The organism is Herbaspirillum sp. GCM10030257, assembly GCF_042666555.1.
Classification (GTDB): domain Bacteria; phylum Pseudomonadota; class Gammaproteobacteria; order Burkholderiales; family Burkholderiaceae_D; genus Noviherbaspirillum.
In genome coordinates this window covers 1-57,671 of sequence record NZ_JBHTDH010000010.1, presented here as the reverse complement: position 1 = coordinate 57,671, position 57,671 = coordinate 1, and the positions used below count along the sequence as shown (strand labels likewise).

General features: G+C 55.0%; 49 protein-coding genes and 1 pseudogene (1 of these 50 running past the window's edge). 19 read left to right on the top strand and 31 right to left on the bottom strand.

From position 1 onward, the window contains the following. The 13 genes from ACFQUU_RS16300 to ACFQUU_RS16240 form a co-directional block, all read right to left on the bottom strand. Window positions 1-152, bottom strand: the start of a protein-coding gene (locus tag ACFQUU_RS16300; protein ID WP_382249219.1) for a DegQ family serine endoprotease. The gene continues 1,249 nt to the left of window position 1, outside the view; only the first 152 of its 1,401 coding nucleotides appear in the window; it begins with the start codon at window positions 150-152; its stop codon lies off the left edge, out of view. A 100-nt stretch (window positions 153-252) separates the two neighbouring features. Next, window positions 253-1,215, bottom strand: coding sequence for a MucB/RseB C-terminal domain-containing protein (locus ACFQUU_RS16295; protein ID WP_382248961.1), 963 nt, complete (start codon window positions 1,213-1,215; stop codon window positions 253-255). Window positions 1,216-1,265: 50 nt separating this feature from the next. Beyond that, window positions 1,266-1,952, bottom strand: a complete 687-nt coding sequence (locus ACFQUU_RS16290; RefSeq protein ID WP_382248959.1) for a sigma-E factor negative regulatory protein — start codon at window positions 1,950-1,952, stop codon at window positions 1,266-1,268. A 26-nt stretch (window positions 1,953-1,978) separates the two neighbouring features. Next, window positions 1,979-2,581 (bottom strand): RNA polymerase sigma factor RpoE, encoded by a 603-nt coding sequence (rpoE, locus tag ACFQUU_RS16285; protein WP_057293164.1) that lies wholly within the window; start codon window positions 2,579-2,581, stop codon window positions 1,979-1,981. A 91-nt stretch (window positions 2,582-2,672) separates the two neighbouring features. Continuing rightward, window positions 2,673-3,116 (bottom strand): protein YgfX, encoded by a 444-nt coding sequence (locus ACFQUU_RS16280; protein ID WP_382248957.1) that lies wholly within the window; start codon window positions 3,114-3,116, stop codon window positions 2,673-2,675. A 116-nt stretch (window positions 3,117-3,232) separates the two neighbouring features. Beyond that, window positions 3,233-4,480: a beta-ketoacyl-ACP synthase II gene (gene fabF, locus ACFQUU_RS16275; RefSeq protein WP_382248955.1), complete on the bottom strand. Its 1,248-nt coding sequence runs from the start codon at window positions 4,478-4,480 to the stop codon at window positions 3,233-3,235. Between the two features lie 30 nt (window positions 4,481-4,510). Continuing rightward, window positions 4,511-4,750 (bottom strand): acyl carrier protein, encoded by a 240-nt coding sequence (gene acpP, locus ACFQUU_RS16270; RefSeq protein ID WP_040041346.1) that lies wholly within the window; start codon window positions 4,748-4,750, stop codon window positions 4,511-4,513. A 122-nt stretch (window positions 4,751-4,872) separates the two neighbouring features. Then, window positions 4,873-5,619: a 3-oxoacyl-ACP reductase FabG gene (fabG, locus tag ACFQUU_RS16265; protein WP_382248952.1), complete on the bottom strand. Its 747-nt coding sequence runs from the start codon at window positions 5,617-5,619 to the stop codon at window positions 4,873-4,875. Next, entirely contained in the window at window positions 5,616-6,548 is a 933-nt protein-coding gene (gene fabD / locus ACFQUU_RS16260; RefSeq protein WP_382248949.1) for an ACP S-malonyltransferase, read from the bottom strand. Before fabD ends, fabG begins: the two co-directional genes overlap by 4 nt. A 33-nt stretch (window positions 6,549-6,581) precedes the next feature. Further along, window positions 6,582-7,568, bottom strand: coding sequence for a beta-ketoacyl-ACP synthase III (locus ACFQUU_RS16255; RefSeq protein ID WP_382248947.1), 987 nt, complete (start codon window positions 7,566-7,568; stop codon window positions 6,582-6,584). Beyond that, window positions 7,565-8,656, bottom strand: a complete 1,092-nt coding sequence (gene plsX / locus ACFQUU_RS16250) for a phosphate acyltransferase PlsX (RefSeq protein ID WP_382248945.1) — start codon at window positions 8,654-8,656, stop codon at window positions 7,565-7,567. The genes ACFQUU_RS16255 and plsX overlap by 4 nt, the downstream gene beginning before the upstream one ends. 146 nt (window positions 8,657-8,802) lie before the next feature. Further along, window positions 8,803-8,985, bottom strand: coding sequence for a 50S ribosomal protein L32 (gene rpmF / locus ACFQUU_RS16245; protein ID WP_057293158.1), 183 nt, complete (start codon window positions 8,983-8,985; stop codon window positions 8,803-8,805). Window positions 8,986-9,101: 116 nt separating this feature from the next. Then, window positions 9,102-9,599: a YceD family protein gene (locus ACFQUU_RS16240; RefSeq protein ID WP_382248943.1), complete on the bottom strand. Its 498-nt coding sequence runs from the start codon at window positions 9,597-9,599 to the stop codon at window positions 9,102-9,104. 106 nt (window positions 9,600-9,705) lie between these two features. Between ACFQUU_RS16240 and ACFQUU_RS16235 the strand changes: the two genes are divergently transcribed. Together ACFQUU_RS16235 and ACFQUU_RS16230 are read left to right on the top strand one after the other, a co-directional pair. Continuing rightward, window positions 9,706-10,317, top strand: coding sequence for a Maf-like protein (locus ACFQUU_RS16235; RefSeq protein WP_382248941.1), 612 nt, complete (start codon window positions 9,706-9,708; stop codon window positions 10,315-10,317). 22 nt (window positions 10,318-10,339) lie between these two features. Beyond that, window positions 10,340-11,092 (top strand): SAM-dependent methyltransferase, encoded by a 753-nt coding sequence (locus ACFQUU_RS16230; RefSeq protein WP_382248939.1) that lies wholly within the window; start codon window positions 10,340-10,342, stop codon window positions 11,090-11,092. Window positions 11,093-11,441: 349 nt separating this feature from the next. Here ACFQUU_RS16230 and ACFQUU_RS16225 read toward each other — a convergent pair whose 3' ends face one another. Genes ACFQUU_RS16225 through ACFQUU_RS16210 form a run of 4 tightly spaced genes read right to left on the bottom strand, consistent with a single transcriptional unit; the run spans window position 11,442 to window position 14,557 of the window. Further along, window positions 11,442-12,437 (bottom strand): S49 family peptidase, encoded by a 996-nt coding sequence (locus ACFQUU_RS16225; protein WP_382248937.1) that lies wholly within the window; start codon window positions 12,435-12,437, stop codon window positions 11,442-11,444. 23 nt (window positions 12,438-12,460) lie between these two features. Beyond that, the gene (locus tag ACFQUU_RS16220; protein ID WP_057293153.1) at window positions 12,461-12,832 is read right to left on the bottom strand and encodes a Rieske 2Fe-2S domain-containing protein; all 372 of its coding nucleotides are present in this window, start codon (window positions 12,830-12,832) and stop codon (window positions 12,461-12,463) included. Between the two features lie 6 nt (window positions 12,833-12,838). Then, on the bottom strand, window positions 12,839-13,498 hold the full coding sequence (locus ACFQUU_RS16215) for an HAD-IA family hydrolase (protein WP_382248935.1): 660 nt from the start codon (window positions 13,496-13,498) through the stop codon (window positions 12,839-12,841). 51 nt (window positions 13,499-13,549) lie between these two features. After that, a complete protein-coding gene (locus ACFQUU_RS16210) occupies window positions 13,550-14,557 on the bottom strand; it encodes an RluA family pseudouridine synthase (protein ID WP_382248933.1) in 1,008 nt (335 codons plus the stop codon). A 693-nt stretch (window positions 14,558-15,250) separates the two neighbouring features. Here ACFQUU_RS16210 and ACFQUU_RS16205 point away from each other — a divergent pair. The 3 genes from ACFQUU_RS16205 (at window position 15,251) to moaA (ending at window position 20,973) form a co-directional block, all read left to right on the top strand. After that, window positions 15,251-18,256: an Rne/Rng family ribonuclease gene (locus ACFQUU_RS16205; protein WP_382248931.1), complete on the top strand. Its 3,006-nt coding sequence runs from the start codon at window positions 15,251-15,253 to the stop codon at window positions 18,254-18,256. Between the two features lie 219 nt (window positions 18,257-18,475). Next, window positions 18,476-19,822: a chromate efflux transporter gene (chrA, locus tag ACFQUU_RS16200; RefSeq protein ID WP_382248929.1), complete on the top strand. Its 1,347-nt coding sequence runs from the start codon at window positions 18,476-18,478 to the stop codon at window positions 19,820-19,822. Between the two features lie 35 nt (window positions 19,823-19,857). Beyond that, window positions 19,858-20,973: a GTP 3',8-cyclase MoaA gene (gene moaA, locus ACFQUU_RS16195; protein ID WP_382248927.1), complete on the top strand. Its 1,116-nt coding sequence runs from the start codon at window positions 19,858-19,860 to the stop codon at window positions 20,971-20,973. Window positions 20,974-20,987: 14 nt separating this feature from the next. Here the strand turns inward: moaA and ACFQUU_RS16190 are convergent, their stop codons facing one another. The 4 genes from ACFQUU_RS16190 to ACFQUU_RS16175 all read right to left on the bottom strand — a co-directional run bounded on the left by ACFQUU_RS16190 (window position 20,988) and on the right by ACFQUU_RS16175 (window position 26,702). Next, window positions 20,988-22,991 (bottom strand): acyl CoA:acetate/3-ketoacid CoA transferase, encoded by a 2,004-nt coding sequence (locus ACFQUU_RS16190; protein WP_382248925.1) that lies wholly within the window; start codon window positions 22,989-22,991, stop codon window positions 20,988-20,990. Window positions 22,992-23,159: 168 nt separating this feature from the next. Beyond that, window positions 23,160-24,473 carry a hemolysin family protein gene (locus tag ACFQUU_RS16185; protein WP_382248923.1) on the bottom strand — a complete coding sequence of 438 codons (1,314 nt, stop codon included), beginning with the start codon at window positions 24,471-24,473 and terminating at the stop codon, window positions 23,160-23,162. 291 nt (window positions 24,474-24,764) lie between these two features. Next, window positions 24,765-26,219: a DNA recombination protein RmuC gene (locus ACFQUU_RS16180; protein ID WP_382248921.1), complete on the bottom strand. Its 1,455-nt coding sequence runs from the start codon at window positions 26,217-26,219 to the stop codon at window positions 24,765-24,767. An 81-nt stretch (window positions 26,220-26,300) separates the two neighbouring features. Then, window positions 26,301-26,702 carry a group II truncated hemoglobin gene (locus ACFQUU_RS16175; RefSeq protein WP_382248919.1) on the bottom strand — a complete coding sequence of 134 codons (402 nt, stop codon included), beginning with the start codon at window positions 26,700-26,702 and terminating at the stop codon, window positions 26,301-26,303. A gap of 466 nt (window positions 26,703-27,168) precedes the next feature. Here ACFQUU_RS16175 and ACFQUU_RS16170 point away from each other — a divergent pair, with 466 nt between their 5' ends. From ACFQUU_RS16170 to ACFQUU_RS16105, 14 genes are all read left to right on the top strand, one after another. Next, complete coding sequence (locus tag ACFQUU_RS16170) at window positions 27,169-28,530, top strand: undecaprenyl-phosphate glucose phosphotransferase (protein ID WP_382248917.1); 1,362 nt, start codon at window positions 27,169-27,171, stop codon at window positions 28,528-28,530. Between the two features lie 129 nt (window positions 28,531-28,659). After that, window positions 28,660-29,064: a VanZ family protein gene (locus ACFQUU_RS16165; RefSeq protein WP_382248915.1), complete on the top strand. Its 405-nt coding sequence runs from the start codon at window positions 28,660-28,662 to the stop codon at window positions 29,062-29,064. A gap of 28 nt (window positions 29,065-29,092) precedes the next feature. Next, the gene (gene galU / locus ACFQUU_RS16160) at window positions 29,093-30,103 is read left to right on the top strand and encodes a UTP--glucose-1-phosphate uridylyltransferase GalU (protein ID WP_382248913.1); all 1,011 of its coding nucleotides are present in this window, start codon (window positions 29,093-29,095) and stop codon (window positions 30,101-30,103) included. Window positions 30,104-30,174: 71 nt separating this feature from the next. Continuing rightward, entirely contained in the window at window positions 30,175-31,287 is a 1,113-nt protein-coding gene (gene gmd, locus ACFQUU_RS16155) for a GDP-mannose 4,6-dehydratase (RefSeq protein WP_382249217.1), read from the top strand. Between the two features lie 76 nt (window positions 31,288-31,363). Then, on the top strand, window positions 31,364-32,329 hold the full coding sequence (locus ACFQUU_RS16150) for a GDP-L-fucose synthase family protein (RefSeq protein WP_382248911.1): 966 nt from the start codon (window positions 31,364-31,366) through the stop codon (window positions 32,327-32,329). 307 nt (window positions 32,330-32,636) lie between these two features. Beyond that, window positions 32,637-34,073 (top strand): O-antigen ligase family protein, encoded by a 1,437-nt coding sequence (locus ACFQUU_RS16145; protein ID WP_382248909.1) that lies wholly within the window; start codon window positions 32,637-32,639, stop codon window positions 34,071-34,073. After that, window positions 34,060-35,553: an oligosaccharide flippase family protein gene (locus ACFQUU_RS16140; protein ID WP_382248907.1), complete on the top strand. Its 1,494-nt coding sequence runs from the start codon at window positions 34,060-34,062 to the stop codon at window positions 35,551-35,553. The genes ACFQUU_RS16145 and ACFQUU_RS16140 overlap by 14 nt, the downstream gene beginning before the upstream one ends. Before the next feature lie 11 nt (window positions 35,554-35,564). Then, complete coding sequence (locus ACFQUU_RS16135) at window positions 35,565-36,803, top strand: glycosyltransferase family 4 protein (RefSeq protein WP_382248905.1); 1,239 nt, start codon at window positions 35,565-35,567, stop codon at window positions 36,801-36,803. A gap of 13 nt (window positions 36,804-36,816) precedes the next feature. Further along, window positions 36,817-37,578 carry a glycosyltransferase family 2 protein gene (locus tag ACFQUU_RS16130; protein ID WP_382248903.1) on the top strand — a complete coding sequence of 254 codons (762 nt, stop codon included), beginning with the start codon at window positions 36,817-36,819 and terminating at the stop codon, window positions 37,576-37,578. After that, on the top strand, window positions 37,575-38,432 hold the full coding sequence (locus ACFQUU_RS16125) for a glycosyltransferase family 2 protein (protein WP_382248901.1): 858 nt from the start codon (window positions 37,575-37,577) through the stop codon (window positions 38,430-38,432). The genes ACFQUU_RS16130 and ACFQUU_RS16125 overlap by 4 nt, the downstream gene beginning before the upstream one ends. A 492-nt stretch (window positions 38,433-38,924) precedes the next feature. After that, the gene (locus tag ACFQUU_RS16120) at window positions 38,925-40,067 is read left to right on the top strand and encodes a glycosyltransferase family 4 protein (protein WP_382248899.1); all 1,143 of its coding nucleotides are present in this window, start codon (window positions 38,925-38,927) and stop codon (window positions 40,065-40,067) included. A gap of 54 nt (window positions 40,068-40,121) precedes the next feature. Next, complete coding sequence (locus ACFQUU_RS16115) at window positions 40,122-41,291, top strand: glycosyltransferase family 4 protein (protein WP_382248897.1); 1,170 nt, start codon at window positions 40,122-40,124, stop codon at window positions 41,289-41,291. Continuing rightward, window positions 41,281-42,048 carry a WecB/TagA/CpsF family glycosyltransferase gene (locus tag ACFQUU_RS16110; protein ID WP_382248895.1) on the top strand — a complete coding sequence of 256 codons (768 nt, stop codon included), beginning with the start codon at window positions 41,281-41,283 and terminating at the stop codon, window positions 42,046-42,048. The genes ACFQUU_RS16115 and ACFQUU_RS16110 overlap by 11 nt, the downstream gene beginning before the upstream one ends. A gap of 260 nt (window positions 42,049-42,308) precedes the next feature. Continuing rightward, the gene (locus tag ACFQUU_RS16105; RefSeq protein ID WP_382248893.1) at window positions 42,309-44,390 is read left to right on the top strand and encodes an acyltransferase family protein; all 2,082 of its coding nucleotides are present in this window, start codon (window positions 42,309-42,311) and stop codon (window positions 44,388-44,390) included. A gap of 144 nt (window positions 44,391-44,534) precedes the next feature. On the opposite strand, the gene ACFQUU_RS16100 is transcribed toward ACFQUU_RS16105, so the two are convergent. The 10 genes and pseudogenes from ACFQUU_RS16100 to ACFQUU_RS16055 all read right to left on the bottom strand — a co-directional run. After that, window positions 44,535-45,419 (bottom strand): polysaccharide deacetylase family protein, encoded by an 885-nt coding sequence (locus tag ACFQUU_RS16100; RefSeq protein WP_382248891.1) that lies wholly within the window; start codon window positions 45,417-45,419, stop codon window positions 44,535-44,537. Window positions 45,420-45,482: 63 nt separating this feature from the next. Further along, window positions 45,483-46,757 carry a glycosyltransferase family 4 protein gene (locus tag ACFQUU_RS16095; protein WP_382248889.1) on the bottom strand — a complete coding sequence of 425 codons (1,275 nt, stop codon included), beginning with the start codon at window positions 46,755-46,757 and terminating at the stop codon, window positions 45,483-45,485. A gap of 42 nt (window positions 46,758-46,799) precedes the next feature. Continuing rightward, window positions 46,800-47,936, bottom strand: a complete 1,137-nt coding sequence (locus ACFQUU_RS16090; protein ID WP_382248887.1) for a GNAT family N-acetyltransferase — start codon at window positions 47,934-47,936, stop codon at window positions 46,800-46,802. 657 nt (window positions 47,937-48,593) lie between these two features. Next, complete coding sequence (locus ACFQUU_RS16085; RefSeq protein ID WP_382248885.1) at window positions 48,594-49,715, bottom strand: family 16 glycosylhydrolase; 1,122 nt, start codon at window positions 49,713-49,715, stop codon at window positions 48,594-48,596. Window positions 49,716-50,088: 373 nt separating this feature from the next. Then, a complete protein-coding gene (locus ACFQUU_RS16080) occupies window positions 50,089-51,057 on the bottom strand; it encodes a family 16 glycosylhydrolase (protein ID WP_382248883.1) in 969 nt (322 codons plus the stop codon). A 366-nt stretch (window positions 51,058-51,423) separates the two neighbouring features. Next, the gene (locus ACFQUU_RS16075) at window positions 51,424-52,035 is read right to left on the bottom strand and encodes a family 16 glycosylhydrolase (RefSeq protein WP_382248881.1); all 612 of its coding nucleotides are present in this window, start codon (window positions 52,033-52,035) and stop codon (window positions 51,424-51,426) included. A 1,392-nt stretch (window positions 52,036-53,427) separates the two neighbouring features. Continuing rightward, window positions 53,428-54,327: a family 16 glycosylhydrolase gene (locus tag ACFQUU_RS16070; protein WP_382248879.1), complete on the bottom strand. Its 900-nt coding sequence runs from the start codon at window positions 54,325-54,327 to the stop codon at window positions 53,428-53,430. Continuing rightward, entirely contained in the window at window positions 54,324-55,364 is a 1,041-nt protein-coding gene (gene galE / locus ACFQUU_RS16065; RefSeq protein WP_382248877.1) for a UDP-glucose 4-epimerase GalE, read from the bottom strand. Before galE ends, ACFQUU_RS16070 begins: the two co-directional genes overlap by 4 nt. A gap of 200 nt (window positions 55,365-55,564) precedes the next feature. Then, window positions 55,565-57,211 (bottom strand): FAD-dependent oxidoreductase, encoded by a 1,647-nt coding sequence (locus ACFQUU_RS16060; RefSeq protein ID WP_382248875.1) that lies wholly within the window; start codon window positions 57,209-57,211, stop codon window positions 55,565-55,567. A 250-nt stretch (window positions 57,212-57,461) separates the two neighbouring features. Next, window positions 57,462-57,671: pseudogene (locus ACFQUU_RS16055) on the bottom strand (phosphomannomutase/phosphoglucomutase); the annotation flags it as partial.

Here is a 57,671-nt window from a genome sequence, read left to right as displayed (position 1 = left end):
TCTTCGTCATCTGCACCAGGAACGCCTCCCTGACCAGGTTTAATTCGTTCCGTCGTGCGAATATTAACAACAGCCGGCCCTGTTTTTTCGGCCAGATCCGCAAAATCAGGTAAACCAGCAACCGATGCCACCTGCGCCATGGCAAGACCCATTGACGGAGGATAGACCACGCTACCCAAGGGGCCTAGCAAGGCTGCGAGCACGACGTTACGGGCGATAGAAACAGTTTTCATGGAATCCTATTATTGTTTGCTATTTAGATTTGAATTCAATGGAATTGGCGACCTGCCTAATTGCTGTTGAGGGTACCTCACCAACAATGGTAAGCCAAAAATCACCGTGTCGCTTGCCGATAATGTTCATTGCACCCTGCTGTGCCGAACCCTCCGTCCTGCTTTGCGAGCCTGGTTCGATAAAGACAGAAATGGCGGCGATACCGTCGGAGTAAACCATTTGCAGCACTTCACGTGGCGATGGCTGAACTGCTCCAACCGGCTCTTCGGATAACTTCCTTTTGACCTCACGAATCTTGCGGAAGCCAGGCGGGAGGAACTTGGCGGTCCAACCGGATGATGCACTGGATGGACTCATCACAGCGTTTTCGACATGCCAGCCTTGCGTATTGGAGATCGTGGGTCGAACCCGGTTACGGTCTATGCCTCCGATGGCAATTTGTGTAAAGGAAATCTGCTCCACAACTTCGCTTTTTTCGTTGAGAGTCTGTGCTCGCAGCAATAAGCCGCTGCCCTTCTCGGCCCATAGTTTGTACCCATAACGCAGGTTGTCTTTGGGCTCAAGGACAATTGCCTGGCAGTCATGCCCCGCAATACGCCCCGATTCGTCCTTACGCACATTGTAGAACTCGCTCAGGTCGTTCGGGTTGGTTGCAAGAATGGCTGGAAAAACGTCATGCGTAACACGTTTTTCGACGAAAAGCGTCTTTGCGTCCGGAACGTAGCAAATAACTTCGTCATTGTTACGAATGTATTCTCGCGGCTTTCCATCAAGAATTTCGAGCTTCTCCAACTCATTCTTGCCATCAAGAAGATGGGTAATGCGCGACGTGCGCATCTGGTTTGCCTGTTGGTACACAAAGGTGCCGGAGTAATTGAGCTTTTGTGCGGCTACCTGAATCTTTTTGAGCCAGGCTTGCGCATCCCTGCGTTCCGATACTGGGTCGGCATTTTCCGCCGAGGCGGAAAATGCAAAGCACATCGAAACGGCAACGACAAACCTAAGTAAAGCGTGTGTTTGCCGCATACAGATTATTTAGTGGATTCGGTTGCAAATGTCGCCGAACGTGCATATTGTGCAGTGCTGTAGAGCGATGGAGAAAAACGCTGGTGCGCAAACAGGTAGTCGTCAATTCTGGGATCACGCATAACAACCTCGCCCGAGGCTGAGGCGGCCGTAACAGTCGCACTGTCTGCAGCGCTTGGCTTGTCCGTGCTGGCGCTTGCGATGCTGGTTTCAGCGGAAATCGGATTGCCATGCATGGCAACCATTAATTGGGGTGTTGCAACAAATGCAACAGCTGCCATGGCGGCAGCAGCGGCCATGCCCGGCAAAGCCCAGCGCTTTGTACTGCGTGAGTCACTGGTTTGTCCTGAAACTTTACTACCTTGGACATCTCCATTCGCAAGACCGTTGGCGCGAGTGATACTGGCTGTCGGCGCAATTACGGTCGGCTCGGTTTGGAGACGAGCTGCGAATCGCGCACTGAAATCGGAACTCATGTTGATTGCCATGTCGCTTGAACGCAACACATCGCCGATCTGGTGATACAGTGCCCAGTCCGCGCAGGCATTGTCTTTCTTCATCGCGGCAAGAGCGAGATCAAGTTGCTCATCCGTGATCTCGCCGTCCGCTAGAGCGGAAATTTTTTCCCCAGACATCTCATTCGTATTCATACCTACCCCGTTCAGGTTGCGCCAACCCTGTTTTTGCGTCAATGACCCTGTTTTACTTATCCCTGCTACTACCAGCGCTTGTCGATCGCGGTTCCTAGCAATGGCCTCAATTTTTCCGCGATAGCTTCGCGAGCACGGAAAATCCGGCTCCGAACTGTTCCAATCGGACAGCCCATCGCTTCCGCAATTTCATCGTAGCTCAACCCCTCGATTTCACGCAATGTAATTGCTATGCGTAACTCATCAGGAAGAGCATCCATTGCAACATTCACTGTTTCAGCGATCTGTTTGGTTGCGAGCATTGATTCAGGCGTATTGATGTCCCTCAGATGCTCGCCGTCATCAAAAGTTTCTGCTTCTTCAGCATCGGCCTCGGTAGAGGTCGGTGCACGTCGGCCCTGCGTCACAAGGTAGTTCTTCGCGGTGTTGATACCGATCCGATATAGCCATGTGTAAAACGCAGAATCCCCCCTGAACTGAGGTAGTGCCCGGTACGCTTTAATGAACGCTTCCTGGACTACATCCTCAGCTTCTGCCTGGTCGCGGACGAGCCGCGATACGAGACGCATGAGCTTGCGCTGATATTTGCTTACCAGCAGCTCGAACGCCTTTTTATCGCCGCGCTGTACTCGCTCGACAAGCAGTTGATCGATATCGCGTTCTGTCGTCAATCCCCGGTCCCTTGTTTCATTGCAACATCTACGCGGCTTGTGTAGTTGACGTGTGGAAATGCAATTGGTTCAATGTTTGCAAATAAAAAATTTACTTTCTTTCCGGCCCCGATGGTTTGTTTTGAGTCGCAATCCATCGACATGCTGCCGACAAAGCCCTGAAAGTGTCCCGCGAAACGCTGTCGGGCAAGACCGGCACTGTGATGATCCTTCCACTTTCGGCTCGCAGCCTCAGCAGCAACATGTAGGCGAATAAGGTCGAGTCGCTCATTAAGACAAACGCTTCACCATACACGTTTACATGCGGCCATTCCCGCTCTCTGCAAGGCCTGATAGAGTCAACTTCAGTCAGCCAAATTTGACCCGTGCCGGAGATACTCAGTTGTATGGTTTTTTGGCTTCGAGTGCCATGATAAAACCCAAAAAATGAGAGAAAAACGATCGAAGATGCGAGGGGCCATCGCAGGAGCGGAGATAGATCAACCACCAGGCCCGCAGCGATTGCTACGCCAACGGCAAGTACGATGGAAGACATTACACCCACAAGCGAAGAGAGCCACCGGGAGGGCGGCACTATTGCGGATACCGCGATAGACATGCTGTTGAGTGTCGAGAGAGCTTTCCCTCCCTCTCAGAAGGGAAAGCTTGGGATCAGACTTTACCGAAAATCAGGGTACCGTTGGTACCGCCGAATCCGAAGGAATTCTTCACTGCGATGTCGATGGTCATATTACGCGCAGTGTTGGCGCAGTAATCAAGATCGCAGGCAGGATCCTGGTTGAAGATATTGATGGTCGGTGGAGATACCTGATTGTGCACCGCAAGGACGGTGAAAACGGACTCAAGCCCTCCAGCGCCGCCGAGCAAGTGACCAGTCATCGACTTGGTGGAATTGACCACGGTCTTGGACGCATGATCGCCAAGGGCGCGTTTGATCGCTACCGTTTCGGCGATATCGCCAAGCGGGGTCGATGTGCCATGGGCGTTGACGTAGTTGACCTGGTCCGCATTGATGCCGGCATTTTTCATCGCCGAGATCATGCAGCGCCTTGCGCCATCCCCATCGTCAAGTGGTGCTGTCATATGGTGTGCGTCTGCGCTCATGCCGAAGCCAAGCACTTCTGCATAGATTTTTGCGCCGCGTGCTTTTGCATGTTCATACTCTTCAAGCACCATGACACCTGCACCCTCGCCGAGGACAAAACCATCACGATCTTTATCCCAAGGCCGAGACGCAGTAGCAGGATCGTCGTTGCGCGCAGAAAGTGCACGTGCCGCGGCGAAGCCGCCGACACCCAGCGGGGAAACCGTAGATTCGGCCCCGCCCGCCACCATGACATCCGCATCGCCATATTCGATCATGCGTGCCGCAGCGCCTATGCAATGAAGGCCTGTGGTACATGCCGTCACGATGGCGAGATTCGGACCTTTAAAGCCATACTTGATCGACAAGTGGCCAGAGATCATATTGATGATGGATGCTGGCACGAAGAATGGGCTAATACGTCGTGGACCACGGTTGGTCAACTCGGCATGAGTTTCTTCAATCATAGGCAAGCCACCAATACCGGATCCGACAATCACGCCGATTTTATCGGCATTTTCTTCGGTAACGGCCAACCCACTGTCTTGAATCGCCTGGATCCCCGCAGCCATTCCGTAATGAATGAACGTGTCCATGTGGCGTGCTTCCTTACCGGGAATGTAATCCTCGATATTGAAGCCCTTTACTTCACCAGCAAAACGCGTAGAAAAAGGCGTGGCGTCGAATTTTGTGATGGTCGCAATGCCTGATTTGCCTTCGATTAGCGCAGCCCAGGCGTCGGCGATGGTATTGCCGACAGGGGATACGCAACCGAGGCCAGTCACTACAACACGACGTTCACGTGAGCGGCTCAAGCGGTTCTCCTGAATTATTCAAAAACGGAATTAGGCCTTGACGTGCGCTTTGGCGTAATCGATAGCCTGCTGCACTGTCGTGATCTTCTCGGCCTGCTCGTCCGGAATCTCCATTTCGAACTCGTCTTCGAGTGCCATTACGAGCTCGACCGTGTCAAGCGAATCAGCACCGAGGTCATCGACGAATGAAGACTCATTCTTGATGTCGGCTTCGGCGACGCCAAGTTGCTCAGCGACGATCTTCTTAACGCGTTGTTCGATATCGGACATATTATCCCTCCAATGGGTTGCAGAAAGTGCGCGCATTTTATCAGGTTTGCGCAATGAAAATTCACTTTTGACTTCTGTTTCCAATAAGGTCGAAACGTCTGCCAAAAGCGTCCAAGTGTTACTTAACTCATGTACATGCCGCCGTTGACGTGCAGCGTTGTGCCTGTAATGTAGCCAGCTTGCGGAGAAGAAAGAAACGCTACAGCTGACGCAATATCTTCCGGCAATCCAAATCTGCCAAGGGGAATCTGCTGCATGAGGGCCGCGACTTGCTGTTCACCGAGTTCGCGTGTCATATCCGTATCGATGAAACCCGGAGCAATGCAGTTGACCGTAATATTGCGACTTCCGATTTCACGCGCAAGCGCCCTACTCATTCCCGCCACGCCAGCCTTCGCCGCAGCATAGTTCATTTGGCCTGGATTGCCTGCAGATCCTACGACTGACGTGATATTGATGATACGACCATGCTTGGCCTTCATCATGCCGCGCAGCACTGCGCGGGAAAGCCTGCCAACGGCAGTCAGGTTAGTGGCGATGACGGCATCCCACTCTTCTTCCTTCATGCGCATCGCGAGCTGATCTTGGGTAATGCCAGCGTTATTGACCAGGATGGAAAGGCCTCCGAACTCTTTTTGCACTTGTTCGACCGCTGCATGGCACGCTTCGGCACTGGTGACATTCAGCACGATACCTTTGCCGCAACCTGGTCGTACTGCCTCAAGATATTCCGAGATGGCGGCCGCCCCTGATTCGGATGTCGCCGTGCCGACAACCTTTGCACCTTGCCGTGCGAGTTCCTGGGCTATCGCCCGGCCGATACCACGGGACGCGCCAGTGACCAGCGCTATTTCATTATTCAAATTCACTTGAGAGTCTCCAGCACTTTATCGAGAGAGGCCTGATCAGTGATGGCTTCGCCGACCAGTTCGCCATGAATACGCTTTGTCAGGCCGGCAAGCACTTTGCCGGGCCCGCATTCAACCACATGCGTGACACCATCGGCGGCCATTTTTTGCACTGTTTCCACCCAACGTACGGGGCTTGCAGCCTGACGCACCAACGCGTCTTTGATTAAGGTCGGATCAGTAGCCATTACCACATCGACGTTGTTGATTAACGGAATTGCAGGTGCACTAAACGTCAGCTTTTCCATGTATTCACGCAAGCGGTCCGATGCAGGCTTGAGCAGCGAGGAATGGAATGGTGCAGAGACCGGCAAAGGCAGTGCGCGTTTCGCGCCTTTTGCCTTGGCTGCTTCGCAAGCGCGCTCCACCGCAGCTTTATGCCCGGCAATGACTACCTGTGCGGGTGCATTAAAATTGACGGCCTCGACCACTTCGCCTTGTGCTGCTTCTGCGCAGGCAGCACGAACATCTTCATCGCTCAACCCCAGAATGGCCGCCATGCCGCCTTGCCCAACAGGCACAGCCTCCTGCATTGCCTGTGCACGGAAACGCACGAGGGGCACTGCATCTTTAAAAGGGATAACTCCCGCCGCGACGAGGGCCGAATATTCTCCCAAGCTGTGGCCAGCCACAACGGCAGGTGTCTTGCCGCCAGCGGCGATCCAGGCACGGTACATTGCAACTGCTGCGGTTAGCATGACCGGCTGGGTATTGGTAGTCAGGTCAAGCTCTTCTTTCGGCCCTTCGGAAATCAGTTTCCCCAGATCGAACCCTAATGCCTGGGACGCCTCTTCGACTGTTTCCTGCACCGTCGTATTGGCGGCGAACCCGTTCAACATACCGATGGCCTGCGATCCCTGCCCTGGAAATACAAATGCGAATTTGGTCATGCTTGCTAGCGTAAAAAGTTTTTAAAGGTGTGATCACATGCGTGCGAGAACCGCACCCCAGGTAAAGCCGCCACCGACTCCTTCCATCATGACATTCTGCCCAGGCTTGACGCGTCCATCGCGTACTGCTGCGTCGAGCGCCAGTGGGATGGATGCAGCCGAGGTATTGCCATGCTGGTCGACAGTCACAACCATCTTCTCAAGAGGCAAACCGAGCTTCTTTGCCGTCCCCTGCATGATACGGATGTTTGCTTGATGGGGAATCAACCAGTCAATCTGCGCAGCTTTCATGTCGGCGGCCTGCAGCGCTTCATTGGCGACTTTTTCCAGCACCGAGACGGCAAGTTTGAATACGGCCTGACCATCCATGTGAAGGAATGCGCTGCCTTCCACGACACCTCCGCTAACACTGCCAGGGATACACAAAATATCGCCATGACTGCCATCCGCATGGAGCTTGGTCGCGAGAATGCCAGGCTCTTCAGAAGCTTTGAGCACAATGGCGCCGGCACCATCGCCGAACAGCACGCAAGTGGTGCGGTCTTCAAAATTAAGTATGCGCGAAAAGACTTCGGTGCCGATGACGAGGGCATTTTTATGCGCACCCGACTTAATAAAGCTATCTGCTACAGATACGGCGTAGACGAAACCGCTACAGACAGCTTGGACATCGACAGCCGCACATCCATTATTGATTCCCAGCTTTCGCTGCACTACGCACGCGGTGCTTGGAAAGCCACCAAAATGATCCGGTGTTGAGGTCGCGAGAATGATCAGATCCACATCGTTTGGCGCGAGGCCGGCCATCTCGAGTGCTCGCATTGACGCCTCTACGGCGAGGTCGCTTGCCTGCACGTCGGGCTCCGCATAGTGCCGGGCAGAAATGCCGCTACGCGAGACAATCCATTCGTCGGAAGTTTCGACGCCTTTTTCTGCCAACTGGGCCGCCAGATCGCTATTCGCCACGCGCTTGGGGGGCAAATAACTTCCTGTACCTACTATTTTGCTATAGAGAGTCATGCCGTTTTCTGTTGTGTTGGTTCCGGGGTGGTAACAGGCGCATCACCTGCGCTAGCTCCATCATCCTGAGGCATCAGTGCTGCAATGGTCGTGGATATCTTGGACAAAACGTCATGGTTGGCTGCGTCGTATGCACGCTTGATCGCCCATTCGTAACCATAAGCATCTTCTCCGCCATGACTCTTGAAGACCAGACCACGCAAACCAAGAAGACTGGCGCCGTTATAGCGCGAAGGATTCATCCTTTGAGAAATCGACTTGAGTGCACCTTGTGCAATTATGGCACCGAGCATATTGATAGGGTTGCTCTTGAACTCGCTTTTCACAATGCTTTTCAGGAAGCGCCCCAGCCCTTCGGATGCCTTCAACACGACATTGCCGACGAAGCCATCACAGACGACGATATCCGTCGTGCCTTCGAAGATATCGTTTCCTTCCACATTTCCGTAGAAATTGAGGATACCTTTCTCGTGATCGGCGCGCAGCAATGCCGCAGTCTGCTTGACCACTTCATTTCCCTTGATATCTTCTTCGCCGATATTCAGCAGGCCAACCGTGGGCTGTTCCCGACCTTCGAGAGCGGATACCAGCGCCGATCCCATCAGTGCAAACTGATGCAAATGCTGCGGCTCGCAATCCACATTGGCCCCAAGGTCCAACATATAAGTCGGCGAGTCCTTCTGATTGGGCATTGGAAAACAGATGGCTGGACGGTCAACACCAGGAATGGTTTTAAGCACATAGCGGGAGACTGCCATTAGTGCACCGGTATTGCCGGCCGACACGCATGCGTGAGCCTTGCCCTCTTTGATCTGGGCGACAGCGACACGCATGGATGAATCCTTCTTGCGTCGCAAAGCGACTTCAATAGGATCGTCCATCGTCACCATTTCCGTCGCATTCACAATGGAGATGCGCGGATGCTGTGATGCATTGAGCTTGTTGAGTTCCGCCGCAATGACGGATTCAAGACCGACCAAGATCAGTTCAGCGTCAGGTTCGTGATTAGCGAAGGAGACAGCCGCAGGAATAGTAACTGACGGGCCGTGATCGCCGCCCATGCAGTCAATAGATATTTTTATTGTCATTGTTTTGACTCAGTACCTCGCTCTAACCGCCTAGCGGGCCAGATCTGGCGTGATTCAAAATGACGCGAAGTGCTTGTTCAGCATATGAAAAAACGGCGCCAAGTCAAACTTACTGCGCCGCTTTTCGCTTCGGATGATGACCGAGATTACTCGTCGTTTTTGGTCTTCAGGACCTTGCGACCACGGTAGTAGCCGTTCGGGCTGATGTGGTGACGCAAATGTGTTTCACCGGTAGTTGGCTCAACTGCCAGTGGCGGAACGCTCAGGTGATCGTGCGAACGATGCATACCGCGCTTCGAGGGGGATTTTTTGTTCTGTTGAACGGCCATGATGACTCCTAAACCTTAAGATCTGAAATTTTAACATATTCCAGCCCGTCAATTTCTTGCCGACTGGGAAACTTTGCTGCACTTGTTCTTCGGCGTGCATCATGGCCGCTTGCCACTTATTGCTTTAAGTTCTTCAGCACCGCGAATGGCGACACCTTTTCCACTTCCTTCTCCGGTTCCAGAACCAACTGGTCCGGGCAGGTTTCGTGTTTTGGCGACAACGGTATGGTCAGCAGTGCTTCGTCCTCAATCAGTTGCCTGATATCGAAAGTCCTGCTACCTACAATGACTTCGACTTCTTCATCGGCAAGCAAGGTATCGATTTCGTCGGCGCTACCCTCGTCTGGCGCCAGCACCAGAACGGAGTCCGATTCAATCATGAACTCGAACGGTGCCAGGCAGCGCTGGCACATCAACTTCACCGAACCTGTCACAGACAGGTTCAACTGAGGATGACCATGCATATTAGTGCCGCCTTTCAGCGCCCAGCGAACAAGACCTGTCTGGTCGACCGCTTCCTCCGCCAGGCGGGGAAGTTCAGCGACTTTCAGCTCGCCATCACGGTGTTCCTTGACACGACAGAACTCAAAGGCGTCGATCACATAAGCATTCATAGATCAAGCCGAACCCGGAAAACCTGCGATAATAACAGGCTTTTCCCTTATTCGTCAAAGCGTTAGGGGGCTTTTCTTCAGATCACATTCAATTCCCGTCTAGACAATGACTGATCGGCCAGTTCTTCCTCATTTGATTCTCGCATCCAGTTCTCCCTATCGACAGGAATTGTTGTCGCGCCTGCGGCTTTCTTTCGAGGCAGTTTCGCCGGACATCGATGAAACCCCGTTGGCCAATGAACTTCCTGAACATACCGCCATAAGGCTGGCCCAGCAAAAGGCCGGAAAGATCGGATTTGATCGGCCGGATAGCCTGGTCATCGGATCAGATCAGGTCGCAACGCTTGACGGTATACAAATTGGCAAGCCCGGCAATCATGAGAATGCCTTACGACAATTACAGCTGATGCGCGGCCGGGAGGTCATTTTTCATACAGCACTCTGCCTGTGGGATTCGCGCCGCCAACCGGGTGAGGCAGCGCAAGTAACCAATACACAGACCTTTGTACGCTTTCGTGACCTGCCGGATCATGAACTCGACGCCTATTTGCGCATTGAACAGCCTTACGACTGTGCGGGCAGCGCCAAGAATGAAGGCTTGGGTATCGCGCTGATCGAGAAGATCGACAGCTCGGATCCCACCGCCCTCACCGGTCTTCCCCTCATTGCGCTTTGCTCGATGCTGCGACGGGCCGGAATTGCATTTTTCACCGGATAACCCTTCGAACATAGAAATATATATGGCCGGCATTCTTTATCTAGTCCCCAATACTCTGGGTCCTGCCGACAGCGCAGGCCTGGATCCACTAGCCTCTGTCATACCACCGGATGTCAAGGCGATCACTTCGCGGCTGGACTACTTCATAGCCGAGAACGCAAAAACCACTCGCGCCTATCTCAAGTTGGTGGGACAGACCCTGCCCTTGTCACGTCCGCTGCAAGAAATCCAGATCAGTGAACTGAACATCAATACGCCTGCCGATGCACTTCCCGCTTTACTGGAACCATTGCTGGCCGGCAGAAATGCAGGACTTATCTCGGAAGCCGGCGTACCAGCCGTCGCAGACCCGGGCGCAAATCTGGTCAGGCTTGCGCATGCCAAAGGCATCACGGTCCGTCCGCTGGTAGGCCCTTCGTCGCTGTTATTGGCGGTGATGGCAAGCGGCTTGAATGGCCAAAGCTTTGCATTCAACGGCTACCTCCCTACGGATCCCGGACAGCGCATGAAAAGGCTCAAGACATTGGAAGAGCGTTCGCGTAATGAAAAACAAACACAACTCTTTATCGAGACGCCTTACCGCAATAGCACGATGCTGGAAGCTATCGTCGCCAGCTGCAGCCCTTCTACTCTGGTAAGTGTGGCAACGGATCTTAGCCTGCCGTCGGAATCGATCAGGACTCAGGCAGCGACGAAATGGAAAGCGGAACTGGCTGCGGGGAAAATGCCCGATTTTCACAAGAAGCCGACTGTATTCCTGCTTCTGGCCGCCTGAGATCCTCGAATTTAAAACCTCCAGACGCGCAAAACGGCGGTATTGCGCCGCCGTTTTGCATGCCCCTTGGGCAGTTTATGAGTAAGCCTAAGCCTCTCAAAGCCGCGTCCGAGACGTGGCGCTTTATGCCCGGATCACGAGTTTTTCCCGGTTGCATATTCTTATGCTGTAAGGATCGAAACTGATGCCGGACAAGTGCAGTATAAAGCCCCGTTCTGAAGATTCAAGCGCGTTTTTCGACTTTTTTCTTTTTCCCGGAGCCATTTCCCGCTAGTCGAATCAAATGCATTTCTACGGCGAAAATCCCCCCTTTTTCATGTTCCGCAAGTTTTCACTATTCTCTATTCACTTACCGCAAAGACGGCTTTTCGAGCCTGCTCTGCAAACTTGCCATAGCCGCAGTACCAACCGCACCACCAAATTTCTTCAGAAGGCGCTCTGATAGCCCCTCGTGCTGCGTGTAGTCAATGATATCTTCAGCCTTGAGTTCGTCACGAGCAACCGTGTCGACGGTGCCATAGCCATCTGCAAGGCCGATTTCAACTGCTTTCGATCCGCTCCAGAACAGCCCCGAAAAGGTTTCCGGCGTTTCCTTCAGGCGCTTGCCTCGACCCTGCCTCACCACGTCAATGAACTGTTGATGCACCTCGTTCAACATATCCTGCGCATAAGTTTTTTGCTGAGTCGACTGTGGACTAAAGGGATCCATGAAGCCCTTGTTTTCGCCAGCAGTCATCAGGCGACGCTCAACACCGACCTTGTCCATTAGTCCGGTAAAACCGAAGCCCTCCATCAGCACACCAATCGATCCGACGATACTTGCCTTGTTGACAAATATCTTGTCCGCCGCCGCAGCAATGTAATAGCCGCCCGAAGCGCAGATCTCGTCAACCACCACATATAGAGGCTTCTTCGGATAGGCTTTCCGCAGTCGGGTGATCTCGTCATTGATCATCCCGGCCTGTACAGGACTGCCACCCGGGCTATTGATGCGCAATACGATGCCGACGGATGTATCGTCCGTATAGGCGCGATTGAGCGCCGGAATGACGGCATCGGCGGCACCCGAAGTGCCGGCCTCGATAGTGCCGTCGATCTCGATCAATGCGGTGTGTGGACCAACGATTTCATCTTCGTTGTTGGTCATTCCGAACGCCATCCAGATGCCGACGGCAATCACAGCCAATGTCAGAAAGCGGAAGAATATATTCCAGCGTCGACGTGCGCGTTGCTCCGCCAGTGTCGCAAAGGCAAGCCTTTCGAGCACATCACGCTCCCAGCCTTCACTGCGTCCCGGGTTCGACGATGTGGACGCCCTGTTTTGTTCGTAGTTGTTTTCGTTCATTGTTGATTGCTTTGCAAGGTAATTCAGGCTCTCGCCGGTCTAACGTAATCGTCTGGTTCCCAGAACACCTGTCCACCCCTTTCGAATACCGTGATCGGGCGCAAGCGTCCGCCACGACATGGCCCCCCGGCGCAACGGCCATCTTCGGGAGTGTAAAGGGCACCGTGGGTGGAACACATCAGGTAAAGCCCGCTTGACTCGAAGAACTCCCCCTCATTCCAGTCGAGTTCAATCGGCACATGTGCGCATCGGTTGAGATAGCCGCGCACAATGCCTTCGAAGCGCACGACAAACCCGGTGCTGTCATCGCCACCAGCCGTCACGGGAAAGCGTACGCCTTTGCCGCCCTCTTCAAGCTGTCCGGATTCGCAAACCGGGATCGCGATATCGTCCATAAGCAATTATGCGTTATCGTTAAGCCATGCGTGCAGATCGGGGACGGAAGTTGCCGCATAAATCGGATTCAGCTCCTCCAGTTCCGGGGGCGCATGTGCCCCATAATGAACCGCGATACCGGCAGCCCCTGCATTGATCGCCATCTGTAAATCATGGGTGGTATCACCGACCATCACGGTTCTTGCCATGTCCTGACCGAGTTCTCGCGTCAGCTCCTGCAGCATTGCCGGATGTGGCTTGGAAAAGGTTTCATCAGCACAACGGGTGGCGTCGAACAAGGATAAAAGATTGGCGGAGTCGAGCGCACGATTGAGACCAACCCGGCTCTTGCCAGTTGCCACGGCAAGGAAATATCCCTGCTGCGACAAGTCGGTCAGCATTTCCCTTACTCCATCAAACAAGGTCAACCCCTTATCCTTGGTCAGGTAATGAAAACGATAACGCTCGACCATGTGTGGGTAGTCCTTGGCGTCCAGGCCCGGCAGCACTGTCTGCATTGCCTCATGCAGCCCTAGACCGATGACGTATGCGGCTTGTTTGTTGCCGGGTACGGGTAGACCCAGGTCCTTGGCAGCAGCCTGGATACAGGTCACGATGGTTGCGGTGCTATCCATCAACGTACCGTCCCAGTCAAACACGATCAGATCAAATTTCTTTCTTGCCATGGTCTCCGGCAGCATTGACTGCTGATTATCTGGTATTCGAATGGTCCGCGATCAGGCGGATGCTTTTTCAAGACTTTTCAGGAACTGCTCGCATTCTGTCGCAAGCTGAGCCCTTAATGTTACCGGCTGACCACTTTCGGGATGCCGAAAAGTAATCTGATGGGCATGCAAAAACATGCGCTTGAGCGCGATGCGTGCGCCTTCGGGCTTCTGCAGCGCGCGATTGAGACCGAAATCGCCGTACTTGTCGTCCCCAGCAATTGGAAAGCCAGTCGAGGCAAGGTGCACACGAATCTGGTGGGTTCGGCCAGTCTTGAGTTCGGCTTCCAGCAGAACAAAATCACCGAATCGCCTTACCAGATTGAAAACAGTATGCGACGGCATCCCGTCTGCCTGTACCCGGACACGGCGCTCTCCATCCGGTGTGTTGTACTTGAACAAGGGTAGTTTGACGTGCTGCCGGGTGTTTTGCCAGTCGCCATGCACCAGGGCCAGATAGCGCTTGTCGGTTTCGCCATCCCGCATCTGTTCATGCAGGTTGGTCAGGGCCGAGCGTTTTTTTGCCAGCATCAGGATGCCTGAGGTTTCGCGGTCGAGGCGGTGCACCAGTTCAAGAAATTTCGCGTCAGGCCGTGCGGCGCGCAACTGTTCGATGACCCCGTAGCTGACACCTGATCCACCGTGGACCGCAACACCCGCCGGCTTGTCGATCACCAGCAAATGATTGTCTTCCAGCAGTATCCTGAACTCGGCACCCGGTACCGTGTGGGAGGGCTTCTCCGCCACCCTGATCGGCGGGATACGGACAACATCGCCCTCCTTCAACCGATACGTCTGGTCGATACGGCCTTTGTTGACACGCACCTCTCCCGACCGCAGTACACGGTAAATATGGCTTTTGGGAACACCTTTACAGATGCGCAATAGAAAATTATCAATACGCTGGTCGGCTTCTTCGTCTGAAATAGTCACCAGTCGGACCTGAGCGGGAAGCCGGGCAGACTGGTCAAGCGCAGAAGAAACAGTCCGTTCCCCAGAAAATCTCGCTAAGTCCTTCATTTTGAATGATATACTTTGTTTCGCACCGGTTACAAATCTGGTGTAGGTGTAAGAATAAAAAGCACATTCTACACAGGGGCGTCTCCATCGGCCTCGCCGAATTGCAAATTCGATGGAAAAGATGTGTATGCACCATCCTTGCGCGAGTCAGGGTTGCACCGCTGTTGCAATCGGATAGCGCGCATCGATGTTGAACAAGATTGCTTGAAATTTATAGGATAAGTCCGGCAAGCACGCCTGTACGGCAGGATTCGTTGGCGCATACGGGACCAAAGTCGGAGGAGACGCGCCGCCATGCACAAGGTATGGCGGGCATCGCTTCAGGATTGGCTCAGGCGCGGCGCGAACGCTGCTGTTGACAGGTTGCTCGCTGGTTGATGTGATTGACCCCTGTTTGCCGATTCTTCTTGACCCATGATGTGTTTGGCTCAAATTTACTGCTCGCTGCCTGCCGTTGCGCTCGACTCGTTCGACATGCGCAACGCGGATGAAGCGCGCGTTCGGCAGGCTGTTCAATTCCATCCGCGCCCCGTTGTGGTCCCAGCGCATTTGTGTCTGTATCGCGCTCCCGCACACTAAGGCTTTACCTCTCTCAAGCTCTCCGTTCTCGCGTACATCCCTGTACCTTGGCCACGTTGGCGACTTCGCCGGATGTGGCACTAAAAATGACCTCAGAGTCACGGAGCACAAAAAATGAAACGCATGTTGTTTAACGCTACGCAGCAGGAAGAACTGCGCGTGGCGATTGTCGATGGGCAGAAGCTCATCGATATTGATATCGAGACAACGGGGCGCGAGCAACGCAAGTCCAATATCTATAAGGGCATCATTACCCGTATCGAACCTTCCCTGGAAGCCTGCTTTGTCAATTATGGCGAAGAACGTCATGGCTTCCTTCCCTTCAAGGAAGTAGCCCGTAGTTATTTCAAGGACGGCGTCGACGTCCGGAACGCCTCCATCAAGGAAGCGCTGCGCGAAGGCCAGGAAATCATGGTCCAGGTCGAAAAGGAAGAGCGCGGCAACAAGGGCGCGGCACTGACCTCCTTCATTTCGCTGGCTGGCCGCTATCTGGTCCTGATGCCAAATAACCCCCGGGGTGGCGGCGTTTCTCGCCGGGTTGAAGGTGAGGACCGTCAGGAATTGCGCGAAACCATGGACAAGCTGGACCTGCCTTCCGGGATGTCCGTTATTGCCCGTACAGCAGGAATCGGCCGCAACGTCGAAGAACTGCAGTGGGACCTGAATTACCTGATGCAATTGTGGCGTGCCATCGAAGGTGCCGGCAAATCGGCGCCAGGCGCTTTCCTGATTTACCAGGAGTCCTCGCTGGTAATCCGCGCGATCCGCGACTATTTCCAGCCTGATATCGGCGAAATCCTGATCGACACGGACGACATCTACGAACAGGCTCAGCAATTCATGAGCCACGTAATGCCGGACATGGTGCACCGGGTCAAGCGCTACCGTGATGACGTCCCGCTGTTCTCGCGCTTCCAGATCGAACACCAGATCGAAACCGCTTACTCCCGCACTGTTCCCCTTCCCTCCGGTGGCGCCATTGTCATCGATCACACTGAAGCCCTGGTTTCCATCGACGTCAACTCGGCACGCGCGACTCGCGGCAGTGACATCGAAACAACGGCACTCCATACCAATCTTGAAGCTGCCGACGAAGTTGCGCGCCAGTTGCGCCTGCGCGATCTGGGTGGCCTGATTGTGATCGACTTCATCGACATGGAGAATGCCAAGAACCAGCGTGAAGTAGAAACCCGCCTCAAGGACGCCCTGCGCTACGACCGCGCCCGCGTTCAGATGGGCAAGATTTCCCGTTTTGGCCTGATGGAGCTTTCCCGTCAGCGCCTGCGTCCTTCACTGTCCGAAGGCAGCCATGTGACCTGTCCGCGCTGCAACGGCACTGGACATATCCGCGATACCGAATCCTCCGCATTGCAAGTCCTGCGCATTATTCAGGAAGAGTCAATGAAGGAAAATTCCGCCGCCATCCACGTTCAGGCGCCGGTTGACGTAGCGGCATTCCTGCTGAACGAGAAACGTGGCGAAATCCTGAAAATCGAAACACGTCATCGTGTGACGATCATCCTGATTCCCAACAAGCATCTCGAAACGCCGCATTACAAGCTTGAACGGATCAAGCATGACGATCCGCGCCTCGAAGAAGTGCAGGCCAGCTACGATATGGCTGAGGAAGCGGACACCGACATCAGCTATGAGAAACGCCAGAAGGAGGAAGTGCGTCCGCGCCAGGAAGCCGTGGTCAAGGGAATCACTCCCGACCAACCGGCGCCGATCGTCGAACGCAAGCCAGTCCAGCCTGCTCCTGTTCCGGCCCCAGTTATGCCGCCGGCGGAAGAAGGTTTCTTCAGCCGCATGTTTGGCTTCTTCCGCAAGAAGCCGGTTGCCCCGGTCGCTGCTCCGATCCCGGTAGTTGAAGAGAAGCCTCAGCAAAGCCGTGAGCGGAATGACCGAAGTGGTCGCAACCGCAATCGCGGCCGTGGCCGTGGCCGTGACCGCAATGAAGAGCGTGAAGAAACCGCAACTAAACAGACGGTCGCACCAGCAGGCGACGCGCAACCGGCACAGCGTGAACCACGCCAACCTCGCCCACCGCGCGAGCCGAAAGAAGGACGCGAACCGAAAGAGGCGCGTGAGCCACGTGAAGGCCGCGAGCGTGAAGCCCGTGAAGGAAATGAAGGAAAACGCGAGCGCGGTGAGCGTCAGCAGCGCCAGCGCGAAGAGCGCAAGGAAACAGCAGCACCTGAAGAACTGCTGAACGTAGCCCAGTCAGCGGGTATTTCTGCGACAGCTCCCCTTGCCTCGGTTGATTTCACCACTTCCGACGCTGAAACATTTGCTGGCCTGGAGGGAGGCGAAAACGAGTCCGGCGAGCAAGGCGAAGAACGCCGTCGCCGTCGCCGTCGTGGCGGACGCAACCGTAACCGACGTGACCGCGAAGGCATGGAGCTCAGCGGAACAGGCATCGAGCAGGAAAACGTGGACGCAACTGCAACTACAGCTACAACGGACGGACAACCGGTTCAGTTGGAAATTGCTGAAGTAAGCGAGGTGACCTCGCAAGCCAAGGTTGCCACCGTCACCCCTATGCCCGAAGTGCAGCAGGCAGACCATGCAGCGTCCACACCGGCCTTTACCCTGCCAACCGGAACTGAACGCAGCGATATTGCCGCTGCTGAGCAATCCGTTCAACCGGCAGAAGCAACGCCTGCCGTCGAGGCGTACTCCGCACCGGCTGAACAGGTAGCCACTCCGGCCCAGACCGTTGAAGCGCCAATCGCTGCAGAGTCGATGGCCGAAGCGATCGCCACGCCAGCACCAGCTCCCGTAATTGAACCTGTGCCAGTGCCGGAACCTGTGCCAATGCCAGAACCTGAACCTGTGCCAGTGCCGGAACCTGTGTCAATGCCAGAACCTGAACCTGTCCCAGTGCCGGAACCTGTCGCTGCGCAAGCTCCTGTCGGACCGACGTCGATACAAGCGGATAGCTTGCAAGAGATGCTGGCAAAGGCTGGACTGACGCTGGCAGTAACCGATCCGGTCAAACTGCGTGCCGCGCAGGAAGCCTCGGCAGCAGTTGCGCCCGCCCCGCGTGTGCCGCGTGAGCGCAAGCCGTTGCCGCCGGTGTCGAACGAACCGCTGGTTCAGGTAGAAACACGTCGCTGATAAAGTCGGGAATTCCATTGGTTTAATGGGATTCCCCGTCGTTATTGCGGCGTATGATCTTTCCGTGCCAGAAGGAAGTCGAAACGATGTTGGCCGGAATACACGACTCGATGCCGGCAAATCAGAAAAAGGGAGCTACGCTCCCTTTTTTCTTGCCTGAAGGATAAATCGTCGCGCAATATGTGCGGCATCCGTTACCGTATCTTCTTGCACTGCGTTATGTCCCTACCTCCCCACCTCAGTCGTCCCGCAGCCGTTTCAGTCCAGGAAGCCTTTTGGTACTGGCTGAAACTTGGGTTCATCAGTTTTGGCGGTCCGGCCGGGCAAATAGCCATCATGCATACTGACCTGGTCGAACGAAAACGCTGGATTTCCGAGCAGCGTTTCCTGCATGCGCTTAACTACTGCATGCTGCTGCCGGGGCCGGAAGCTACGCAACTGGCCATCTATATCGGTTGGTTGATGCACCGGACCTGGGGTGGTGTGCTTGCCGGCGTCTTGTTCGTGCTGCCATCGCTGCTGCTTCTCGGCATACTGTCGTGGATTTATCTGGCGTTTGGCAATGTCCCGGTGATCGCCGGGATCCTCTACGGAATCAAACCCGCGGTTGTCGCCATCGTCCTTGCCGCTGCATGGCGTATCGGGTCCCGCACTTTAAAAAATAGCGTACTGATCAGCATCGCCATCGCCGCATTCCTTGCCATTACCGTTGCGCGCATCCCCTTTCCGCTGATCGTGCTGGCCGCTGCCGCCATTGGTTTTGCAGGTGGACGCTGGCATCCAGAAAAATTCCGTACAGGTGGCGCGCATGCCAATTCGGTCAAGACGTCATATGGCCCGGCGCTGATCGACGACACGACACCAACACCGGATCACGCCAGATTTTCCTGGGCCAAGCTGGCTGCAGTTGCTGCTTCCGGACTGGCCCTCGGCCTTGCAGGCTGGGCAATGCTGGCCAGCCGTTTCGGGGTCGACGGTGTGTTGCCTCAGATGGGCTGGTTTTTTACCAAGGCCGCTATGCTGACCTTCGGCGGCGCCTATGCCGTCCTTCCCTATGTCTACCAGGGCGCCGTCACCAACTTTCACTGGCTCTCTCCGGTGCAGATGATTGATGGTCTTGCCCTTGGTGAAACCACGCCGGGCCCCTTGATCATGATTGTCGCCTTCGTCGGTTTCGTTGGTGGCTGGACCAAGGAGATATTCGGTCCGGAAAGCACTCTGCTCGCCGGATGGGCTGGCGCTTCTGTGGCAACCTTCTTTACGTTTCTGCCCTCTTTTATTTTTATCCTGGTGGGTGGCCCGCTCGTAGAATCCACCCGTGACAATATTCGGCTCACCGCTCCCCTGACCGCAATCTCAGCCGCAGTGGTCGGCGTAATCGTCAGCCTTGCGGTATTTTTTGGGGAGCACGTCTTTCGCGTTGCGCAGATGCCCGGCGGGTGGGACATTTCCGCAATACTGATTGCCCTCGCAGCGGCCGTGGCGCTCTTTCGCTACAAGGTAGGTACAATCACACTAATCGGAGCCTGTGCAGTTGCGGGGCTCGTGGTATCTTATCTGCACTAGGAACCGCCTGAAATCCTTACAACGCAACGAATAGCATGGCAGAACGAATTATTCCTCTCGCTGACCACCGCCTGCTCAATATGGCGCCGGTGATCCCATCGACGCTCGAAGCGCCGAATGGCCTGCTGTCGGACACGCTTGCGCGCCCATTGCAGGATCTGCGGATTTCAGTGACCGATCGCTGTAATTTCCGCTGCGTCTACTGCATGCCGAAAGAAGTGTTCGACAAGAACTATGCATTCCTGCCGCATTCTTCCCTGTTGTCGTTCGAGGAAATTACCCGCATTGCAAAGATCTTTGTCGCACATGGTGTACGCAAGATTCGCCTGACCGGCGGCGAGCCGCTCCTGCGCAAAAACCTGGAAAACCTGATCGCAATGCTCAGCGAGCTGAAAACGCCCGACGGAGCGGCTCTCGATTTGACCCTGACTACCAACGCATCCCTGCTGGCACGCAAGGCGCAGGCCTTGAAAGACGCCGGTCTGCAACGCGTAACGGTATCGCTTGACTCATTGGACGAGGCCACCTTCCGCCGTATGAACGATGTGGATTTCCCGGTTGCCGATGTACTGCGCGGCATCGAAGAAGCTCACCGCGTCGGCCTTGGCCCAATCAAGATCAATATGGTGGTCAAGGGTGGCATGAACGATCAGGAAATCATTCCGATGGCACGCTACTTCAAGGGCTCGCCTTTCATTCTGCGTTTTATCGAGTATATGGACGTGGGCGCCAGCAATGGCTGGAAAATGGACGAAGTCATTCCCTCTGCCGAAGTGGTACGCCGCATCAGTGCAGAAATGCCGTTGCAGGAAATCGAGCCGAACTATACCGGAGAAACAGCGGAGCGCTGGCAGTACAAAGACGGCAGCGGTGAGATTGGCGTCATCTCCAGCGTCACGCAGGCATTCTGCCACGACTGCACGCGGGCACGCCTGTCTACCGAAGGCAAGCTCTACACCTGTCTGTTTGCAACGAGTGGACATGATTTGCGTGCGCTGCTGCGTGCCGGTCGCAGTGATGAAGAAATCTCAACTGTGGTTGCGCACTTGTGGCGTGCGCGCTCGGATCGTTATTCCGAACTCCGCACCGCCAACACAGAAGGCCTTACACAAGCTGTACGCAAAGTGGAGATGTCGTACATCGGTGGCTGACCGCCATCAGTCCCCTACCTTTCGCTCAGATGCGAAAACGCTTCTTCCTGGCTCGCATACAGCGACGGCTCGGCATCATGCCGCTTGAACGCGCTGCCGAAATAACTGCGCATGAAAGCACTGCTGGTATAGCGGGTCACGCGACTGTAATAGGTTGCCGACAAGTCGTGCACCATATCGACATAGGTATCAAGCAACTCGGGCGTGATCGAAAAATTGTCATAGTTAATGACGGCAGGCACTTTTTTGCCCAACGGCGCCAACAAGGCGCACACATGTTCACGGATCGCTTCAATGTCCGCGACGTTACGTACTTCGAAACCTTCGAAGTTCACGAAGAAGATATTCCGTTTCTGGTTATAGGTCAGCCGTTGCCCCAATGGCAGGTAGAGAATGTCATTACGCAGTCCCATCGGATTAGGCCTGAAAATTCTGGCGTCCATTAACTTCAGGTCGGGGCTGACCACCGGTCTGAAGTTCATCTGCGATAGCACATCGCGCTCAAGGTCAATGCCTGGTGCAATCTCAATGACTTCCAGTCCGGCATGCACCAGGCGGAATACGCAACGCTCGGTAATGTAGAGCACCGATTGGCCTCGCTGCATCGCATAGTCACCGCTGAAGGTGCGGTGTTCCACTTCCTCAACAAATTTTTGCGCCGCACCCTCACGCCGGATGGCGAGCTTGCCATCTGCGATCGCGATATCAAGGCCACCGGCCGTAAATGTGCCGACAAAGACGACCTTTTTGGCATTCTGGCTGATATTGATGAAGCCACCAGCCCCGGCGAGCCGCGGACCAAATTTGCTGACATTCAGATTGCCGTGACGATCAGCCTGGGCAAGGCCCAGAAAGGCGACGTCGAGTCCACCCCCATCATAAAAATCAAACTGATAAGGCTGATCGATGATCGCCTCGGCATTTGTCGCGGCGCCAAAATTCAGTCCGCCTGCGGGGATGCCGCCAATGACCCCAGGTTCCGCCGTGAGGGTAACGAGGTCCAGCACCTTTTCTTCCGCGGCGACGGCGGCTACGCCTTCGGGCATGCCTATACCGAGATTGACGACATTGTTCGGTTTGATTTCCAGAAGTGCGCGGCGCGCAATAATCTTGCGTTCGCTCATTTCCATTGGTTGAATCGATGACATCGGCACCCGCATTTCGCCGGCAAATGCCGGACTATAGGCTTCGACGAAGGTCTGCATCTGGAATTCCGGCTTTTCCGCGACGACTACGCAATCCACGAGAATTCCCGGGATCTTTACCTGGCGTGGATTGAGCGAGCCGCTCTCGGCAATACGCTCCACCTGTACGATCACAATGCCGCCAGAGTTGTGCGCCGCCATGGCAATGGCCAGCGCTTCCAGCGTCAGCGCCTCTTTTTCCATGGTGATGTTACCGTCCGGATCGGCGGTAGTACCCCGGATAATTCCCACATTGATTGGCAAGGCTTTGTAGAAGAGGTATTCCTTGCCACCAACCGTCATCAACTCGACCAGGTCTTCGGTGGTCGATTCATTGATCTTGCCGCCGCCATGCCGTGGATCGACGAAGGTGCCGAGTCCCACCTCGGAGAGCATGCCCGGTTTGCCTGCGGCGATATCGCGGAAGAGATGGGTAATGACCCCCTGGGGCAGGTTATACGCTTCGATTTTATTGGCAATGGCCAGTTGCTGAAGCTTGGGCACCAACCCCCAATGCCCGCCGATAACGCGCTTGATCAAGCCTTCGTGGCCAAGGTGATTGAGCCCACGATCTTTACCGTCGCCCTGCCCGGCGGCATAGACCAGTGTCAGGTTGGACGGTGTGCCTCTACCGAGCAGTTCTTCCTCGCTTTCGAGGAATCGTTTTTCCAGGGCAACCGCAATGTTTTCGGCAAAGCCGATTCCCACGAAGCCGCCGGTCGCGATGGTATCGCCATTGTGAATAAGGCGCACTGCCTCGGCGGCAGTGACAATCTTATGCCGGTGCGATGGCCGGGATCCTCCCGACATCGGGTCGGAGATGCGATGTACCATGGGTTCCTCCGTGGCGGGCTAGAAGCGGTATGCGGCAGATTATGCCGCAAGCAACAGCATTTCGGCACGAAGCAATTACGATAGCAATCGACGACATTGACAACATGGCATGATTATGCTTTTGGCAACTGCATAGCAGTTTATGCGGTGTTTTGATTGGAGAATTCTCTACGGTTCAGGTGTGGCGGATGATTCAGTTTCAGCCTGTTTTGGCGTCGCAAGAACCTTATCAATCCGTTTCCCATCCAGATCCATGATCTCAAAGGTCCAGCCTTCCCATTCGCATCGATCCGCCGTCGCCGGAATGCGTCCGAGCAGTAGCATCATCATCCCGCTCAGCGTGTTATAGCGTCCGCGCTCCTCTTCCGGTACGCCCTTGAGGCTCAACCTGTCCTTGAGTTCCGGGATTGGAATCAGTCCATCCAGCAGCCACGAGCCATCTTCGCGCTGCACGGCCCAGGCATCTTCGGCGCGATGCGTCTTGAACTCCCCGGTGATGGCTTCCATCACGTCTTGCAGGGTGACGATCCCTTGTACCTCACCGTATTCATCCACGATGAATGCCAGCTGCACACCCGAGTTCTTGAAGTTTTCAAGCAACTCCATCCCGGTCAGCGATTCAGGCACGAACACTGCCGGTTGCAGGCTGGTATCGAGGCTGGGTTTTTCGCCGCGCAGGCTTTGAGCGAGTAACTGGCGTGCATTGGCGACGCCAAGCACTTCATTCCATCCGCCACGCACGACCGGATAACGAGAGTGGTCGCTGCGCTCGAAGCGCTTAAGATTTTCCTCTAGCGGCTCTTCAACGTCGAAGTACACAATGTCGCTGCGTGGAACCATCAGCGAAGCGATCTGGCGATCGTCCAATCGGAACACGTTGCGTACCATCTGGTGTTCGTGATGCTCAATTACCCCTGCGCTGGAACCCTCGGCCAGCATCAGGTTGATCTCTTCCTGTGTGACGCTCGGTTCGGTATTTTCCCGGACGCCGAAAAAACGCAGCATCAATTGCGTAGAACCCGACAACAGTTTGACGAAAGGCTTGGTGATGGCGGCCAGCCATAGCATGGGCCGGGCGACAAGGCGTGCAATCGGTTCCGGGCTGATCTGTCCCAACCGCTTGGGAACAAGCTCGCCGAGCACAATCGAAAAATACGTGATGCAGACAACCACCAGGCCGGTAGCGAGATACTGCGACGTCGGAGGTTCAATGCCCATCTTGACCAGCCAGTTGCCGAAGGGTTGCGCCAGAGTTGCTTCACCGACGATACCGTTGAGCACACCGATTGAGGTAATACCGATTTGCACCGTTGACAGAAACCGATTGGGATCGTCGCCAAGTTGAATTGCCGCAGCGGCTGCAGCATCCCCTGCGTCGGCAAGTCGCTGCAGTCGCGCCCTGCGCGCCGTCACCAGCGCAATTTCCGACATCGCGAAGATGCCATTGACAATAATCAGGCCAAATAAAATGGCGATTTCCATGGGTACGGACGTAAAGATGCGAGAATTGGTGGCAATGGCCACGTGCCGCGATGCAATGATGGATAGAACTTATCACAAAATACAGACGAATACAGACGCGTCGGCAAACCGGCGGTTTATCACTTAAACGGCAAGTTTGCGGTAATCGGCGTCCATGCTGCTGCGTTACGGTTTTCAACCGCTGCGGCATTCATACGTACAAGAATCCGGGGATGGCTGCGGCGAAGACCAAATTCCTGGCATGCGGGACTCGCGGAAACCTTCTAAGGGCCGCGTAGGCCGGTAGCGATTCTATTCTTCCGCCATGTCGGGCGTAGCGGTCCCGAGCACGAGTTGTGCTGTTTCGGAAGGTAAAGCTTCCACCGACTTAAGTTTGCGCGTCATCTGACGCGTCCTCGTCTCGGCCTGTTCGATATTCTTTGCCGCGCGCTCCAGCGTCGTTTTGGTAGCCGCAAGGACGTCGCCGAATTTCCCAAACTCCGTCTTCACCGCGCCGAGCACTTGCCATACTTCAGATGAGCGCTTCTCAAGCGCCAGCGTACGGAATCCCATTTGCAAGCTGTTCAGCAACGCCGACAAGGTGCAAGGGCCGGCGATCGTAACCCGGCATACCCGCTGCAATTCGTCGGCAAGGCCGGGACGACGCATAACCTCCGCGTAGAGTCCTTCGGTCGGCAGGAACAGGATGGCGAAGTCCGTCGTCAGCGGCGGCGACAGGTATTTCTCGGCGATGGTTTTTGCTTCGATACGGATTGTACGCTCCAGGTCGCGGCCGGCGGCAGCCACGCCCTCGGCATCAGCGTGCTCGGCTGCTTCAGCGAGACGTTCGTACTGTTCCTTCGGAAACTTGGCATCGATCGGCATCCATACCGGACGTGCCGTATCGTCCTGTCCCGGCAGGCGGATGGCAAATTCAACCCGCTCTCCGGTGCCGGGCACGGTTTCTACATTCTTCCCATACTGATCCGGCGTCAATACCTGCTCAAGCAGCATCCCCAGTTGCACTTCACCCCACGTTCCTCGTGTCTTTACATTGGTCAGAACTCGCTTGAGGTCGCCCACGCCAATGGCGAGCTGTTGCATCTCGCCCAGTCCCTGATGGACTTTCTCCAGCCTGTCCGAAACCAGCTTGAAAGACTCACCAAGACGCTGTTCCAGCGTCGCATGCAGTTTTTCGTCAACCGTCCGGCGCATTTCTTCGAGGCGCATACCATTGTCGGTCTGGAGATCTCGAATCTTTGCTTCCAGTGTGGCGCGTACTTCTCCCATGCGTTGGGAGTGGGATTCGGTCAACTGTGCCAGCCCCTGATTCAGGGAATCGCCGAAGCGCTTGAGTGAACTTGCCTGCTCTTCACGAGCGGCATGCGCCTGTGTCGTCATTGCCTGACGCATGGCTTCAAGTTGTTGTGCATTGGCTTCGTTGAGCTTGGCAAGTTGCTGCGCAAAGCTGTCGATCTGGCTGTTCTGCAATCTTGCGACGTTGGTGAACTGTCCCAATAACGCCTGCTGGAATTGCGTGAAGTTGCCGCCCATTTCCTGCCGTGTGCTTTGCGCGGCAGAACGTATTTCATTACGAAGCTCACGTTCCAGCCTTTCGCCGGTTTGTTGCTGATGACGCTGCAGTTCATTCTGCAGATGGACTAGTTGCGCTGCGCTCTCTGTGCCGCGTGGACGCAACAGGATCGCAAGCTGTAGAAGCACGATCACCGTTGCGGCAATCACAAGGATCAATTCAGTGGAAGTCATGGATGTTGACCCTGCAAGGGTGAAGAAGTTGAATGCAATCGCACATCGCAAACTGCAAATTGCAAATTGCGGCCTGCCGTGTCAGCCAGCCTTGTTACGCATCCAGTCGGCAGTCTGATAGAAGGAATGCAATAGCCGCTCCCGCAAACCCTCTTCGATGCCGACATCCTGCATGGCGAAGGCCATGCAACGCAGCCATTGATCGCGTTCCTGCGAGGCGATCGCGTAAGGAAGATGTCGCGCGCGCAGGCGCGGATGACCAAAGCGCTCGACATACATATCCGGCCCACCGGTCCAGCCACAGAGAAACCAATAGAGTTTGTCACGCGAACCATCCATTGATGCGGGATGCAATCCGCGTATCAGTGCAAATTCAGGTTCGAGTTCCATCAGGTCATAAAAGCGATCGACGAGTTCGCGAATTTTTTCCGCTCCGCCGATGAGTTCGAACACGGTCGATTGTTGTGTTTCTTCGGTAGTCATAAGTTGAATGATAGCGCATTCGAATGTCCTGACGGAATTGAAATCCACTCGTTCTGATCGCCCTAAATGTTCCGTCAGGCAGCGTTAACTGTCGCGCATATGCACGCTTCCATATGGAAATAGTGCCTATTTTTTAAGCACTTGTTGCGTGTTTTTGATACTTCGCAACAGCAAGTTTGACGTGTGGCAACCACTGCTTTGAGGCTTCGCAAGTAAAGACTACTTAGCAATTTCCCCTCTAGTTTAATGATTACCATTGTTTAAAAGGTAATACGGAAACACCACCGAAAAGGAGTTTCCGAGCAACTTATTTCCAAATGAAAAGAGCTCGGCCGACAGGCCCGGAACGTGTGCAAAGCATAACGCAACGGGCGATCAAAGGCTTGAGATTGTTGTAAACGACATACCTGGTAGAAACGCCATGCGAGACTTGATGATCACGAATTCTTCCCGGTTGGAATTATCCATGCGGCTTACGGATGTCCTGATACTGGAAATCGCAGGTGGGCTAGCGAGCCTGATCCATTTCCATGTACCCCTGGCGGACACGCCACCTATCCATACCGTACTGCTGCATTTCTGCAGTGCCCTTGCTTTCCTGTTGTTTCCTCAGTTCGAGTTATACACATCCTGGCGCGGGCGTTCGCTGCCCGACATGTTTGTTCGCCTTGGCGCAGCCTGGGGTGTTGTCCTGCTGATCGGTCTGTTCTTCAGCTTCCTGGTCCACCACGTCGGCAATGTGTCGCGCTTGTGGATGTTTTACTGGTATGCCAGCGGGTTGGCATCGCTTGCGCTGTTCCGATTCGTTGTCTATTACGTGCTCCGCTACCTGCGCGCCAAGGGCCTCAACAACAAACGCGTGGTGATCGTCGGCTATGGCAACACAGGCAGGGAAATGCATCGCCGTGCTTTACAACAGGACTGGACCGGCTATGACGTCAAGGCCGTATGCGCGGACCCGGAAGACGCCGACAAGATTCTCGACCCGTCCATCACTCGCATCAACGATGCCAAGCAGATTCACGACTATGTGGTTGCCAATCATATTCATGAAATCTGGATTACGCTGCCGCTGATGGCATCGCCGCGCCTGCAGGAATTGCAGTACCAGTTGCGCAATACCCTGGTTGATATTCGCTGGGTACCGGACATCCTCGGTCTTCAAATGCTCGGCAACAAGATGGGTAACTTCCTCGGACTGCCCGTCGTCGACCTTAACCAGCCGATCTCCAGCGGCGTGAATGGCATTGTCAAGGATCTGTTTGATCGTACCTTTGCCATCGTTGCACTCATCCTTCTACTGCCGCTGTTCATAGTGATCGCTATTCTGATCAAGCAGAGCTCACCGGGTCCCGTGTTGTTCCGCCAACCACGTCTCGGCTTGAACGGTCGTGAATTCAAGGTTTACAAGTTCAGGACCATGAAGGTACACCAGGAACAGAACATCGTGACGCAGGCTACCAAGAACGACCCGCGCATCACGCCCATCGGCGGTTTCCTGCGTCGCACCAGCCTGGACGAACTTCCTCAGTTCATCAACGTCCTGCTGGGCGACATGTCGGTCGTCGGTCCACGCCCACATGCCCTTCAGCACAACGAAATGTACAAGGATCTCCTCGAGACCTACATGCTGCGCCATCGCGTCAAGCCCGGCATTACCGGATGGGCACAGATTCACGGCCACCGCGGTGAAACCGACACTGTCGACAAGATGGCCCGCCGCGTCGAGTTCGATCTGCATTACATCCAGCACTGGTCGCTCTGGATGGATGTGCGGATCATCATCTGGACCGCATTTAAGGGATGGACCGGCAAGAACGCGTACTGAGTCAGGACGACACTCTGACCTTGCGGGCAGCACCATGGTGCGACTTACCTGCCAGACACCACAATGGACAAGCAAAGGCTTATGCAAACTTTTGAACGCAATGACAACAGGAGGATGGCATCTTCAAGCATGTCGCAGAGATCCTGCCTGATGGCCGCTATCGCCCTCTTCTGCGTGATGGCCGCCATCGGTAACGTACCGGATACAGCAAACGCACTTTCGGCGGTCATCTACGACAAGCTGTTGCACTTCACTGCGTATGCGTTGATCAGCACGCTGGTGTACGTCGGCTTGCGTGGCGCGCCAGCGGTGCGTGCATTGCGTACCCTGGTTTCCATCTTCGTTCTTGGCAGCATCGTCGAAATGATCCAGCTTGCCCTTCCATATCGCAATCCGAACTGGCTGGACTGGAAGTTTGACATGCTGGCCGCCTTGACCTGCGTCGGCATGCTGATGCTTCTTCATCCGGTCATCACGGCGCGTCAGGCTTTGCGTATCGAGCGAATTAACCACCGCCCTGCGCGAAAGCCATAAATCCATGTCTTTTCCGAACAAGAGCACTATGCTGAAGAAGATTACCAAAGCGGTATTTCCTGTTGCGGGCGTAGGCACGTCCTTCCTGCCTGCAACCAAGACCAGTCCGAAGGAAATGCTGGCGATCGTCGACAAGCCCCTGATCCAGTATGCAGTCGAAGAAGCCATTGCCGCAGGCATCACCGAAATGATCTTTGTCACCGGGCGCAACAAGCGTGCGATCGAGGACCATTTCGACAAGGCTTTGGAACTGGAAGCAGAACTCGAAGCACGAAATGAAGAAGCCCTGCTCCACATGATCCGAGGCATCAAGCCGGAGCACGTCGAGTGTTTCTATGTACGCCAGGAAGAAGCGCTTGGGCTAGGCCACGCAGTACTCTGTGCCGAGCGCCTGATCAAGGACGAAGCATTTGCGGTCATTCTCGCGGATGACTTGCTCGATGCGCAGACACCAGTAATCAGCCAGATGGTGGCGCAGTATGAAAAGCTGGGAAACAGCATTATCGGCGTCGAAATCATTGCGCGCGAGCATAGCCGCACATGCGGCGTAATCGCAGGCAGTACGCATGAAGAACGTATGATCAAGATGCACGGCATTGTGGAAAAGCCAGCACCAGAGAACGCGCCCTCAACACTTGGCGTGGTAGGCCGCTACATTCTCACGCCTGCAATCTTCGAGCATCTGCGCAACTTGCGTCCGAGCCCCAGTGGCGAGTTACACCTGACAGATGCCATCGGCAGCCTGCTCGCCAGCGAACAGGTCATGGCCTATCAGTTTGAAGGCATACGTTACGACTGCGGCACGAAGTTCGGTTATCTGCAGGCGACTGTGCAGTTCGCACTTCGGCATCCGGAAGTCCGTGATGAGTTTCGCGCCTTCCTGCAGCACCTTCCATTTGGCCACGCGATGGAAGCCATGTCTTCTACGGACGCAGCAGCGCCTGGTGCGTCGTCAACCCGCGCGCCTAACCCGATATCACTACCAGTACCAATGCCAATGCCTATGCCAATGCAACAGCCACTGCAGGTTAAATCATGAACAACAAGGAATCCCCGATGACAACCAATCCGCAAGTACCAGATCATCTGGTGCCGACACGTTCCGAACCGGTGCGCAAGGTAGCCTTGATCACCGGTGTCAGCGGACAGGACGGCGCCTACCTCGCCGAATTCCTGCTTGGCAAGGGTTACATCGTTCACGGTATCAAACGGCGCACCTCCAAATTCAATACCGAGCGTATCGATCATCTGTATCAAGGGCCGCAGGAAGAAGAGCGACGTTTCATTCTGTACCACGGCGACATGACTGACTCGACTTCGCTGCTACGAATCATCCAGGAGACACAGCCAGACGAGATCTATAACCTTGCAGCGCAAAGCCATGTCGCGGTGTCGTTCGAGGAACCGGAGTACACCGCCAATTCGGATGCATTGGGGCCGCTACGCATCCTCGAAACATTGCGACGTCTCGGACTGGAAAAGAAAACCCGTTTCTATCAGGCGTCGACGTCCGAAATGTACGGCGACGTACACGACGCGCCCGCATCGGAAGATACGCCGTTCAAGCCTCGCAGCCCATATGCGATTGCCAAGCTGTATGCGCACTGGATGACGGTGAACTACCGCGAAGCCTATGGCATGTATGCCTGCAACGGCATCCTTTTCAATCATGAATCGCCCTTGCGCGGCGAAACCTTTGTGACGCGCAAGATCACGCGCGGCCTGGCTCGCATTGTGCTCGGTCATCAAGACTGCGTTTATCTCGGGAACCTGAATGCACGTCGCGATTGGGGTCATGCAAAGGATTATGTCGAGATGCAGTGGCGCATGCTGCAACAAGACGAACCGGAAGACTTTGTCATTGCCACCGGCATTCAGCACAGCGTGCGCGACTTTATCAATGCCGCCGCCAATGAACTCGGCCTGGTGATCGCGTGGCAAGGGGAAGGCCTCGAAGAAACCGCAATTGTGGTCGATACCGGCACGCATAAGGGCGTGGCAAAGGGACAAATCATCGTACGCGTCGATCCGCGTTACTTCCGTCCAACGGAAGTCGACAGCATGCTCGGCGATGCGAGCAAGGCCAGGGAAAAGCTTGGATGGAAACCCAAGGTGACCTTCGAAGAACTGGTAAGGGAAATGGTTCGGGCTGATCTCGAGTCCGCAGGGAAGGACCATTTCTTCCAGCAGCACGACCATGCATCACATGCATACAACGTTTGACTGATCGCTGCAACGGTTGTGATCCACCCACTCTTAACCGCCACAGCGATTGCGATTAGCCATCAAAAGGAAGCACATGAAAACCAATCTACAAAAACGTATTTACGTCGCCGGACACCGTGGACTCGTTGGTTCCGCCATCGTGCGCGCACTTCGCAAGCGCGACTACACCAACATCATTACCCGCACGCATTCCGAACTTGAACTGACCGATCAGGCTCAGGTTCGCGCCTTCTTCGCGGAAAACCAGATCGACGAGGTCTATCTCGCCGCTGCGCGCGTCGGTGGCATCCATGCCAACAACACCTACCCTGCCGAGTTCATCTACGACAACATGATGGTGCAGGCCAACGTCATCAACGAAGCCTACCGCGCCGGCGTCAAGCGCCTGCTGTTTCTTGGGTCGTCGTGCATTTATCCGCGCCTCGCGGAACAGCCGATCCGTGAAGAATATCTGATGAACGGCCCGCTGGAGCCAACCAACGAGCCCTATGCGATTGCAAAGATTGCCGGCATCAAGATGTGCGAAAGCTACAACCGCCAGTATGGCACCGACTACCGCAGTGTCATGCCGACCAATCTTTACGGTCCGGGCGATAACTATCATCCGGAAAACAGTCACGTCATCCCGGCACTGATTCGCCGCTTCCATGAAGCAAAACTGAGCGGAGCGAAGAAAGTCACCATCTGGGGTACCGGTACGCCACGCCGCGAATTTCTGTATGTCGACGACATGGCGGATGCATGCCTGCACGTTATGGAACTGGACCGTGATACCTATGAAAAACACACCACACCAATGTTGTCCCACATCAATGTAGGCACAGGTGAGGACGTCACAATACGTGAAGTTGCTGAAGTCATAAGAAAAGCAACCGGCTTCCAGGGTGATATCGAGTTTGATACGAGCAAGCCGGACGGTACGCCACGCAAACTGATGAACACCGCCAAGCTGACTGCGCTTGGCTGGCGACCCGGGATGCGCCTGGGTGAAGGTATCAAGGAAACGTACGCACACTTTCAGGCGGACTACAAGGGATAGGCGTTAATACCCCTTCCCGTCAAGCAAACGACGACAAGTACAAAGCCTGGATAGCGGGACGGAACAATAGCTGAAACTGAAACAAACACTGCGGCGGATCGCTGCCGCAGCGGTACCAAGACCAAGTCGCCGCAGGCAATGCCGCCTGCGGCGAAACACGGAGAAACGGTAGCAACGAAGTCGAACAGCACCTGACATTGCAGTCGTCATCATCTCGGCCGACACCAAGCCTCAAGCCATGTCGACGGTCCGGCGCAGGACGTATGCCTGTCTCAGGATGCCGCGCTTCCACTCATCGAGCATAACCATGATTACACCACCACCGCTTTCACCAATAGAAGTCATGACCAATCTGGTCGGCGCATTGATTGTTATCCCGATCGTATGTGGATTTGTTATCAAGGCGCCCAAATGGGTCGTCCTCGGCTTTCTAGTGGTTCTGTTCGGCTTCGCCGATTCCACCTGGGGACAAGTGGAGACGCAATCCGGCAACATCTATTCACGCGGCGTGGGTATGTTTTATTTCTCACTGCTGAATCTCGTCCTCCTTACTGCAGGACTTGCCCTGTTCATCAAGCGGATCGCCAATCCGTACGGGCCACAGCTGGCACCGCCCATGACCAAGTATTTTGCGGCCTTCGTCTTCATGCTGGCCGGACACGTTGTCGTCGGCCTCATGGTCGGCAAGGACCTCGATGTCATCCTGGGATTGAACGGGTTCTTCAACGTACTGAACATGTTCATATTCATGTTCCTTGTCATCAGTGCGTTTGAAAAGGATCGCGACATGACTACGCTGATCCTCATGATTCTGTCGATCGCCGTGGTACGGGGTGTGTTCGGCGGCGTTCGCTACTTCCTGTTCGATGGTGACGACGCCAATCCTTACCGGAACTTCGAAGGCCTCAATATCAAGATTTACTTTTTCGACATCAGCGATAACTACGTGGCGGCCCTTGCCGCGTTCTGCTCGGCATGGCTGCTGACGACGCCACAGGTAAAACTGAACATTTTCACTAAAGTGCTCCTGCTCGGTGTGGTCGCACTTGAAGTCGCGGCGGTTGCGCTCTCTTTCCGCCGCTCATCACTGATTGGCCTCGGACTGATGTTCGTGTTCCTATTCCTTCGCCTGCCAGGCCGCCGCAAGCTGTTCTTCGCGATTGCCGCCGCCGCCCTGCTGGCCGTGGTCGCGTCGGTATTCTTCCAGCACCGCCTGCAGTTCAATACGGCAAGTGGCGGAGGCATCCTGCAATCGCTGATCTACGACATCGCGCCGTCGCGTGGCAGCATCAAGGACAACCGTTTCTATGAATTGTATGCTGCGGCGCAGAGCATGGATGGCCATTGGCTGTTTGGGCGGGGTACGTGGGGCACCTTTACGGGCGACCGCGAACTGCTGGCTTACCACGGAGATGATTTCGGCTTCGTGCACAGCGGCTTCGGCCACCTGATCCTGAAGAGCGGCCTGTTCGGCGCCGGCCTGTTCATCGCGATGCTGTGCGCCTTCATCTCTTTCTACCTGCGTCACCGGAAGTCAGTCTTCGGCAATGCAAGCCTGCTGGCTGATGCAGGCTTTGCAGGGTTCCTGTTCTGGATTCCGACCTTGCTGATTGGCACGCCAATTATCGAATTTCGAACCATGCTGCTGTTTGGCCTGACACTGGCACTGCCTTTCGTCGCAGTTGGACTGCAACATGCCCAGGTTCGTACCTATCAGATGCGGACTCAATATGCTGTTGCGTAATTCTCTCTGGAACCTGAGCGGTTCCGCGATCCCCATGGTGGTGGCCCTGGCCACCGTACCGTTGCTTATCGGCGCACTGGGCGTCGAGGGTTTCGGTATCGTCACCCTGGTCGGTTCGCTGATTGGCTACTTTGGCGTGCTGGACATCAACTTGAGCGCGGGTTCCATCAAGTACCTCGCGGAGCATCATGCAGCCAATGATCGCGAGCGCTTTGCGGAAACATTCTGGTTTGGAATCATGTTCTACGGATGCCTCGGTCTGCTGGGTGCATTCGGCATTTACTTTGCTGCCGATATGCTGGTCGCACGCTTTTTCGAAGTTTCGCCGGCAATGCGCGAGCAGACCATCCTGGCGTTCCAACTGGCCGGTCTCGGCTTTGCACTCACACAGGCTCAGAACTACCTGCTGGTGGTGCCACAAGCATTGCAACGTTATGATCGTTCGGCACAGAGTGAAGCTTTCTTCGGCATTCTGGTTAACCTCGCTTCGGTCGGCGCCGCAGTGGCAGGCTTCGGCGTGGCCGGGGTCATCATTGCGCGTGTCAGTGTTTCCGCGTTGAACATTCTTTACCTGGTCTGGTTGATTCGTGGCTTCGATTTAGCTCTCTCGCCTCGCTGGCCGCGTCCGGACGTGCGTACTGCCCTGACATCATTCAGCGCATACGCCTATCTCAGCAAGATAGCGTCTACCCTGCACCAGCATGCCGACAAAGTCATCGTTGGTGCGATCGCCGGTCCGGTTGCCCTCACCTTCTATACCGTTCCCGTGACGCTCGCCGGACGCATCCTTGGATTGACCTATCGCTTGTCGAGCGTCATCTATCCCCGCGCATCCGCACTGGCCGGTGCTGGCCGCATCAGCGAGCTGCGTCCGGTCTACCTTGGTGTGACCCGCTACGTCACCTATATCAATCTTGCCGCCCTCGGCGTAATCGTCCTTGCCGGCGATGAATTCCTCCGCCGTTGGGTAGGAGAAGAATTTGTCTCCCAGGGATACCCGGTGCTGGTGCTGATGACGCTGGCGCTGCTTGTCGATTCACTGACCAATGTACCATCGCTTGTCAACGATGCCCTCGGTCATCCGCGTGTCACCGGTCGCTTCGCGCTCGCCAATGGCATCTCGGGTGTCGCAATGGTCTATATCGGTACCCATGTCGGCGGCATCATCGGTGCGGCTACCGGACACCTGCTGTCATCATTAGCGCTGGGCGTCGGTTTTCTGCTGTTCGTCCATGGCCGTACCGTGCCGATTACCTTTGTCGAAAGCCTGCGCAGCGGATTTGGACGCAGCCTGGCAATCGGCGCAGCGATCATCTGCGTACTGGTTCCGTTGAAGTGGATGATCCCCAGCGGCCTGGTCAGCACCATAGCAATCGTGTCGACCGCACTGGTGACACTGGGACTGGCAGGCTTGTTCTTTATTGTCAGCGTCGATGAGCGTGCCGCGATGATGTCGATGGCACGCCGTCTGCGTTCATGAGGTCAGGCACTATGCGTATCCTCCTCGTCAGCGAAGACATTCCTTATCCAAACATGGGCGGCCTCGCCAAACATGTGCTGAACCTTGCACGTGCACTGGTGCGCGCAGGACATCAGGTGGATTTGATGGGAAACGCCGAACACCCGATTTCGGTGTGCGGAGACGAAGGCGACTTCGGCGGACGCTTTTTTGGCGAACTGAATGGACATCATGCCGGCTGGAAGGAAATCAGCTTCGGTATGTTCATGCCGCCCAAGCGCACCTCGATCGCAAAAAACTTTGCTCAGCTCATCATGCGCCGCGCCGGACAATATGATGTGGTGCACTACCATGGCCATATTCCCAACGTCGCGAAATTCCTGCCCGCCGATCTTAATTTTGTGCAGACACGGCATGATCAGGGTAGCGATTGCTTCAAGCACACCCGCTTCCGCAATGGCGAAGTCTGCAGCACGCCCGACCCGTCCGTGTGCGCGGAATGCATCACCGCCAAGCCCAATGCAATCCAGCGTGCGGTTTCCACCGCCGCGGTGGTGCGCTACCGCAAAGAGGTGGCGGAAAGCTTCACTGCTCATAAAACCGTCTTTGTGTCAGACATGCTGTTGCGCAATCTATCGCGCTCACTCGGCAATGGCGACTGGGGTGTCACTGTCCACAATTTTGTCGATCGCGCCAAACTGGAAAAAATCCGTGAATCCGCAGCACTGTTACCCGCTTCGGGAAGCTTCCAGATTTTTGTTGCCGCAAAGCTTTATCCCGCCAAGGGTGTAGAGCCTTTCCTGCGGATGCTTGCGCCCAGGCTTCCCACGCACATGCGTCTTACCATCGCAGGCGATGGTCCGGACGAGCCGCGCCTTCGTGAAGAGTTCGAAAGCAGCCAGATCCAGTTCCTCGGATGGTGCTCTCCCGAGCAGACGCTCAAGCTTGCTGCTTCAGCGAACGCCGTGGTAGTGCCTTCGGTCTGGGAAGAGCCGTGCGCGACAACCGTGCTGGAAGGTCTCTTTCTCGGAAAACCGACCTTCGCGCTGGAGCGCGGCGGCACGCCGGAGTTGTCACGTTACGGCGCGGAACCCGGACAACTGAGACTGCATCGTGACATGGAATCGCTGGTCGACGATCTGGTGAGCTTCGACCCGAATACCCAATACGGATATGCGCTGGAGGGCCTGGGATGCGCCGACAGCGCAGCCACGCAATTGCTGGAAATCTACCGTATGCCGTCCCGCCATCCCGTTAGTTCTACCAGTTGAAAGGCCCTGCCTCATGGCGCTTACTTTTTCCGTTATCACCTGTACCTGGAACAGCGCAACCTATCTCCAGGAATCGATTGCTTCGGTACTTGCACAAGACCATCCCCATATCGAATACATCTTCGTCGATGGTGGCTCCACCGACGGCACGTTGGAGCAGATCCGGGCGCTCGACCGCCCTTACCAACTGCTCGAGAACGTGCGCGGCGGGGTGAGTCGCGCAATGAATGAAGGTTTGCGCGTCGCCACAGGCGATGTGATCGCCTATATCCATTCCGACGATTACTATCTGCGCCCCGATATCTTGTCGACTGTAGCGCGCCACCTTGAAGACAGCGGCCGGCAATGGCTGTTCGGTCGCACCATGACGCTGCTCGATGGCAAGCTTTATCCCGACGATTATGTTTCGCCCCGGTTCAGTTACGCTAATCTCTTGCGCGGCAATTTCATTCCGCATCCGGCGACCTTCGTCAAGCGTGAACTCATGTTGCGTGCCGGCGGCTTCTCTACTAGCCTGAAGTATGCAATGGACTACGACCTCTGGCTGAAGCTGGCAAAAATGGCCGATCCGGTACAACTGGATGAAGCACTTGCTGCGTTCCGTGAGCATGAAGGCAGCCTGTCGAGTTCATCGCGTACCCGACTGGCCGCCATGGCGGAAGATTTTCGGGTTCGGCTTGCTTACAGCAGCAAGAATCCGGTCGAGCGGCTCGCTCATTACGCACGTTATTTTGTACGCCGTCAGCGCGTTATCCATGCCAAGGGGAATGCATGAGAACACCGGATATTTCGTTGATCCTGGCCACCGTCGGCCGCACCGATGAACTTGGCCGTCTGTTTGACTCACTTGCCGCACAGACTTACAGTAATTTTGAAGTCATTGTCGTCGATCAGAATGACGACGACCGCCTTTTGCCACATCTGGACCGCGCACGTTATCTTGGCATCGCGGTTCGCCATCTGCGTCACCGCCCGGCCAACCTGGCCGCTGCGCGTAACGTCGGCATTGAAGCCGCCACGGGTAAATGGATAGGTTTTCCGGACGATGACTGCTGGTATTCGCCTCGCTTGCTGGAACGCCTCGCAACTCGCTTTGCCTGTGCGGATGAGCCGGCTGGCATTATCGTGCGTTGGGTCGAGCAGGATGAGCAACCTTTGTCGGCCGCCGACCTGTCATGGGAGCGCTCACGGGCCTTCCGCGACATTCCGGTGAGCTCGATCACCCTCTTCTGCAGCCGCGCGCTATTCAAGGAAATTGGCGGGTTCGATAGTCGTCTCGGTGTCGGCCAGTGGTTCGGTGCCGGAGAGGAAACCGATTTCGCTTTGCGTGCGCTTCGTGCCGGAGCCTTCTTCACCTACGAACCGTTGGGTGAAGTCCACCATGCAGTCAATCCGCACAAGCCGCAAGCCAACAGTCAGACCAAGCTGGCCGTGCGTCATCGTGCCCGCGGCACCGGTGCACTCTATGCCAAACATCGCCTGCCGGCCTGGGTCATCGCACGTGGCCTTGCTGCTCCCTTGTTACGGCCTTTGCTCAAAGGCTCTTTCGGCGCCGAGCTCTCGCTTGGCTACGCCACCATGATGGGCCGCATCGACGGCATGCTTGGCTGGCGACGCATGCATTCCTGATCCTTTCATTCAACTCGGATACGCCGCTGCCTCATGCAGGTAGCGGCGTATCCGTTCGTCTGCGCGCTTGGTTTTCTGTCGGCGTTGCCTGCGCCAATACACCGCTTCCTCTATGTGTGTGCGAATGAAGATCGCGTTAAATATAGTTACAAATGAGTCGTGTGGAAATGCCTTTCATTTGATTTTTCGCCGAGTGCTATGCGTTGCCGCCTTCACAATAACTGCATCACGGCAATCTTCGAAGTGTGCGGTTGATTGTCGGCGCAGTGGATCAAACTGGACCTGTGACGGCAGGCAGCGCCGAATTGATGCATCGCCGATCCGACTACCGGCCGGGCGAAGCAAGCACAGTTCTTGCACCGCTCAGGAGTGGACAGGATCCCCTTACAGACCAATAACTCGGATATGGAAGATCGAAAAAATAACAGGTCGCACATCGCGCCAGTCACGGAACTTAAACCGCATTGCGCGAGGTCCGGGAAAGGTGCGCCCTTGAAGGTCGCGTTGATCACCAACCATCCGCCGCCCTTTCGTATCCCCATTTATGAGCGGGTAGCGAAGGTGCCTGGTATCGATTTCAATGCCATCTTCTGCAGCGAGCGCGAGCCAAACCGGCATTGGGATTTGCCGCCGCTGCGTTTCAATCATGTATTCCTGAAAGAGCGTTTCGTTACTCGCGGCGACAATTTCATTCACAATAATCCAGACGTACTGTCCGCGCTCGGCAAACTGTCGCCGGACGTCATCGTGACAACCGGCTTTAACCCGACCTTCCTGTACGCCTTTGGTTATGCGGTAGCAAAGAGCATCGCGTATGTACCGATGACCGACGGTACCGATATATCGGAGGTATCACTATCGCGCTGGCATAAGGCGATCCGTCGCATCATTTACCGTCGCTCCAAGGCCTTCATCGCTGCGAGCCATGGTGGCCTCAAGCTGTATGAGAGCTATGGCATCCCGCGCGAAAAATGCTTTCAATCCTGCCTTTGCATTGACAATAATGCCTATTCAGAAGCGGCGAACGCGGCAAATGAGATCGGGAAAAGTTTCGACCTGATCTTTTGCGGACGTATCGTGCCGGACAAGAACCCCTTGTTTGCGCTGGATGTCGCTGCCGGCGTCGCGGCCAGGATGGACCGCAAGGTCAGCATTCTTTTCGTTGGCAGCGGCGAACTGGAGGAAGAGGTCACCCGACGTGCAGCATTCTTGTCGGATCGCGTGCAAACGGTTATCAACGGCCACGCGCAACAGGATGAGCTTCCGGCTCTGTATGCCTCGGCACGGGTTTTCCTTTTCCCCACCGCGCGCGATGTCTGGGGAGTTGTGGGTAACGAAGCGTGCGCCGCTGGCCTGCCCATCATAGTTTCGCCGGAAGCCGGCGTAGCCGACGAGCTTGTTCTGGAAGGTGAAAACGGTTTTGTCTGTGGCCTCGAACTCGAACAGTGGATCGATCGTGCAGTGTTATTGCTTAGCAACGATGCGGTGTATCAGCGTTTTTCGGAACGCAGCTACACACTGGCATCCCATTACACCTTCGACCATGCCGCGATGGGAATCGTCGACGCCTGTCGCTATGCAGTCGGCCTGCACCGCGACGTCGCACCAGATTTATCAGACTGGAAAGTAGGGTAAATAAATGATTCCGTGCCCTCTCTCCTGCTGTTACGACGACTACGGGGTCTGCCAATGAAGATCCTGGTTGCACACAATGCTTATCAGCATCGCGGTGGCGAGGATGCCGTTGTTGATGCCGAAGTCGCCTTGCTCCGTGCCCGCGGCCATGCGGTCGAAGTCTATCAACTGCACAATGATGCGCTAACCCACATGCCGCGTGCCGTGGCGGCTGTCTCCACGATCTGGTCGCAGCGCTCCGCCAGCGATATCGATGCGTTATGCGATAGTTTTGCGCCAGATGTAATCCATGTCCACAATACCTTTCCATTGATCTCTCCTTCCCTCTACTGGGCAGCGGGGAAACGGCGTGTGCCAGTCGTTCAGACCTTGCACAACTTCCGGCTGCTATGCCCGCAAGCGATTTTTCTGCGCGAAGGGAAGATTTGCGAGGACTGCATCGGAAAGGTGCCGTGGCGCTCGGTCACGCGCAAGTGCTACCGCGAATCCGCGATGCAGTCGGCAGTGCTCACCGGCATGCTGGCAACGCACCGCGCGATCGGGACGTATCGTGATCGGGTAACGCGTTACATTGCCTTGAACGAGTTTGCACGCGCCAAATACATTGAAGGCGGCCTGCCTGCCGCTCGCTTCCGGATCAAGCCGAACTTTGTGCCTTCAGCCGCGGAACCGTCCTGGGACAATCGCAACGGCGGCATGTATGTTGGTCGACTGTCATCGGAAAAAGGACTGGATGTACTTGCTGACGCGGTTCGCCATGCACCTTCAATCGGCGTTGACGTCATCGGCAGCGGCCCGCTGGAAGCGCTTGCGCATGAGGCATTCGGCGCGCGCTACCTCGGCTTCCGACCGCTGGAAGACATCATGGCCAGGATGGGCACCGCGCAGTTCCTGGTATTGCCAAGTATCTGTTATGAGAATTCGCCGCGCACCATTGTCGAAGCGTTTTCATGCGGCTTGCCCGTTATAGCGAGCCGACTTGGAGCACTGGTCGATATCGTGCATGAAGGCGTCACAGGACTTCTATTTAATCCGGGCGATGCCGCGGACCTTGCGCAAAAAATGGCATGGGCAACGGCACATCCGGAGCAGATGGCACGCATGGGCAGATCCGCTCGTGCGGAATACGAGGCGAAGTACACGCCGGATCGCAATTATGAAATGCTGATGGACATATATGAAGATGCAATTTCCACACTTAGAAGAGAACGTCATGCCGCGTAAGGGTCAAGCCGTGCTGGAAGCTTTCATCGACGCCTTGACGTGGGACGAAGCCGTAGGGCAGATTACAAGATGGGGAGCGGCACGCGAGTCGCGCTACGTCTGTATCTGCAATGTCCATTCCGTGGTGACGACGACTAGCGATGTCGAATTCAAGATCGCGGTGAACAATGCTGACATGGCGACGCCAGATGGCGCACCGATTGCCTGGGCGTTACGGCAGTTCGGTTATGCTTCTCAAGAGCGTATCAACGGTCCTGATCTGATGATGAAGTATCTTGCGGAGGCGGAACGGCTGGGCCAGACTGTGTTCTTTTATGGCAGTACAGATGCAACGCTTGCCAAGTTGCGTGTCGCATTGGCCAAACTGTTTCCCGGCTTGCGCATCGGTGGAACCTATTCGCCCCCGTTCCGTTCCCTGTCGCTCGAAGAGGACGAAGAGATCGTTGAAATGATCAATGGATCAGGCTCAAATGTTGTCTTTGTCGGATTGGGATGCCCAAAGCAGGAGAAATGGATGGCCGAGCATCGTGGACGGATCAACGCCGTGATGATCGGTGTCGGCGCAGCGTTCGATTACCATGCCGGTGTCATCAAGCGAGCGCCAATCTGGTGGCAACGCAACGGCCTTGAATGGCTCTATCGTCTCGGATCCGAACCACGTCGCTTGTTCAAACGCTACATGGTGACTAACACCTTGTTTATGGTCGGCTTCCTTCGCCAGTTCGTCATTGCCAAGCTGCCGCTTGGCGATGCGTGACGCAGAATTGAAGCAGCAGGTACTGGATAGAGCCGTGCCTGCTGCTCACGATATCCGTCCCCCGCATTCCGCCCTTCGCTGCACCACCATCCTTCAGTGCCTTTCCGTCAATTGCCCTGGATTATCCCCTTTGCGTCGCGTCATTACCACACTTGTGCAAAGTCAACATGGCCCTTATTGGAAATCAAATCGACAAGGCGTCACAGTGCAATGATAGCAATCAGGCAACATAAGCCCCGTGGCTATCTGACATAGACGCCTTGGTCGCTTCATCACAGAGAATTCTGCTGCTGTGTTTCCTCTTACTTTTGTTCTTCGAAATGACGACGAACCCATTTGCTCAATCTGCTCATCTTGCTTACCGTCCTGATATCGATGGCCTGCGTGCCATCGCCGTACTTGCGGTCATTGCTTTCCATGCGAGCTCCACGCTTGTTCCGGGTGGCTTTGTCGGTGTTGATATTTTCTTCGTCATTTCAGGGTTCCTGATTACCGGGCTGATCGCCAAAGCGCTGGATGCCGACCGCTTTACCTTCACTGAGTTTTACACCCGGCGAATCAAGCGGATCTTTCCAGCATATATTCTTGTGGCGGCGACCACATTGGTAATCTCATCGTATCTGCTGATTCCAAACGACTACATCTTCTACACCACTTCCCTCGCAGCGTCGTGGGCGTTTCTATCTAATGTGTTCTTCTCCATGCTCAGCTGGGGTTACTTTGGACAACGGACAGAAGAGTTTCCGCTGCTGCATACCTGGTCGCTTTCCGTCGAAGAACAGTTTTATTTTATTTTTCCAGCCCTGCTGATGCTCCTTTACCGCTACGCGAGAAAGCAAGTCGTTCCCGCGCTGGTGGTTCTCGGTATTGGCTTCGCCGTGCTGTCGGAAATGAAGACCGGCGAAATCAAAGCCTACTTTCTCTTGACCTCACGCGCCCATGAATTGATCATCGGTGCGCTGACGTACTTCGTTTCGCAGAAGTCGCCGATTCGTTCGATGGCAGCCTCCAACGTGTGGGCAAGCCTCGGATTGACGTTGATGATAGGTTCGCTGTTCATGATTAACAAGGGATCGTCTTTCCCCGGCGTCAATTCGCTCTACCCCTGCATCGGCACTGCTTTGGTGATCTATGCCTGTACCGGCAGCAATGCACTCAAACCAGTTCTTGGCAGCAAGCCCTTCGTCGGCGTCGGACTCATTTCCTATTCCCTTTACTTATGGCATTGGCCCATTTTTTCCTTTCTCCGATACCGCCGCATCGAGATCACCTTTTGGGTGGGCATCGCTGCCGTGGCGCTCGCCTTCCTGCTCTCCTGGCTGACATGGAAATTCGTAGAGACGCCGATCCGAAAAAGCAGATCGATCCAGTTCAAACGTGCTTTTGTGCAGATATACATGGTGCCTGCCACAGCTTTTATGGCGGTCGGCCTTGCGTCCTACGTCACTGAAGGCGCACCGCAGCGTTTCTCAGTTGAGATCCGTGAGCTGATTTCGAGCTACTCGTTTGAACGTGACCTGACACGTTCCTGCTCCATCCGGGCCGAGGATTATCGCAAGATCACGATGGACTACCTGCTGGGTAACTGTGCCTTCGGCGACACGGCTCAAGGCAAGGCCGATGTCTTACTGATGGGAGATTCCCACGCACACCACTTCAAGCCCTTCGTGGATGAACTGGCAAAGGCTGCCGGTCTCAAGGCGATCTACCATGTTCAGGGCACCTGCTTCCCGACGGCTGCTCAGGCCACGGATAAGCATCCGGAAAACGGACCATCGACATGCCAGCAGCGTAATAGTGACCTACTGGAATTGGCCAACCAGGTCAAATATGTGGTCATGGCCGGCTTCTGGGCATCGGAACCCTGGCGCGACTTGGAAAAAGAAATGATGTATGCGACCGGTAAAGTCGTCGACGCAGGCGCAATCCCTGTCATTTTCAAGGACAATCCTTTCTTTGAACCAGACCTCTCACAGTGCATCCTGCATCGTACGCGCGGCTGGCTTCCTGCGGATCGCAATTGCAATATCCCGCTCAACTTTGTGAAGGAAACACAGGCCGGCGTCGATGAGATCATCGACAAAGTAAAGGCCAGATACCCGGCGACGGTGATCATCGACCCGAAGAAAATCATGTGCACCACGGATGAATGCGTAACCTACATGGGCAAGATCGCTTTGTACAAGGACGCCAATCACATCAATACCAAGGCGTCCCAACTGCTGGGCGCCCGCTATCTCACCGAGGTAGGCAATCCTCTTGCTGGTCCAGCGACCCTGGTTCCCGCGAACGAGCACGCCCACGCAGAGATGGCACAGGCATCTGCAAAACCGCTTGAGTAAAATTCGGCGAATGCCTTGAAGCGCACCTTCGTGAACCGGGGTGCGTTTTTATTTTCTGAAGTCACTACGAACGAGCCTGAAACCTTTACGCATAAAAAAGCGGCCTGTTAAGGCCGCGATGATCTTATGAGGATAAGTGAGACTTCAGGCAGATCCTACCGCTCCGGCGGTGCCGGGCACCCACAGCGAGCGGACAGCAAGTTCTTCATTGGTAAGGCGATTCTGGCTTGAAACGGCGCAAGCGACATGTGCAAGGAAGGCATCGAGTTGTTGCCAAGCATTGAGCTCGTCGAATTGCTTCGAATGCCCCCAGAGATGGAAGGTGCCGTTACTACGCACCGCATGGTCGAACATTGCATATAGTCGCTTCATCCAGTCACCATGCTGAATGGCAAGCTGCAACCCGGCCGTACGCCTGAACCAGTTTCCCGACCCGGCGAAATTGCGCAGGTACACTGCGCGATCATGGGGGTAAAACTGTACGGTCGTCGGCATTTCAAAGGGCCGGTGACCTGCGTCGAAGCACAAGTTCATCGTTGTACGTGCATAGCTGAAACCGCAGGCACGCACGAGTTCGACATCACGGGCCAGATAACGACCACCCGGATAACAGAAGCCGTTTACCGGTATGCCCAGGACGTCTTCCAGGTATTTCTTTCCATCATTTATCTGATGGTAGGCCTGCCAGATATCGACTTTTTTTAGATAGCGATGGTCATAGGTATGCGAGCCGATTTCAAATCTTCTGCCAAGCTCCCGGATTTGCGCATCCGGCAAAACATCATCTCCCTCGCAGTTTCGGATCGGTACGAAAAACGTACCACTCAAGCCATGCTTATGCAAAAGTTCGGCAGTCTTCATATCGGACGGATGACCATCGTCGATAGAACACGTAAATAAAGGGCCCATCATTGGCTCCACTCGATTTTCTCCTTCGACGTCTGGCGGCATTCCATTGGGCAAACCGGAATCAACCGCAGGGGCATTGCTCGTGCGGGAACGGTCGTCCGTGGAGAGTACTGCAGCCATAAGCGGATCCCTATTGAATCGTCGACGCAGATATTCTGTCTCATGCCGTTATCCCGTTCTGGATCAGGAACTCATCGCCCTGCTCGCCTTACGTGGCGCGCCGGACGACAACGCATAACGACAAGCTTCGACGACACCCATTGCGGCGTTATCGAAACTATATTCTCTCACCAGGGTCAGGCTACGGCGAGAAAATCTCTCCCACATTGTCTGATCCGTGAGCAGCGACGTTGCGTGATCCGCCCAACGTCCGACATCGAGTTCCGCAACAAAACCATTTTCTCCATGGACGACAAGTTCGCCAGCCGCCCCGGCATACGGTGTAACGATCACCGGCAACGCAGCGGCGCAGGCTTCATTAGCAACCACACCCCAGACATCTGCGTGTGTGGGAAACAGAAAAAGCCGGGCTGAACGATACAGCGAAGGCAATTCCCCCTGCTTTGCAAAGCCATGGAAATATGCAACGACACGACTCTTCTTGCCTTCAGCGGCAGACTTCACGCGTTGTTCCTCGCTTCCTGAGCCGACAAAAAGGATACTGGCCTTACGCCCTAAGCGACGAGAGACTTCTTCGGCGACTTCCAGCGCAAACATCGGGCCTTTTTCCGGTACCATGCGCCCACAAAAAATCAGGTCGAACTTGTCACCCTCGTGTTGCGGCGTGCACTGGTAGGCTTCATTATCGATGCACAGATACGATTTAAAGCATTGTTCGGGGACGACGCCATAGCTCTCGAAGAGGCGTTGTCCGCCCATGCTCGCCGACAGATAAGCTTTCGAACGCCCATAGACAATTCGGCGAATCAGCTTGTGCACCTTGCTCAAATTCAATTCAGATTCATAGGTGCCGTCGGTGAGCGGTACATGAGGGATACCCTTGAACATGGCATAGCCGAAGGCGTAAAGCTGGGTCGGATTCAGTCCGTCTGTCACGATCACGTCCGGTCCAAAACGTTTAAGCGCAAGGACCACATCCGGATTATTGTGGATGTAGCGTCCTTTGACTGTCGTGATCCGTTCATTCAGAAAACAATGGTCGAATTCAAATGCCGGTAAATCCCAGTGCCGGTTTGGCTCACGGCGAGCACAAAAAATCACTTGTAAGGTGATCCCGGGAATGCGCGCAATGCGGTTAAATACAGGAATGCGATACGGCGGCGGCTCGTTTGTAATTAAGGCAAGTCTTGTCATGGGTAAATGGTAATGTTTGTAGAGACACAGCAACTGAGCTAAATCATGAAAAGAGGCAAAACCAGTCCAGCAGCCTGCGCTCGATAGTAACCGACCATTTTTGTTACACACTTGATCAACACCAGACGCTTGGTAGCCAGCCACCTGAGTTGAAGCAATAAACGTGCGATCCCGGCGGGTCGAGCATCAATTCTCATGTGCCGACTGGATCAGGCCCGGCCGTTTCCCCCGATAAAGATCCTGGGCAATATGCCTTGCTCTCTGAATATGTTGCATAAGCCGGCGGGCGCGCCGCGACATCGCGGTATCGCCATACTTGATCCAGAGTTTGGCCTGCCGTGCATAGCCATCCCTTGCCTGCTGCAACGCCAGATCGGCATGACGTGCCATATGCATCCATGACCGGTATAGCGTCACATTGTCGAGGTCGCGCCGTACCGCACCCAGCATGAATTTGTAGTCATATCGGCCCCATAGAAAATGAAATTCTGTCGCCCCACGCGCGATGCATTCGCAGATGGTCCGATAACAGCACAAAAAACCGACCCAGTAGTCGTCATAGTGCGGAGCATGCGCGAGGACATTCAAAAAATAATTCGAGCCGGCACGATAGCTCAGCGCCCCGCCTGCGATCTGGCCATCGATGGTCATGATGCCCATCAGGCCGCAGCCCTTTACCAGGCGAATGATGCGCCGGGTCTCTTCCTCATTGATGACAGAGACGATATTCTTGTCTGCCATGCGGTCATGGTTGAACCGAATCAATGCCCGCACATCCTCTTCTCGCACGGAACTTCCTTCATAGACCTCGAATCGGCAGCTTGGAAATGTACGCATGAGACGGTCTGTGTAGCGCTTGATGTTGCGCCGTGTATTCTTGCCGAGGCTGGCCAGGTACTGTTCCGTAGACGCAGGCAGGCGCAGCGTGATGTCCTCAAGATGATTGAAGCGCTGATGGGGAAAGCCCAGGTCGTCACCGTCGGTCTCGATCGCCTTGAACGAAATGGTCTGCACATCCGAATAGCGCTGGAAAACAAAATTGGCAAAACGCTGAATGTCGTCGGCTTCGAGGCGAATGGTCTCGTTGAGCACCTGGATACGGCCGTGGTCTCGCTTGAACATCAACAGTGTGATGATCTCCCCACCGCGGCTGACGACATAGGTGCTGGTGGTGCCGGCCACCCAGCCATAGACGCGAAATTCAAGAAGCGACGAAAAAATATTGCCGTACAGGCGGTCCATCTCGGCTTCAACAAAGGACGGCACTTCGTTGTCGTAGCAAGTGATGCTGATGCTGTGATCGTTGGTGGTTGCGACGTTCATGGCTCACCTGACAGTGTGATGGGAGAAGAAGACTGGCGGCGGTATTAAAACCAGCCGTCTACTGCAGGGAAAAGCTTACCGGACGCATCTGCCGTTGCTGAAAAAGCTTGCATTGCTTCTTGTCTCTACTGAGGAAGTTATGTTTCTTCTGTCATACAAAAATGCGTCAGCGGTTTTGAAGTGCCCATGGGCTTTAATCTTCAGCCATATATTTACTTGTTACTCACTCTTAGCAAGACATGGGCCAGTTGCATTTATAGCTGTAACGCACTGTTTTCCCGGTCTATGTCCGTCCGCGTTTCGACCTCATGCACAACTCAGCATTCCGGAAAACGCCTACGCACATTTGAGTAAGGCCAACCTTGCTGATGAATTTGCGCCGTGTAACGCGTTATCCTGTGAACGAGCCGCGATTTTCGATATTTCACATCGAGGGTAATCACACAATCGTTCTTGGAAATAAACATTGCGCACAAAAAAAGGCCGGCTATTCAGCCGGCCTTTTCGATGTCGCGTAGTGACTCAGTTACATGCTTAGGAAATATTTTCAAGTTCACAGCATATTCAACACACCTTGGTGCATGCGGGTGAAGTATCTACTGCATGATTAATCTCTCTGACGCTCACTCTCGATATATCAAATCTCACGCTTCTGTCTTACTTGAACTGCCATGCGCGAATGTAGTTGACTTCGAAGGAGTTGGTCTTGCCCTGTGGTGTTGAATCATCCGGTGTACCCGACGCGCTGCCATACCAGAGGTCCAGCATCAGATACATCGGATCACCCATGCTGACGTTCAGCGTCAGGACTTCCTTGCCATCGAAGTAGTAAGTCTGCTTGTTCGGTTCCCACTTGACCGCATACTTATGGAAGCCGGCCGACAGGTCCATGCCGGTGTCGTACTGGCGCGAACCAACCAACTGGCCTTCCTGGTCACCTTTCCATACGGTCGGTGCGTAGGCTGTCGGATGCGCAACGCCATCGATGTTCACACCCCATGGTGCGGCGCCGCCTGCGTAGGCTTCCATCACATCCATCTCGGGACGACGGCTATCAATGTGGTTGAACAGCCAGAATGCAGGCCATGTGCCTTTACCAACCGGCAGTTTGGCTTCGATCTCGAAGTAACCATAGGTCTGGTAATACTTGCCATCGGTATCGACGGTGCGATTAAAGAACTTGCCCGATGCGTCACGCTGCGGCCAGATCTTCAGCTTGCCGTCTTCGACCGTGTAGTTCTTGGTCGGGTTGGACTTCTCGTACCACATGTGGTCATTCCACAGGTTGGTGTTATAGCTGTTGAACTCATCAGAGAAAGTCAGCTTATAGGCGCTTGCGTCCTGACCATAAGGGGTCATCGCAGTAGCTGCAGGTGCAGGTGCAGGTGCCGGCGCTGGTGTAGAGGCAGGAGTTGATACAGGTGCTGATGTCGCTGGCGGCGTCGACGTGCCGGATTCAGTAGCGTTCGCTGCCGGCGCTGCAGCCGACCCTGTGGTGTTATTAGTACCCGCCGATGCGTCTGCGCTCGACTCGACGTTGGCAGTCATGGTGGGCGTGGCGCTCATGCTTGTTGCGTCTGCTTCTTGAGCATTCGTAGCTTCTGGAGTGGCCATCGCGACGACCGTTGCCGCGCCTTGGGTAGTCTCGGCTGCGAGCGAGCTCTGTGCAACAGGCGTATCAGCGGACCCACCACCACCGCCGCAAGCGGTCAGCAATACAGCAGCACATGCGCACGTAAGGGTAGAAATGGAAAAGCGATGAAATGTGGATTTTTGCATGATGGGTCTCCTGGACAGATGAAAGGCGCGACGAGCATTCTCACCGGCAACGTTTCATCAGAGCATTGGCTTCTGGAATTGGTTCCAGGAAATTGTCAAGAAACCCGAAATATTTTGACGCGGGGAAATAATAGAAAGCTGCAAAGAAACAACAACCTTGTACGGCCTTACTGTTTTTCTTCGAAACAGTTATGGCTCGTACATGTCTGCTGGATAAGATCCATGGTTTGCATAAGGGTGAGCGAACGGGTGTGCAAGTCAGCCGGGTATAAAAAAAGGCCGGCGATAAAGCCGGCCTTGGAAAACGCAAGGTCCTTCCTTTGCGTCACATGCTTCTTCTCAATGGTGAACCTCGATGGTCCCCATCAGTTGGTTACTTCGACTTCCATGCGCGAACGTAGTTGACTTCGAAAGAGTTGGTCTTGCCCTGTGGTGTTGAATCATCCGGTGTACCCGACGCGCTGCCATACCAGAGGTCCAGCATCAGATACATCGGATCACCCATGCTGACGTTCAGCGTCAGGACTTCCTTGCCATCGAAGTAGTAAGTCTGCTTGTTCGGTTCCCACTTGACCGCATACTTATGGAAGCCGGCCGACAGGTCCATGCCGGTGTCGTACTGGCGCGAACCAACCAACTGGCCTTCCTGGTCACCTTTCCATACGGTCGGTGCGTAGGCTGTCGGATGCGCAACGCCATCGATGTTCACACCCCATGGTGCGGCGCCGCCTGCGTAGGCTTCCATCACATCCATCTCGGGACGACGGCTATCAATGTGGTTGAACAGCCAGAATGCAGGCCATGTGCCTTTACCAACCGGCAGTTTGGCTTCGATCTCAAAGTAACCGTAGGTCTGGTAATACTTGCCATCGGTATCAAGCGTACGATTAAAGAACTTGCCCGATGCATCACGCTGCGGCCAGATCTTCAGCTTGCCGTCTTCGACCGTGTAGTTCTTGGTCGGATTGGACTTCTCGTACCACATGTGGTCATTCCAGAGGCTGCTGTTCAGGCTGTCGAACTCATCAGAGAAAGTCAGCGTATAGGCATTGGCGTCCTGGCCAAATGGCGTCTTGGGCGCGGCTGCAGGAGCGGTTTGAGTAGCCTCGGGAATGGATACGGGAGTTGTTGCTTCGGGCGTTGCGGTTGCCGGAGTAGCCTGTGCAGCATCAGTTGTGTCTGCGGCAACAGCTGCGGGATTTTGAACTTGTGCGGATGCGAGCAGTGCGGAGTCAGCGGTAGTCGCTTCACCACCGCCACCACCGCATGCGGCGAGCAGAACGGTTGTGCAGGCGCAACACAGTGTCGAAATTGTGAGTCGGTGTAGGGAGGATTTAAACATTCGAGTTCCTTTTTCGTCTGATTGATGGTAGCCAATAATTCTCATCAGCAAGTGCATGTTCAGAGCTTGCTGATCGGAAAATGGTTCCGGCAATCACCAAAAAACTCGAATTTTTTTGCCTTTATGAAAGCTTTGCCAACACATTTCTTAACGTTCTGTACAGCTTCTCGTAGATGAAATTGCAAGGAACGATGAAGAATTGCACAATTGTCTTTTCTATCGACCAAGTCCTACCCAGGAACTTCATCCCGAGATAGATCGGTATGACGAAAATGCAAAAGGCCGGTGCATGGCACCGGCCTTTTGCTTTATGGATTACAGCGTTATTACAGCTTAAGCAACGCCATCACCATGTGAAGTTTCACTTTATTTAAACTTCCATGCGCGAACGTAGTTGACCTCGAAAGAGTTGGTCTTGCCCTGTGGTGTTGAATTGTCAGGTGTGCCAGACGCGCTGCCAAACCACAGGTCCAGCATCAGATACATCGGATCACCCATGCTGACGTTCAGCGTCAGGACTTCCTTGCCATCGAAGTAGTAAGTCTGCTTGTTCGGCTCCCACTTGACTGCATACTTATGGAAGCCGGCCGACAGGTCCATGCCCGTGTCGTACTGGCGCGAACCAACCAACTGGCCTTCATAATCACCCTTCCACACGGTCGGTGCATAGGCTTGTGGATGTGGAATGCCGTTGACATTAAATCCCCATGGTGCGGCGCCGCCTGCGTAGGCTTCCATGACATCCATCTCGGGACGACGGCTATCAATGTGGTTGAACAGCCAGAATGCAGGCCATGTGCCTTTACCAACCGGCAGCTTGGCTTCGATCTCGAAGTAACCGTAGGTCTGGTAATACTTGCCATCGGTATCGACGGTGCGGTTGAAGAACTTGCCCGATGCATCACGCTGCGGCCAGATCTTCAGCTTGCCGTCTTCGACCGTGTAGTTCTTGGTCGGGTTGGATGTTTCGTACCACATGTGGTCATTCCACAGGTTGGTGTTATAGCTGTTGAACTCTTCCGAGAAGGTCAACGAGTACGCGCTTGCGTCCTGGCCAAACGGCGACATTGTTGAAGGCGCTGGTGCGGGTGCAGGCGCTGGTGCAGGCGTCGGAGCCGGTGCAGGTGCTGGAGCAGGCGTCGGCGAAGTCGTAACCGTCGTGGCTACGTCGCATACTTTATTTGCACCTGGATTTGGGTCACCGAAGACGTTGTTATTACAGGCGATCGAACCGGTTGCAGTACGTGTCGCCCATTTATCATTCAAGCCATAACGAACCTGTTTGGTGCCACTGAAGTTGCAAGTCCCATACTCGGAGGCACAACGGGTCCATGTCGTGGGTGCCGGAGCCGGGCTTGGGGCAGGTGCTGGTGCGGGAGCCGGTGCAGGTGCGGGTGCGGGCGCAGGAGCCGGCGCCGTTACTGTTGTCGCCACATCACATACTTTGTTTGCGCCGGGATAAGGATCACCAAACACATTGTTATTGCAGCCGATGGATCCAGTTGCCGTGCGTGTCGCCCATTTACCGTTCAAGCCATAGCGAACCTGTTTGGTGCCGCTAAAGGTACAGGTGCCGTACTCCGAGGCACAACGCGTCCATGTAGTGGTGGTAACTGGTGCAGGCGCCGGTGCTGGTGCTGGTGCAGGCGCTGGTGCAGGCGCTGGTGCTGGCGCCGGTGCAGGCGCTGGTGCTGGCGTTGTCGTAGTCGTCGCGTACTCGCAGATCTTGTCGGCGCCTGGATTTGGATCGCCGAAGACATTGTTGTTACAACCGATGGAGCCAGTCGCGGACCTGGTAGCATATTTACCATCCAGGCCGTAGCGCACCTGTCTGGTGCCACTAAATGTACATGTTCCATACTCTTCTGCACAGCGAGTCCAAGTCGTTGTGCTGACCGTGGTCCCTGCCATCATGAGGCTAGTATTTGTTTCGGCCGATGCAGTTTCGACCGATGTGCCGTTTGAACCACCGCCACAAGCGGCAAGCAGGACTGCGGCCGCAGCGCAGGAGGCTGCCGATATAGAATTCCGATGAAATGACAGACTTAACAAAATAATCCCCTCTGATGTAGACAAAAATCGTGCTCGTAAGCAACAAGACTTTCTTCAGAGCATTTCCATCTGGAAATGGTTCCAGGAAACTTTGAAATTTTTATGGCTGTTTCAGTCTGTAACAAGTTGGCCTGTAATTTCTACGCCGGAATACTCCTATTGAAGACGGACTAAACCTGCGTACGCGACTCTCTATTCCCTGTAAGAGTGCTTTGAATGGGGATATCAAAATAAAAAGGCACCGTTAAGGTGCCTTGGATTAACTGGATTGGTAGCGGTGTGCTTGCCTCACCATATGCCAGCAATTTACTGCTGGTGTTATTCGCGCATAAAACGTTTCATTTGCCACGCGCGAACGTAATTGATTTCGAATGAATTCGCCTTGCCTTGCGGTGTGCTGTCGTCCGGGTCGCCGCTCGAACTCCCGAACCAGAGATCAAGCATGATGTACATCTGATCCGTCATCTTCGCTTCCACTGTATGCAGCTTCTTGCCGTCGAAGTAAAACGTCTGACGATCAGGCTCCCACTTGACCGCATACTTATGAAAGCTCGCCGATAAATCCTTCTTTGCCTGATGCTGGTATTTACCTGCCTCGACGCCTTCATCAAGCCACACGGTCGCACCATAGGAAGTAGGCCGTGACACGCCGTCGGCATCGGTATATCCCCATGGATCTTCGCCCCCGGCATAAGCTTCCATCACGTCGATCTCAGGTCGTCGCTTGTCAGGGTGAGCGAAGAGCCAGAATGCTGGCCAGGTCCCCTTCCCTCGTGGCAGCTTTGCCTCGATTTCAAAGTAGCCATACCGTTGCTCGAATTTGCCGTCGGTATCGATAGTCCGATTGAAGAATTTTCCGCTCGCGTCGCGCTGCGGCCATATTTTCAACGCGCCTTTCTCTACCGTATAGTTCTTGGTCGGGTTGGGCTTCTCGTACCAGATATGGTCGTTCCAGACCTGCGGATTAAAATGGTCGAATTCGTCAGCAAAAGTGAGTACGAATTCAGTCGCATCCTGTCCGTAGGGTGTTCTCACGGCAGCTTGTTTGGACTTCGACAGTTTGGCGGCTGCCAGGAGCGTTTGCTGGCTGAATGCGGGTTCTTCGCCACATGCTGACAGGCCAAATACGGCAAGCGATCCAAGTAAGGCGGCGCGCAGTAGATATTTATTGGTCCGCATTGCATTGTCACCTTTCATCCCTGATGACGATAGCGTCATGCCGCCTTGCTTGGCGCGTGGAATCCAGTTGGATTCGTGCTCTGCCAGCGCCAGTGGTCGGCACACATTTCCGCAAGCCCTTTTTTGGCGCTCCAGCCAAGAATGCGTCTTGCATTCGCAGGATCCGCATAGCAGGTCGCGATATCGCCAGGGCGACGCGCAACCAGTTCATAAGGGATACGGCGCCCGCTCGCCTTTTCAAAGGCGCTCACCATCTCCAGTACGCTGTAACCCTGGCCGGTACCAAGATTGAGCGTAAAGCTTCGGCCCGAGCGGAACAGTTCGGCCAGTGCCGCGAGGTGCCCCTGTGCGAGGTCGACGACATGGATATAGTCGCGCACACCGGTACCATCGGGCGTCGGATAGTCGCTGCCAAACACTGACAGCTTTTCGCGCCGACCCACGGCTACCTGCGCGATGAATGGCATCAGATTGTTGGGAATGCCGCGCGGATCTTCTCCGATCAAACCGCTTGGATGGGCCCCAGCGGGATTGAAATAGCGAAGCGCGCCGATTGCCCATGACGGATCGGACTTGCCAAGGTCTTCCAGGATCTGTTCGACCATCAGCTTGGAACGCCCATAAGGATTGGTCGTCGAAAGCCGCGCGCTCTCGGTAATCGGCACGGTCTCCGGGTCGCCATACACGGTCGCCGATGAACTGAACAGAAACTTTTTAACCCCTGCTTCGCCCAGCGCCTGCAGCAGCGTTACCGTACCACCCACGTTATTCTCAAAGTAGGACAGCGGGTTGCTGACCGATTCGCCCACTGCCTTGAGACCTGCAAAATGGATCGTGGCATCAATGCGGTGCGTGCGTAGCAAGGCATTGAGGGCCAGTCGGTCGCGGATATCCGCTTCATAAAACGGAATAAGTTGCCCCGTGATTTTTTCGACGCGCTTGAGCGATTCGGGAGAGCTGTTACACAGGTTATCCAGTGCAACGACGGAGTAACCAGCGGACAAAAGCTCTACGCAGGTATGTGAACCGATATAGCCTGCGGCGCCGGTAACAAGAATAGTTTTAGTTGTCGTCATGTTCAGTTGGGGAGACTCCTGGTCTTCCAGCGTCTCTCAATTAAATCCGGGATCTGTCAGCCAGCCGGGGTGCCGCCGCGGCAAAGGACAGGTTTGCTTTCCCACTGCCGCATGAAGGCGCCGGAAAGTGGGCGACGCCTAATTCGAAGTGCGTCGTCCACGCTTGCTGCCGGCCGGATGAGTGAATATAGGTGTGGAGCTTATGCCGCCTCCATCGTGACATCTACGCTAGGGCGCTTTACTGCGCGCACCAGGTGTTCAGACAAGCGGAATGCCAGTGCAGCCAGCGTGATGGTCGGGAAATTGGCGCCGCAGGTCGGGAACACCGAGCTGCCTGCCACGAACAGGTTGCTCATGCCGTGCACCTTGCAGTTGCGGTCGACCACACCTTCCTTCGGTGAATCATGCATGCGCGTCGTGCCCATGTGATGCCAGGTACCTTCCAGATCGTTCGGCCACTTCTTGCCTTCGATCGGTGGATCGAGATCCACTTGCGCAACACCGCTGCGGCGCATGTCGTCGGCGAGAATCTGCAATGTGCGGTCAAAGGTACGCTGCACTTTCGATGTCAGCTTCCAATCGACCCGCACGCGATTCATGCCGAGCTGGTCCTTTTGCGACGGCGACAGCATGACGCGGCTGTTCGGATCTGGTTCCGGCTCCACGATCAACTGGAATTTCACGCCCTGGATCAGCCAGCGTGGCTGGAACAAGCGCGTATAGCCATAGCCCAGGGTATCCACCGGATGGGTGGCCATGGTGAGAATGTCCTTGGTCAGGCTCCAGTCCTGCTGATCTTTTTGCAGCAATGCTTGCTTGATGCGGAACAGCGCCTGGGCGCCTTCGCTGCCTTCGCCAGGGAATACCGAGTTGAACCATACCCGCGCATTCAGGATGCCTTCCTCCTGCATCACTTCCGGTGTCAGTGCAAACTGATGCGCAACATGCGTACCATGCGCCGCAACCGCGGCATTCATGTAGTGATACTTCACGTCGGACAGCTTGTTGCGGCTCCACTCCTTTGTAAATCGGATATTTCCGGTCAGCAGACGTGGATGATCCATGAAGAAGCGACCCACCAGGTCATTGCCATTACCAAGGCCTGCGGCTTGCACCTTGTTTGACGCAAGCAGCAACCGTGCATTCTCAATGCCCCCGGTTGCCAGCACGTAGAAGCGTGCCTTGACTTCCATGTACTTGCCGGTCAGCGTCGCAACCTGGATGCGGGACACGGTCTGCGCCGAATGGTCGGTATCGATGTTTGTCGCATTCGCATACAGGTAGACGCGAATGCGTTTTGAATTCTTGAGCGTCTCGCGGTACATTTTGCCGAAGCGAGCCGGCGGGCTGAACTGCGAAATTGTGTCACGTACTTTGCCCGAGACCAGCGGCATACGGCGCACATCCGGACGGCCGATCGAGCGCTCCCAGAAATCCGGATCAAAATTGTTCGGGCCCAGCTTGAGCAGTGCGTGCGTACGGTCGTAGTACGGCATCAGTTCGTTCAGGCTGAAAGGCCAGCCACTGTGCGACACCCAGTCACGCTTCTCAAAATCCCAGGGATCGAGCGGACGGCACCATCCGCCCCAGCAGTTGCTGCTGCCACCAAGGAAACGGCTGCGACTGCCGTCCGCAAAGTTGTAGCGCCACTCGCCAACATCTTCACCGCGATACAAGTCACGCGTGTTGTCATCAGGTTTGAAGCCGCCGCTTTCCAGCAACACCACGTCAATCCCCTGTTTGTCGAGTTCCATGGCGAGTGTGATGCCGGCGACACCGCCACCGATGATACAGACCGTGCCTTCAGTCACGGTGCCTTGTTCAACTTGTCGCGTATCGATAAACATTGTTCTTGTTTTCCATCCAAAAAAGTTTCCCTTATGGCTGCCGGTGAAACATGCACTTGTCACGCTGTCCCGTTCACCGCGCCAACCTGCCCTGCCATAACCGGTCTTGTTCAACCATTACCGATCGGTGGAGCTTCTCTTGACTTGCCCATATGCAGTAGGCTGTATTCAAGATAGATTGCATTTCGTTACATCACCTTGACCTACATTAGAAACTCTTCATCGCGTGCACCAACAACACCCTGTTGCATCAAAAGGACAACACGGCATCCGGCTTGGCGGCCAGGATCGCTTGTTTGAACTGGTTCTGAATACGCTGCAATGCTGCTTCGTTTTCTCCCTCAAAGCGCATCACCACCACCGGTGTGGTGTTGGATGAACGCGCCAGTCCGAACCCATCCGCATACTCGACCCGCAAGCCATCGATGGTGACGATCTGCTCGGCATCCGGAAACTTCGC

Coding starts and splice junctions, on each gene's coding strand:
- ACFQUU_RS16295 (WP_382248961.1), bottom strand. CDS start 1,215: ATGTGCTTTGCATTTTCCGCCTCGGCGGAAAATGCCGACCCAGTATCG.
- ACFQUU_RS16280 (WP_382248957.1), bottom strand. CDS start 3,116: ATGTCTTCCATCGTACTTGCCGTTGGCGTAGCAATCGCTGCGGGCCTG.
- acpP (WP_040041346.1), bottom strand. CDS start 4,750: ATGTCCGATATCGAACAACGCGTTAAGAAGATCGTCGCTGAGCAACTT.
- fabD (WP_382248949.1), bottom strand. CDS start 6,548: ATGACCAAATTCGCATTTGTATTTCCAGGGCAGGGATCGCAGGCCATC.
- ACFQUU_RS16255 (WP_382248947.1), bottom strand. CDS start 7,568: ATGACTCTCTATAGCAAAATAGTAGGTACAGGAAGTTATTTGCCCCCC.
- plsX (WP_382248945.1), bottom strand. CDS start 8,656: ATGACAATAAAAATATCTATTGACTGCATGGGCGGCGATCACGGCCCG.
- rpmF (WP_057293158.1), bottom strand. CDS start 8,985: ATGGCCGTTCAACAGAACAAAAAATCCCCCTCGAAGCGCGGTATGCAT.
- ACFQUU_RS16240 (WP_382248943.1), bottom strand. CDS start 9,599: ATGAATGCTTATGTGATCGACGCCTTTGAGTTCTGTCGTGTCAAGGAA.
- ACFQUU_RS16235 (WP_382248941.1), top strand. CDS start 9,706: ATGACTGATCGGCCAGTTCTTCCTCATTTGATTCTCGCATCCAGTTCT.
- ACFQUU_RS16230 (WP_382248939.1), top strand. CDS start 10,340: ATGGCCGGCATTCTTTATCTAGTCCCCAATACTCTGGGTCCTGCCGAC.
- ACFQUU_RS16225 (WP_382248937.1), bottom strand. CDS start 12,437: ATGAACGAAAACAACTACGAACAAAACAGGGCGTCCACATCGTCGAAC.
- ACFQUU_RS16220 (WP_057293153.1), bottom strand. CDS start 12,832: ATGGACGATATCGCGATCCCGGTTTGCGAATCCGGACAGCTTGAAGAG.
- ACFQUU_RS16215 (WP_382248935.1), bottom strand. CDS start 13,498: ATGGCAAGAAAGAAATTTGATCTGATCGTGTTTGACTGGGACGGTACG.
- ACFQUU_RS16210 (WP_382248933.1), bottom strand. CDS start 14,557: ATGAAGGACTTAGCGAGATTTTCTGGGGAACGGACTGTTTCTTCTGCG.
- ACFQUU_RS16205 (WP_382248931.1), top strand. CDS start 15,251: ATGAAACGCATGTTGTTTAACGCTACGCAGCAGGAAGAACTGCGCGTG.
- chrA (WP_382248929.1), top strand. CDS start 18,476: ATGTCCCTACCTCCCCACCTCAGTCGTCCCGCAGCCGTTTCAGTCCAG.
- moaA (WP_382248927.1), top strand. CDS start 19,858: ATGGCAGAACGAATTATTCCTCTCGCTGACCACCGCCTGCTCAATATG.
- ACFQUU_RS16190 (WP_382248925.1), bottom strand. CDS start 22,991: ATGGTACATCGCATCTCCGACCCGATGTCGGGAGGATCCCGGCCATCG.
- ACFQUU_RS16185 (WP_382248923.1), bottom strand. CDS start 24,473: ATGGAAATCGCCATTTTATTTGGCCTGATTATTGTCAATGGCATCTTC.
- ACFQUU_RS16180 (WP_382248921.1), bottom strand. CDS start 26,219: ATGACTTCCACTGAATTGATCCTTGTGATTGCCGCAACGGTGATCGTG.
- ACFQUU_RS16175 (WP_382248919.1), bottom strand. CDS start 26,702: ATGACTACCGAAGAAACACAACAATCGACCGTGTTCGAACTCATCGGC.
- ACFQUU_RS16170 (WP_382248917.1), top strand. CDS start 27,169: ATGCGGCTTACGGATGTCCTGATACTGGAAATCGCAGGTGGGCTAGCG.
- ACFQUU_RS16165 (WP_382248915.1), top strand. CDS start 28,660: ATGTCGCAGAGATCCTGCCTGATGGCCGCTATCGCCCTCTTCTGCGTG.
- galU (WP_382248913.1), top strand. CDS start 29,093: ATGCTGAAGAAGATTACCAAAGCGGTATTTCCTGTTGCGGGCGTAGGC.
- ACFQUU_RS16150 (WP_382248911.1), top strand. CDS start 31,364: ATGAAAACCAATCTACAAAAACGTATTTACGTCGCCGGACACCGTGGA.
- ACFQUU_RS16145 (WP_382248909.1), top strand. CDS start 32,637: ATGATTACACCACCACCGCTTTCACCAATAGAAGTCATGACCAATCTG.
- ACFQUU_RS16140 (WP_382248907.1), top strand. CDS start 34,060: ATGCTGTTGCGTAATTCTCTCTGGAACCTGAGCGGTTCCGCGATCCCC.
- ACFQUU_RS16135 (WP_382248905.1), top strand. CDS start 35,565: ATGCGTATCCTCCTCGTCAGCGAAGACATTCCTTATCCAAACATGGGC.
- ACFQUU_RS16130 (WP_382248903.1), top strand. CDS start 36,817: ATGGCGCTTACTTTTTCCGTTATCACCTGTACCTGGAACAGCGCAACC.
- ACFQUU_RS16125 (WP_382248901.1), top strand. CDS start 37,575: ATGAGAACACCGGATATTTCGTTGATCCTGGCCACCGTCGGCCGCACC.
- ACFQUU_RS16115 (WP_382248897.1), top strand. CDS start 40,122: ATGAAGATCCTGGTTGCACACAATGCTTATCAGCATCGCGGTGGCGAG.
- ACFQUU_RS16110 (WP_382248895.1), top strand. CDS start 41,281: ATGCCGCGTAAGGGTCAAGCCGTGCTGGAAGCTTTCATCGACGCCTTG.
- ACFQUU_RS16100 (WP_382248891.1), bottom strand. CDS start 45,419: ATGGCTGCAGTACTCTCCACGGACGACCGTTCCCGCACGAGCAATGCC.
- ACFQUU_RS16090 (WP_382248887.1), bottom strand. CDS start 47,936: ATGAACGTCGCAACCACCAACGATCACAGCATCAGCATCACTTGCTAC.
- ACFQUU_RS16085 (WP_382248885.1), bottom strand. CDS start 49,715: ATGCAAAAATCCACATTTCATCGCTTTTCCATTTCTACCCTTACGTGC.
- ACFQUU_RS16080 (WP_382248883.1), bottom strand. CDS start 51,057: ATGTTTAAATCCTCCCTACACCGACTCACAATTTCGACACTGTGTTGC.
- ACFQUU_RS16075 (WP_382248881.1), bottom strand. CDS start 52,035: ATGTGGTACGAAACATCCAACCCGACCAAGAACTACACGGTCGAAGAC.
- ACFQUU_RS16070 (WP_382248879.1), bottom strand. CDS start 54,327: ATGACGCTATCGTCATCAGGGATGAAAGGTGACAATGCAATGCGGACC.
- galE (WP_382248877.1), bottom strand. CDS start 55,364: ATGACGACAACTAAAACTATTCTTGTTACCGGCGCCGCAGGCTATATC.
- ACFQUU_RS16060 (WP_382248875.1), bottom strand. CDS start 57,211: ATGTTTATCGATACGCGACAAGTTGAACAAGGCACCGTGACTGAAGGC.